Below are 57,671 nucleotides of genomic sequence, written 5' to 3'. Positions count from 1 at the left end.
CAGCCTGAATGACATTTTTCACCGGAATGTACTCATTTGGATGATGAGCAGTTTCCGTGATGCCGGGCCCAAACACAATCGAGGGTATGCTGCCTGCTGCTGAAATCATACCCGCATCAGTCCCCCATGGTGAAGCCTCCATAACCGGCTGCTCCCCTGTCACTTCCTTAAAGCTTTGAACGAGGCAGTCAATGAGCAGATGATCCGGTTCCAGCTCATTTGGAAGCCACCTGGCTCCATACCACTGCAGCTCTGCGGGATGATCAGCGAACCATGGATCAAACCCAGCCAGCCGCTCTAAATATTCCTGCATCTCTTGTTGGACCTCTTCCATTTGTTCATTAGGTGCAACACCGCATCTGCCTTCGAGAATGACACGGTCCGGGACGGAGGATGGCCAGTTGCCTCCGGTTATTTTTCCAATATTGATTGGTATGGGAATAGGTGTGGACGCATAAAGAGGATCTGTAATCCGGTCATTACGCACTTTTTCGAGCTCCCGAATGTGGTTCATGACCATCATCGCCTTCTCAATGGCTGAAACTCCTTCATACCTCGTACCGCCGTGAGCGGATTTACCGTGCACAATTACTTTGAACCACATCGAGCCCTGCTGCTTTGGGAAAATTTTCATATTGGTCGGCTCAGGGATAATGGCTGCATCCGCTTCCCAGCCCCTTAAAATGGCATCCAATGTACCTGCTCCGCCACTTTCCTCTTCAATCACACTTTGAAAAATAATGTCTCCTTTAATAGAAGTCTGACATCTGGAAATCGCTTCCAGCGCCATCAGCATCGAGACGTTTCCGCCTTTCATGTCTGAGGTTCCTCTTCCATAGACGTTGCCATTCTCAAGCTTTGGAAAGAAAGGCTCTCGATCCCATTGCTCCAAATCTCCTTCAGGCACAACATCGATGTGGCCGTTGAAGATCAGTGATTTTCCGCCTCCGCTGCCCTTTAGGACGGCGGCAATATTTGGACTTTCTTTAAAATTCGACCTAGTTGAATAAAAATGCCGGTGCGATTTGAGTTTCTTTCCTCCAGGCTCCCATATGTCAATTTCAAGCCCGATCTGTCTGCATTTTTCCAAAACAATCGCCTGGGCAGAGGCTTCGTTTCCCTGAGTGCTTGGCTGCTCCACTAACTTTTGCAGCAATTTAACCGCACGATGCTGATTGTTATCCAGCCACTGGCAAATCGCCAATTGCTCCTGATCCATGCAATCATCCTTCCTATGCTTGTAATTCAGGTGAAATAATTAACGAAGCCCCCGTTTTGCGGATGACTTCCTCAACGGAAAAAGATTCCATAACCTCGGTCAGCATAAGTCCTGAATCTGTTACATCCAGTACCGCCATTTCCGTAATGATCCGGCTGACACATTTTTGAGCTGTTATCGGCAAAGAGCATTGATCCACTATTTTAGGCCGGCCATGCTTGTCTGTATGGCTCATCACCACGAGAACCTTCCTCGCTTTTTGAGCAAGCTCCATCGCTCCTCCCATTCCGGGAATCGTTTTTCCGGGTACAATCCAATTGGAGAGGTCACCGCTCGAACTCACCTCAAGAGACCCCAGTATGGTCATATCAATGCAGCCGCTGCGAATCATCCCAAATGCCGCTGCAGAATCAAAGTAGGATATCCCTTTTCCTTCAGTAACCGGAAAACCCGCCGCATTGCAGAGCTCCCACTCTTCCTCGCCTGGAGGAGGCTCAGGGCCCATCCCCAAAATTCCGTTCTCTGCCTGGATCATGACCGGAAAGTCCATAGGCAAAAAATTCGGTACGAGTGAAGGAATTCCAATGCCTAAATTAAGCACCATTCCCTTCTCCACTTCCTGTGCAGCCCTTTTGGCAATGCTCAGCTTTGTTTCTCTTCCCATACCCATTTCCAATTCACTCCCTTGCTTTGCACAACCGTCTGGATAAACACACCAGGCGTGATAACCTCATCCCCATTCATGTCCCCGGCGTTTACCAGTTCCTCTGCCTCCGCGGCCGTGTAATCAGCAGCCATCGCCATAAGCGGATTCATATTACGTGCGCTTTTGCAGTAACTGAGGTTCCCCCAATTATCTGCTTTGCCGCAATGCAGGATAGCTGTATCGGCTCGGATGGCCGTTTCCAGGAGATACGATTTCCCTCCTGACTCAATCAGCTGCTTACCATTCCTCACGTATTCATTTTCCAAACCAATATCTGTTAAAATCCCTCCAAGGCCTGTACCTCCGGCGCGGATTCGTTCAGCAAGTGTCCCCTGCGGCGAAAATTCAACCTCAAGCTTCCCCTCGGTCATCAGTTTTCCGGCAATCGGATTTGATCCAATGTGGGAGGCCGTCAGCTTCCTTGCTCTCCCCGCCGTAATCAGCCTGCCCGCTCCGATATCAGGAAATCCTGCATCATTACAGATAATATGAAGATCCCGGATACCTTTTTCTAAAATGGCGTCAATAAGGAGAGGGGGCGAACCTACTCCGCCGAACCCGCCAATCATAAGCGATGTCCCGTCTTTGACTGTTTTTACCGCTTCCTCTGCCTGACGGATCTTACTGTATTCCTCCATCCCTTACCCCTCCTTTTGCCATTGACTAAATTGGATGCACGTTCTTTTAAATCGCTTAAGCAACTCCGCTGTTTCCTGAATGGTAATGGTGAGCGGCGGAGCAATTATCACCGCATCTCCGTCCCCGCCATCGACTCCCGCACTTGCAGGATACAGAATAAGGCCGTTTCTGAATGCAAGCTCCACCAATTTGGCCCCCGCCTTCAGGTGCTTTGGAAAAGGAGTCATGTCATTGGGATTGTTCACTAATTCGATCCCTATTAAAAGTCCTCTTCCTCTCACCTCTCCTATAAAAGGGAATGATGGCTGCATGTCTTTTAGCTGCTCCTGAAGATGCTGGCCCTGCCTTGCTGCCTGTTCAGCAAGGCTATGCTTATCCATATATTTCAGTACCGCTAAGGCGGCTGCCGCTGATTGGGGATTTCCGCTATGCGTATGGCCGCTCATGATCACACGGCTGCCTTCCTGAAATGGCTTCATCACTTTATCGGAGGCAACGGCGGCCGCGATTGGGCTGTAGCCCGCACCCAGCCCTTTGCCAAGCACCACTATATCAGGAAGACAATCCCAGTGTTCGATAGCCAGTACCTTTCCGGTTCTCCCCATCCCTGTCATCACCTCATCCGCAATAAACAGGACATCATACCGGTCGCAAATCGCCCGGATCCGTTCATAATATCCAGGCGGCGGAGTGAGACATGCTCCTGCCGCGCCAACAATTGGTTCTGCTATAAACGCAGCTATATTTTCGTCTCCCATTCTCCTAATTGAACGCTCCAGATCATCGGCACACATGAGATTGCAAGATGGATAGGCTTGCTGGTAGGGACACCGGTAACAATAGGGCGCTGAAACATCCGGATTTGAGGCAAGGTGGTCCGTAAATCTCACCCGGCGCTCAGGGTATCCGGAAAGTGACAGGGCCCCCATTGTAATTCCGTGATAGCTCCGCCAGCGTGATAGAATAGCCGTTTTAGACGGCCTCCCCTTTTCCTGCCAGTACTGAATCGCCATCTTCATTGCCGTTTCCGCGGCCTCAGACCCGCTGTTTACGAAAAAACTCCAATTTAAATCGCCCGGCAGCAGCTCTGCAAGCTTTTCCGCCAGCGCCTCGGCTGCCTTGCTTGTAAAATGGGAACGGTACACAAATGAAACTTTTTTCGCCTGTTCATTCATTGCTTCCGTAATTTCTCGTACCCCGTGCCCAATGCTGCACGTAATCGCACCTGACGATCCATCCAAATACTCCTTGCCATCCGCACCATATAAATAAACGCCCCTCCCAAAAGCAATTTCCGGAAGCTGCTCGTCTACAAGAGGCTTTATCAGATAACTCCTCTTCACCCTTCATCCCTCCCGATCGCCAAACCATCTATTTTTACATTGTATGTATGAATTCTGCTGTTTATTTCAGGAGGTTGGGCGGATTTTATGGGAGAGTACGAGCATGAAAGACTGAATATGGACCTGGTTCGGCCCATCAGTCTCTATTTCTATGCCCAGCTGCTTTTCTTTACATGGTGAAGACAAACAGAAAAACCCGCTGGCTGCATGCTCCGGCGGGGTAAATTCAAATCAATTGATTATATGGTATTTGCCGGCACTGCCGGCCATTCAATTTCAAAGCCTAGATCCGTTAGCATTTTATGATCACTGGAACTTTCCTGACCTGCCGTCGTTAAGTAATCTCCAACGAAAATGGAGTTCGCCGCATACAATCCAAGCGGCTGCAGTGAGCGCAAATTGACTTCTCTTCCTCCTGATATCCGAATCTCCTTTGAAGGATTTACGAAACGGAACAGGGCAAGCACTCTGAGACAGTAGCGCGGATTGAGTTCGTTTGTTCCTTCGAGCGGTGTGCCGTCAATGGCATGCAAAAAGTTCACAGGAATGCTGTCTGCATCAAGCTCTTTTAGCTGAAAAGCCATAGAAATCACATCTTCCAGACTTTCTTTCATGCCAATGATCACTCCTGAGCAAGGAGAGATGCCGGCTTCCTTAACCGATTGAACGGTTTGAATACGGTCGTCATATGTATGTGAGGTTGTGATTTGCTCATGGTGCTCTTTAGAAGTGTTGACATTATGATTGTACCTGTCAACTCCTGCTTCTTTAAGCCTTTCTGCCTGACCGGGTTTAAGGATTCCGAGGCAAGCGCAAATTTTGAGTCCGTACGTTTCTTTTATTTCTCTGACAGCTTCAGCGACATGACCCACTTCTTTTTCCGAAGGTCCTCTCCCGCTTGCGACGATGCAATAGGTTCCTATGTTTAGATCAAAGGCTCTCTTCGCCCCATCGATAATCGACTGCTTGTCCATCATTCTGTATTTTTCGATAGGCGCTGACGAAACAGATGACTGGGAGCAGTAGCCGCAGTTTTCCGGACACAGTCCGGATTTCGTATTAATGATCATGTTGAGCTTCACTTTTTTTCCGTAGAAGTGCTTTCGGATGTGAAAAGCTCCTTGCAGCAGTTCAAGCAGGTCATCGTCCTCCGACTGCAATATTAGCATAGCTTCCTCTGTTGTTAATGTATCATTCATTTCAATCAAACTCTTGGCTCTTTCAATCCAATTCATTTTCATTTCCATTCCCCCTCTGCTTCATAATCGTAAAAAAAGACTTTCCATATGTCAACTTATTTATAATATGCGTTAACATTAAAAAACTGCCTTTTTATCGGCAGCCTCCTTGTATTAATCCTTCCATTCGATTAAGTTAGGGTGCGGATCCAAAATGGACTCATATTGCTCCTTTACCCCATAGTGGAAATTAGAATCCAGTTCTAAATATCTTTTGAATTTTTCAAGACGGTCTTTCTCTCTGGACCATCCGAAATGCTTCACTCGGATAGGAGATATAGCGTTTGGAAGCTGAAAAACGTTTTCAGGCATTCGCCCGCAGTGCAGAGCAGTTTCCTTCCATTTGTATGAAAATCCAGGTCTGTATTTTAATAGGAACGGGCGGAACACATGATGCGCTCTCCACATATGATCCTCGCGATAATGGGTTTCGTTCCAAAAGTCATATAGCCTGAAGGAGTGCAAATCGAATTCCTTGTTATGCATCAGCTTATTGAGTTCCTCACAAAATCCGTCTTCAAAAAATTCATCTGCATCCAGGCTCAGAATCCAATCTGGATTTGTGGCAATGGTTTCTTCCCATTGCTGTTTACGTAATTCGATTTCATTATGAAACTTGGATGCTTCATTTGTGACGATGACATAGGGGACGCCGCTTAACCTCTCCTTGCATATCTCAAGGGTCCGATCCGTACTTCCATCGTTGATAATAACGGCATGATCAATACATGAAGCATGATGCTCCAATACTTCCTTTAAAAATCTATTTTCTTCATTCCGGACAATCATAGATAAAGTCAGTTTGGGCTTATACTCTGATTTAATCCTGATCCTGGTTTTCTTGTGAGCCTTTAAAAAGAAATCATCTGCTCCCTCTAAATCCGTGTCACGGTAAATATGATAAGGAGGATAATGCGTATCTGCATAAAGCTTAAAGCCAATTGCTGCAGCCCTGATACAAAAATGCCGATCTTCTCCCCAAAATGAAAGGTTATAAATTTGACCGAAGCCGACACCCTTTTGAAGAGCTTTTCTGGAAAGCAGGGTACAGGCACCAAGTCCTCCTACTTCATAAACACCCGGCACTTTCATTTGGCTGATAAATTCATGAAAACGGGTAGTAGCTTCCTCATCCGAAAGCTGATCCCCTCTTCCTTTCTGATATTGCGTATATTCATCAGATAGCCATACTTGCGGCTGCTCCATCGAATCCGGCTGCCATCTAGTCCAGAATACTTCAGAAAGGATGTCTTTCTCCTGTTTAACCAAATGGGATATGGTCTCTGGATATAGCAGCAGGTCAGAGTCTACTAAAAACAAATAATCAAATCCCTGCTGATCGGCATACTGGATCATGCTATCTTTAAAAGCGGCTACCTTCCAAACAAGATGTTCATTCCAATAATGAGTGGAGTGGTCCTTTACATAAACATCTGAATAGGATGAGCGCTCAATTTTCACTCGTTTAGCCTTTTGCTGAAACTCGTAAAGAAGGCGGGTGGATTCAGGATCCTTATTGTCATCAATAAAGTAAAAACTGAGTTCCGTATCATCCTGATTTAAATGATCTAATGAGTAAAGGAATTCACTCAGAATTTCCGGTTTCTGATGAATCGGACTGCCAATCAGCACTTTATTCTTGCTCATTATGACTCTCCTTTTTGTTCTGAAGAGCGAAAACCTGCTCAAGGTAACGTTTATTATGCAAATATTGCGGATTTTCCGGGCGGATAGACCCTGCTTGTTCATTATGGTATTGGGACAATTTATAATCACCAAGCCTGTCATAGCAAACACAGAGCTGAATATGCGGAATCCAGTCGGCGTAGGCTTGATTCTGCATCCCCCATGAAGAAGCTAATACTCCTATCGCTGCTGCTTGCTTATACCAATAAATCGCTGAGTGGTAATCCATCTTTTCAAAAAACGTATAGGCCAGCCTGCAGCAGAATTCCGGTCTGGGAGATTCATATTTAAAGGAGCGCAGCACACTGTATATCATTTTCTCCTGATTGGATAATTCATGGTAGCAATCAGCTAATTTGCCGCATGCTGCTAAATTGTCTTCAATCCATCCTTTACCGTCAGAAAGAAATTTCTCATAATACTCCACTGCTCTTTCATACTGCTGATGGTCTTTTAATTCATTAGCAAAATAATATAAATCTCTCGGAGAAAACTTTTCTCCTTGTTTTAATCGATTTTCATAGATTCTCAGGTTCCGGTCGGAATCATGATGAATGCTGGCATGAGTTACAGCCGCGTCACTCGTAATAATGTGCCCGCCCACCTCCAAATATTCATGCACAGGACCAATCCATTTGAACCCCTTGCTTCTTTTTACTAAACGATTTCTTCTCAGCCTCATGACAGGTTTCCCATTTTCATCCATGGTCAAATTATAAAACATGGAGACGGAATCAACAGACGGGTCAAGATTCTTTTTTAATTGGCCTAATTTCTTTCGATCTTCCTCTAAAAAAATATCATCAGCATCAAGCCAAAGGATGTATTCCTTTATTGCTTTTTTAAATGAAAAATTTCGGGCTTTAGCGAAGTCATCTATCCATTTAAAGTCATAGATCTTTTTTGTAAACGATGAAACGATTTTTTTCGTTTGATCTGTTGAACCTGTATCGACAATGATGATTTCATCAACCAGATCTTTAACTGATTCCAGGCATCTGCCTATAACATCTTCTTCATTTTTTACAATCATACATAAACTGATCGTTACCATTGAATTTTAGCGCCTCCGTTATAGTCCGCCCTGTGAACGGTATGCTTTTAAAAGAAAATCTTTAATTCTTTGGCTTGAAAATCCATCTCCATATGGATTGATTGCCTGTGCCATTTTTTGATAAGCCCCTTCGTCGTCCAGGACCAATCGGATTTCCTGTACAATCCGGGCTGAATTTAAGCCTGTAAGCTTAATAGTCCCCGCTCTTTCTCCTTCAAGTCGTTCTGTATTCTCCCGTGCAACAAATACGGGCTTGCCGAGAGCTGGAGCTTCTTCCTGTATACCGCCGGAATCCGTTAAAATAAGGTAAGAGGCTTTCATCAGATGGGCAAAGCTCAGGTAGTCAAGCGGTTCAGTAATATGGATCTGGTCATTGAAGTGGAGAGATTGTTCGACTGCTTTGCGGACGAGCGGGTTTTTATGAACGGGGAAAATCACATGAAGATCAGGGTACATTTGAACAATCTGATTAATGGCCTCATAGACCCCTTGGAGTTTTTGCAAATTTTCTCTCCGATGTGTCGTCATCAGCAAAATTCTGCCGCTCCGTTCTACAATATCTACAAGCGGAGGCGAAAATTGAAAAGGTTTATTCGTTGCTTCAAGCAATGCATCAATCACGGTGTTTCCTGTGACGAGTATATCTTTTTCGCAGATTCCCTCATTCATCAAATTCTGTTTATTGCTTTCTGTGACAGCAAAATGGTAAGTCGCTAACTGGTCAATTAGCTTTCGGTTCATTTCTTCCGGAAAAGGGGAATACCGGTTTCCTGTCCTGAGACCGGCTTCCACATGTCCTACCGGAATTTGCTTCATAAAAGCAGCATAGCTGCTGATGAACGCTGTTGTTGTATCGCCATGGACAAGTACGATTTCCGGCTTTTCAAGATCAAGAACCTTGGACAGCCTGGTAAGGATGGCTGTACTGATCATTTCCGGTGTTTGAATTTGTTTCATAATATTAAAATCATAATTCGGGCTTATTTGAAAAATAGCCATCACTTGATCCAGCATGTCACGGTGCTGAGCGGTATTTACACAAACATGGTTAACTTGGGGATCATTCTTCAGACAATTTACCAAAGGAGCCATCTTGATACCTTCGGGTCTTGTTCCAAAAACCGTCATTACCTTCATAAGCCGCTCCTTCTTCATTTAGTTGAAAGCAGGCCGTAACTCGCTAAAGACTCTAAATATCGTATGAAAAACGGCCTGAGTTCGACTCTTGTGAATGCCTATTGAACTCAAAATCAAGGGATGAAATACAAAAAATACACCCGCAGCTTTAAGTGCGTGTGCCCCATAAAATATAAAAAAGCTGCCGGATTAATACCGGCAGCCACTAAAGTTCAGGCGAATACTTCTTCTTTTCTTGGTGCTTCCTTTTTACTGGCAATATCCCTGGCAATCCATACGCCGCAAGCTCCTGCCTGTGCAAGTCCTCTTGTAATCCCTGCTCCGTCGCCGCCTACATAAAGACCGCTGATTTCGGTTTCAAAGCGGTCATTCAGCTTAGGCCGGGCAGAGTAGAATTTTGCTTCAATACCATAAAAGAGAGTATGTTCAGAAGCAAGACCAGGCGTCACTTTATCCAGAGCTTCAGTCATTTCAATCAGACTTTTCATCGTATTGTATGGAAGCGCGAGGCCAAGATCACCCGGTACTGCCTCTTTTAAAGTCGGTTCTATAAATCCTTCTTTAATCCGATTTGCCGTAGATCGGCGGCCTTTTAAGATATCTCCATATTTTTGTACAATCAACCCGCCGCTTGAAAGACTGTTCGCAAGCCTGGAAACCTCATGTGCATATTCATTCGGCTGATCAAACGGCTCTGAAAACTTATGGGATACAAGCAGGGCAAAGTTCGTGTTGCTGCTTCCAAGCTTTGGATCCTTGTATGCATGTCCGTTAGCAAGCATCGTTCCCGAATGATTTTCAACAACCACGTGTCCGGACGGATTGCTGCAAAAAGTCCGTACTCTCGTGCCAACCGAAGTATTGAAGATAAATTTCCCTTCATACAAATGCTCATTAATTTCCTGCATGACCACATTGGATGTTTCAACCCGTACACCAATGTCCACCTGATTGCTGATCATGGATAACCGGCGTTTTTTCAGCATGCCTCCAAGCCATGTTGATCCATCCCGGCCTGGAGTCACAATCACTTTGTCTGCCAAAATTTCTTCTCCGTTTTTCAGCAAAATCCCCTTCACATGATGGCCGCCATTGTTCTTGACTGTAATCAAATCCTCTACCTCTGTCTTGAACTGCATCTTAATTTTCACGGAAAGAAATTCATAAATGCTTTTCAATATTTCCAGGTTTTGTTCAGTTCCAAGATGACGGACCTGGGCTCTAAGAAGTTTCAATCCTGCTGCATACCCTCTTCGCTCGATATCTTTCACTTTATCTGTCAGCGGATCGGTTATCGTATCAGCCGCCCCGTGGTTTAAGTTAATTTGGTCTACGTATTTAATCAGGTCGATTACTGTACTTTCGGAAAGGTAATCCGTCATCCAGCCCCCGAATTCACTTGTAATGTTAAATTTTCCGTCAGAATAGGCTCCCGCTCCGCCAAAACCATTTGTTATTGAACAAGCAGGGAGGCATCCCGAGAAGTCCTTTTTCCCAGCAGGAGGCGGACATTTTTCGATTTTTTTTTGAAGAATCGGACAATTCCTCCGATAAATATCGTGTCCTTTATCAATCAGCAGGATCTTTGCGTCCGGCATTAAATTGGAAAGTTCATATGAAGCAAAGATACCCGCTGGTCCTGCTCCTACAATAATCACATCATATATACGGCTCAAGGAAAATCCCTCCGTTATCGTTTTTCAAACATCCTTGGTAAATATACCAAAGTAAACCGCTTCCGTCAACAGATAAAGCGAACTATTTTACTGTAATAAATATTTAATGTTCGTGTTTTAATATGTAGTGGAGCAAATCATTTAAAGAACAGTATTTACAGAATCCGATGAGTGTGATGGAAGCACAATACCTGGTGGCAGGCGGATTAAATAAATCGGACGGACAGATTATGCGGTTGTTCGGACAGAATCCGGCTGCGATCGGACAGATTATTCCGTGCGGACAGATTCTCAGGGACAACGGACAGTTTCGACGCGTCATTGGACAGATTATGACTTTCATCGGACAGAATCTGGCTGTGATTGGACAGATTATTCCGCACGGACAGATTCTCAGGGACAACGGACAGTTTCGACGCGTCATTGGACAGATTATGACTTTCATCGGACAGAATCTGGCTGTGATTGGACAGATTATTCCGCACGGACAAATTCGACAACGGACAGTTTCGACGCGTCATTGGACAGATTATGACTTTCATGGACAGAATCTGGCGGCGATCGGACAGATTATTCCGTGCGGACAAATTTTCAGAGACAACGGACAGTTTCGCATCGTCATTGGACAGATTATGCCGTTTTACAGACTAAAAACGGCAGCGATCGGGCAGATCGGGTGGATCATCGGACAGAAATACGTGAAAAATGGCAGGCAGACAAAAGCTGAAGGTAACCATTATGGTGAGCATCTGCATTCCTAAAACAGCCCATAAAAAAAGAGCCGTTAGGCCCTTCTAGCAAATTAATAGCCGATGTAGGCAGCTCCTACGATAATCAGCAAAATGAACAATACAACGATGAGAACGAAGCTGCTTCCATAACCGCCATGACCATATCCATATCCTGGGTAACCGTACATAAAGCAATCCCTCCAATTGTTTTAGTCAATGATAGCCTATGCAGGACCCAGGCTGTTTGGTTTAGGCATTTGCCTATTTTTTTTGTTTTGTTCCCGGATGCAGTATTTTATTCGGATTCTGTTTCCATGCCGGGATTGGATTCAAGGTCTGCACTGTTTTTGTCAGTAAGTGTTACTTCCTTCAATAATTCAGACCATAACTGGTCGTTTGCGTTCCATTTATCCGCCTCAGGAAGCTCAACGGCACAGATTTTCTCAAGTCCCCAGAAGCTGTCTGTCATCTCTTTTACATCCGTATGGTTGATCATCAAAACACGAAAGTCATTCGCTACAATCTCGGATAATATATTCTGAAGCTCCCATGCATCCTCATACGATCCTTCTGTTCTCACAAAAAGGATTCTGTCTGCCGAAGCAAATTTTTCAAGGGTCCGCTGAATTCTGCGGTCGTATTTGTCCATAACTTCTTTATAGGAACCTAGGTGGGTCAACGTATTCCCATCTTCGGTCATAAAGTCATGGTTGGAAACCAAATTATATCCGTCGTCTGCTACACAGATAATGTCATCCGCTGCATACCCGATAATTCTTAGATTGGCCTCATCAAAAAAACCGATAAACTTATTTTTCAGCAAACGGTTTACATCCCTTAAAAATGGGGATGCCATCCAATCCAATACACCTGAAAAATTTCTCAGACTGCTTTTTTTAAGCTGAATGGAACCCAGACACAGATCACCTAAACTGATGACTGCATCATAGGATCCTTTTATTTTACTTAAACTTTCTTCTAAGCTCATGTTACCTCTTTCCTCCTTTAGCCTTTGAGAATGTATAGTGTTTCATTGAGTATCTTATTCAGCTGGACTGTGATTAGAGAGGGTATTTGTCCTAAAGTGAGCTGTAGTATAAATAGGTTTCTTTCAGCCCATGTTCCAGCCCATATGCCGGGATCCATTTCAATAGGTTCCGGGCCTTTTCATTTGCTAGACAGCTGTGCTTGATATCTCCTTTGCGTACGGCTGAATATTGTGTCACAAATCCGTCACTTTGGCTCGCTTTTAAATATTGGATTAATTCATTAATGCTGTATGTTTCGCCTGTGCTGATCTGGATTGTTTCATTGTTTCCATATTTCATGGCTGCAATATTTGCCGCGGCCACATCTTTAACAAAAATAAAATCCCTGGTCTGCTCGCCATCTCCATGTACAGATATTGATCCCGAGGAGAGGATGTTCTTCATGAATACAGCGACTACCCCGCCGTCTCCTTTCGGTAGCTGTCTTGGTCCGTATACATTTGCGTATCGAAGTATGGTATAAGGGATGCCGTAAAGTTTTTGATAAAGCCGAATATAGGATTCTGCGGTAAGCTTTGAAAGTCCGTAATTCGATTCAGGATTCACGGGATCTTCTTCACAGATCTCTTTTTTATCGAGAAGTCCGTATACGGCCGCAGTAGAAGCAAAAATCATTTTGCATGAGCTGGTTTCTCTGCATGCATCCAGCATGTTGATGGTCCCGTTTACGTTAATCCAGGCATCATAGAGCGGAGTTTCAATTGAAATTCCGACATCTGCTTGAGCAGCCAAATGGAACAGGAAGGATGGATCAATGGAAACAACCATTTCCCTCGCCTCTCTGCTGCAAATATCAAGTGCATGATAGACGACATGATCTTTTTTTAAGGCTTCAGGTACTTCTGCTTCTGTCCAATCCAAAACATGGACTTCAAATCCCAGATCTGCTAATGCTTCTGTAAGATGGGAGCCAATAAAGCCGGCTCCCCCTGTAACAACAGCCTTCATGAGCGGTTCTCCTTTTTTTGAATTCTAATATACCTGGTTATTTAACGAGATTATCTGCAATGACGCTGTATGTTTTTGGATTAGGAATTTGGTATCCTTCAGGAAGCGAAGAAGCAATTTTGTTCCATATGCCCATATTAACAGGGAGCTCAGAAGGGAAAACCGCGTTTTCAAATACAGATTGTAAACTTTCTGCTATACCCATCGGCGATGATTCCATTGTTTCTGCAGCTACAGCCGGTCTTATATTTGCAGACCATTTGCTTCGGATTGATCTTAAAATTAATTCGCTGATATAGTCTTTTAAGGCTGCTGAAAATCCCCTTAATTCAGGATTTGCCTTCATGAGTCCCATATTTAATTTTGATGCTTCCTGAAGCTCGGCTGGTATCAATTTATCAGGATTTGCTTCAGAAACCGGATCTATGGTTCTCGATCTATTTCTTTCAAGCCTTGCTTTAAGCAAAGCCGATAAATTCTCTAGGTCACCGGAAACAACTTGCAGTTCACCAGATGTTTTAACAGCCGTCAATGAATTCATAAGCACTGTCATTCTTTGCTGTCTTTTCAATAAACCAATTCCTTCATTCCCCATGTTTACACCTCATTTATCCGTTTTTTGTCAGGCTTTCATAAATATCCGTCAATTTTCTGACCCCTGTACTGAGATCCCAGTGGATTCTTGCCCACTCTCTCGCAGCCGTCCCTAATCTTGTTCGGAGCTCATCATCCGTAACCATATCGAGTAAAACATCTGTCAGTTTATCTGAGTCACCTGCTGGAAACAGCAATCCTGTCACTCCATCCTCGACCATTTCAGGCAAGCCGCCAGCATTGCTTGCTGCAATTGCGTTCCCTGCCAGCTGTGCTTCAATCAGTGAGAGCGGCTGGTTTTCAATCAAGCTTGGCAGAACAAAGATATCTGTTTGTTTAAGCAGTGCAGGCAAATCATCCCGCACTCCAAGAAACTTTACATGGTCTCCAAGACTAAGCACCTTTGACTGAATGACCAATTCCCCTTTTTTATCCCCATCGCCTGCAATCCAGCAAATCCAGTCCTTATTTCTCTCCATGAGCTTTGCAAGAGCTTCCAGCAGGTAATGAACACCTTTTAATTCAACAAGCCTTCCTGAAAACATGATGACCTTTTTTCCTTCTGGTTTCGTTACATCGGTTTTCTGATTCAGCCCTGAATCAAATGCCGGAATATTAAAGCCATAGTGCATGACCTTCAGCTGCTCTTCGGGGATCGCAAACTCATTTTGCAGGATGTTTTTAAGCCAATTGTTCGCTACAATCGTCAAGTCGGCCGTATATCCGCCCAAGCTTTCCAATTCATCATAATAAGCTTTGGCCAAGTAAGAATTCGAGGATTTGTGAATGGTTTTCAGCTGATGGCGGATCTCGTGTGCAACGGATCCATGAAGTGTGGCTACAAGCGGGGTTGCTTGAGGTTTTACGCGGCTAATGCACGAGGTTGCGATGACATCCTGGGTATGAATGATGTCATATTCTTCAAGCCCTAAATAGACAGCTGCCAGTTCATAGCAGTACCTCTGGAATTCTGTGTATTCTACTAATTTATTCGCAAAAATTTCCGTATACTTTTCCGGAGTAACGTTTACATTTAGGACTGGCATCAAGTCGTTTTTCTCCACTCTTCGGTCTTTGTTCACGAGGTGAATGAACGTATTATCTGCACCGTAGCCCAGAATGTCTACTTCGTGTCCAAGTGCTTCCAAATAGCCTTTCGTTTGGACCATGTAATTCCAAACTCCGCCTAAATGGGGGATGGCCCAATAAGTGGCCAGTAATATTTTCATGAGGTTCAGCTCCTATACCAAATTTAATAACCGTCTAGTCCTGCTGCTTACATGATATGGAAGGCAATCTGCAAATGACACCATTTTTCAGCCCTTTGAATACAATATGGGTTGCTTGCTTATGGACACCTGCGGATAGTGATTGGAACGTTTAACCTTGGAAGAGATACTAAGAAATTTAATGAAAGAAAAAGACATCTGACCTTTAAGCCAAATGCCTGGACACTATGACTGGGAGTAGAATTGGAGAGTATCTGCAAGCGTATCCTCGAACATATATTGAGGACGCCAACCCAATTCCTTTAAACGAGACGGGCTGCCGAGTTCAGCAGGATCTGAGGGAACATCTTTTTTTGTTTTAATTTTGAATGGGAAGGAGGAAATTTTCCGATACGTTTCAGCTACTTCTTTAATCGTTCGGGTTCGGCCCGAACATACATCGTACGTTTCTCCTGACTCACCCTTTTCAAATAATACTTCATATCCTCCAATAGCATCTCTCACATCTAGAAAATCCCTTTCCGCAAGAGGGGTATCGATGTTAAGCACATGATCTGCTCCATTATGCTGCATGTGAACAATCTTTTGAGCAAAAGCCGAACAAACTCCTGATGAATTTCCAGGTCCAATTAAATTCGAAGGCTTCGCAATCACAACATCCATTTGGTATAACGTCCCCCATGCTATCGTGCAGAGGGTTTGGATGGTTTTACTGAAGCTGTAAGGATGGGGAACCGACTTTAAACTTCCGGGGTCTGTCTGCAGAGCAGACCCTGTAATGACACTTTTGCAGTCCACTTTTTCTTTATGAATGGCGTCGAGTAAATGAAGGGTGGAAAGGACGTTTGTTTTTAAAGTACCCACAGGATCTTCCCATGATTTCCCTACGTGGCTTACTCCCGCTAAATGCAAAAGATAATCAGGCTGGGTTTGTTTAATTAATAATTGAACAGATGCTTCTTCTACTAAATCGCAGAGAATCAAATTCACCTTTTTACCTATTTCAGCAGGCCTTCTCGCTGTTCCAATAACGTTGTAGCCTTTTTCAGAGAAATACTGACAGGCGTGCATCCCTGTAAATCCATTTGCACCTGTTATCAGGATGGTTTTACTCATGGCTCTCCATCCATTGCTTAAGTTCAATCAGCATGGTTTCATAGGAAGGGAGCGGATAAACAGCATCTGATCGTGTGCTCACGATGGTTCGATTTAGTATGATCTTGCTATCCGGAATAATTTTTACATCCGTTTTATTAAAAACTCTTTGGATTAGTAAAAGCAGCTCATTTTTAGATAGCAGCGTTTTTGAACCGAGATGATACAAACCGGCTGTCTTCTTTTCAACCAAATATTCGATGGCTTTCGCCAGTTCCAGAGTGGTAACCCCGTTCCAGATAACTTTTTCATACCCTTGGATTTCCCCTGTTTGCTTCATAAACCATGCAAAGAGACCGATTCCATTATCTTTCAATTCCGGACCGATTATCGAAGTCCGAATGGTAAGGTGCCGATCACTGTGGATCTCTCCTAATCTCTTAGACTGTGCATAAAATGATGTGCCGTCAGGAGTGTCCTTCTCTGAATATCGGCCTTTCTCTCCGGAGAATACACAATCGGTGCTAATATGAACCAGCTTTCCTCCTTGCCGGGAAAGCAATTTTTCGAGCTGATGCGGAAGAATACTGTTTGCCTGAAGAGCAGCAAGAGGGTTTTCGTCCGCGATATGGTTGAGTAATCCAATGCAGTTGATGATCAAATCCGGTTTGAGATAATCAATGATTTCTTCCACACTGTTAGCGTTATTAATATTTAAAAAGATCCCTTTAGTATCTGAAATGTTTCTTGTTGTATAGAACACCTGATAGGACGGTTTTTCGGAAAAATAATCTCTGATCATATGGCCAGCCATTCCCGCCCCGCCTAAAATCAGAACTCGCATTTATAGAAAACCGCCTCTCTGAAGCATGGCTCTTATTTCTTTTTTGGTCATTAATCCGTCACTTGAATCATAGTTTTCAAGTTTGACGGGTTCAAAGCCTTCATAGCGTTCTTTCATTCCGTTTATATGAATAGAGGGCAAGATCACATAGTATTCATCATCGTAAACGATGGAGTAGGAGCATTCATAATTGGACAGCAGGAGCTCATGAATTTTTTCCCCCGGCCTCACTCCTGTTGTTTCAATGCGGACATTTTTCACACCGGAGTCCTCAATTAATACCTCAGCGAGATCGAGTATTCGGCAAGTCGGCATTTTCATAACGAAGATTTCACCGCCAACGCTGTCTTTTACCGCTTTAAAGACAAGTGCAATGGCATCTTGAAGCGTAAGGAAGAATCTCGTCATTTTCAGATCCGTAATCCCTACCTTTTTGGACTCTGCAATTTGCTTTTTGAATACATGAATGACACTGCCATTTGTCCCAAGTACATTCCCACCCCGAATGCACACAAATTTTGTTCCGCTATTAAGCGTGTTTGCATTGATAATCAGACGCTCTCCCATAGCCTTTGAAAAACCGTAAAAATTGGATGGATCAGAGGCTTTATCAGTAGAGATATAGACAACCGACCGGACTTTATTTGCAATCGCCGCTTCAATGACATTTTGGGTTCCATGCACATTGGTTTTCAGCGATTCAAGAGGCTGTGCTTCACAAATCGGAACATGCTTCAAAGCCGCTAGATGAAATATATAATCCGTATTCTTTGCTGCCTCAGCAATGGCCTCTTTATCCCGAATGTCTCCTATCACAAAGGAAATATTGCTATGCCCTTTAAATTCCTGACCCATCGTAAATTGACTTGATTCGTTTCTGGAAAAAATCCGGATTTCCTTCGGACTGAACTCCAGCAGCTGCCTGACCAGTTCATGCCCCCACGATCCTGTACCGCCTGTGACTAAAATGGTTTGGTTATTAAACACAAGAATTTCCTCCCAATATAATTTTTAGAATGGTGTCTGATACATTTTCACGGAGATATTCTTCAGGAATCTTCCACTTATTTGGCAAGTTCATCATGGTTTCTGCAGAAGCGGTTATGCTTGCGGCATCGATTCCAGACAGCATGTTGCTTCCGCACGCTACAGTTTCCGGTCTTTCCGTTGTATCCCGAATAGTTACCGCAGGTACATGGAATAAACAACACTCCTCCTGAACGGTGCCGCTATCTGTTAGTACACATTTGGCATGCATTTCTAATTGAACAAAGTCAAAGAAGGAAAAGGGCTTGTAGAATTCAACGAGGGGGTTCATAACCAGGCTTGCTTGGTTCAAACGCGTCTCCGTTCGTGGATGAACACTGCATATAACTCTTACATTCAGTTTAGCTGCAGTCTCATTCACCCCTTTAAATATTTCAATTAACCGTTCCGGGTGATCAACATTCTCTGAGCGGTGAATGGTTACCAAAAGATAATTTTTTTTCTGCAAGTTTAATTGATTTAATATCGGACTTTTTATGATCTCTTCCTTATAATGATCCAGAACTTCTTTAATAGGGTTTCCCGTAACATGGATTTTCCGGGGGTGAAGCCCTTCCCGGAGCAGATTCTCCCTGCTTTGCTCTGTATAAGGGAGATTAATGCTAGATATGGAATCAATCACTTTCCTGTTCTTTTCCTCTGGTACCTTCAAATCAAAGCAGCGGTTGCCTGCTTCCATGTGGAACACCGGTATCCCCATCCTCTCTGCTAAAATAGCAGACAATCCGCTGTTCGTGTCACCCAGGATCAGAATTCGATCCGGTTTTTCTTTTAAAAAGATTGCCTCAAGACCTTTAAACATTTCAGATAATTGTTCCCCAACTGTAAGCTGCTGATTAAATAATTGATAATCCGGGGTACGCACCTGAAGCGTTTTAAAGAAAACCCCGCTTAATTCCTCTGTAAAATTCTGGCCGGTATGAACGACAATATGCTTTTTCGCTAGCCTATCCAATTTCGGAATGATCCGGCTTAGGCGGATGATTTCCGGTCTGGTGCCTAGAATCGTTACGACATTCACTTTCTATAGCCTCCTAATCCGCTGTAAATCCGCGCGTGTACTCTCCTCCTAGTGCATTCCTTCTAAGATATGCTCGATGAATCGGCCATGCATAGGCAAGTCTATTGGAAAGATCTCATTTTCTTGAAAACAGCCACTTGCCTAATATAATAGAGTTAAAAGAAGAACGTCATTCCGTTTGGGGATCCTTAATTTAATAGCTCTGTTAAACTTGGCTGTTGATTGCAGCTAGCATGCATTCGCTTTCCGCGGGACAGGCGGTGAGCCTCCTCTGCGCTTTGCGTCTCACCTGTCCTGCTGCTCCCGCTGAAGTCTCATGCTTTCCACTCCAATCAACAGGTGTTAATAAATCAACATAATGCTTTAACAAAGCCAATTTAATAAAAAAAAATTAGGTTCTTACTGATCATTAAAATGGAACACAAAAAAAGGATGCATCTAATTCATGCAGCCTTTATAAGTTTATTAAATAATACATGCTGCCTTTGTTCTTATTTCGGCACATGCATGGATTAAAGCTTAAAATGATCATGCTGTAATTGAATAATTAAAATTCAGAATTATCCTTGCTGAGAAGCAGTGTGTCTAACCGAAAAATCTCTTTCACTGCTGCAATTGTGTAACATCACTGATGAGGACCGCGGCATATCATAAATTCTCACATTTCAGTAAAAATAAAACCGTAATATTTTTTAATTTTGATTTAAAATCTCATCTGATACAAGTCTGTGGGCAGATACAAGGTTTTCGTCTGCATCTTTCCCCCATACTGATACCTGAGTAGATCTTTCAGCCATACCTCCAGTTGTGAAGACAAAAGCATAATCATCTATATTGGCAAAGTAACTTTTTGAGATCACTTGATTTGGCGCAACAGAAATCAGATCCAGAACATAAAGTGTTCTTGTCGAAGTTAATTTAAAGCCCTGAATTAATACCGTTGAAGAATTGACAGCATCACGATTGGCAATTTTCACCGTTACAAGCTGAGTAGGTCTTACTCCTGCCACCGCATTATTTTCAATTGGCCCAGTTGATAAAATAGCCATCCAACAACCTCCCTGCAAAATATAAAACCTGTCCAATAGGAGAAATCATTACTTTCGGCACGATAATGTAACTGGCTGCAGCAAAGGTTGGAACATTATGTTTCTCCCCATCCCCTCAACGATCCAACTCATCAGCACCTACACTTCTATGTTATTCAGCCGCTCAAATATGGCTTACGTATTTGTCCTATCAAACTAGTAGTCTCTTTCCTTATTTATTGATTTGACACTCCCATTTATATTTCTTAATAAACCAAGTATTGTTTTAATAATCTTTAAGGATACTCAATTGATCAGAACAGCCTTTTTGTTCCTGGTTGTCTTAAAGGGGGTTAAATATGTATGACTTGTCAGCAAAGGATTCGCATTAATGGGATATACCAAGAAAAGTTCTATGTATTAATTTTAAATATCACTAGACCTTCAGCAATTGTGTAAACTTGAAAAAGCGTTCACGAAATAAGTCAATGAACGCTGATTATTTCATTTATTCCATTAAAGCGTTCAAATGCTGCACAGCATCTCCAAAAAGCTCTGACTGTACTTTTGATTGCTGAAATGCTCTTTAATATGCGCTAATGCAGATGCCTGTATACGTGCCCTTGTCTCTTTATTTTGAATCAATTCCAGCCCTTCTAAACAAGCCTCATGGATGTTCCCGAGTGTATAAAATTTCCCAGTCACGTTATGAATAATGGAGCTTTGTACCCCATCCGAATTAGTAGATAAAACCGGACAGCCGCAGCTCATCGCCTCTACAATCGCGTATCCGAATCCTTCAACCTTGGAGGTCGAACAGAGAAAACCTCCTGAATCCGCCATTCTGGAAAAGTATTCCGTCATTTCCTGGTTCGGTATATTTGAAAGAACGGTAAGTTTGCTTTCAAGACCCAACATGTTCCTCAAAGCATCGAATTGCGCTCTTTCTTCAGGTGCGGAAAGTGTATGATCCTCGAACATATAAAAGTCTGCATCCAGAAAAAAAGCGTTGGAAAAGAGATGGGCGATTAATAGAAATTCTCTCCAATTTTTATTATCTTCCAATCGTCCAATCCATCCTATAATCGGCTTAACGGATGCTGCAGAGGTCCGGTGGGTAAATCGCTCTGCATCAAAGCAATTGTCCATAAAATAAGCAGGAAATCCAGGATAGAGTTCACCAAGCATTTGCATGATATGAGGGGTTTTGGAGCTTAGAATGCAGTTTGCAGACGGGGTAATGTACGAAATGGCATAAGTGAGTACAGTCCTTGCCGTTTCCTGTGATCCTAAACCCTGAATTTCGAAAATCAGCTTTCCCGTGTATCCCCAGCTGCGGATCTTTGGAAGAAGGAGATAATCTGACGTCACGACAATTGCATCAAAACGGGTTGATTCAATTAAACTCCTTATTTCATTTTCGTCACTTTTAATATGCAAGGGGGCTTCATGATCATTTACAAGCGTTCTTTCCATCCTATAGTACAAAAAATGACTCTGGATCCCTGCCGCTTTTAATGCTGCCGATCTTTGCCTGTTCAGCGTTTCTACACCGCCGCTCGGCACGTAATAAATGAAAAGTATATCCATTTTAAAATTCCTTTCTCTTCAATATTTCCAGGCTTCGGACCACTTATCTATTCCTTTTCATTTCTATGTTCAAATGCTGAGATTGGAATGAGCTATTTTATCAGTTTTTTATGAAACTGGATGGATGTCCTGACCGATTTGATGAATTTTCATATCATGTGGATTGAAGCACAGCAAAATGATGTAAGGGAGATTATATAATGACTCCAAAAGTGTCGATCATCATCCCGTTTTTCAATTGTTCTTATGTAGAACAGGCTATTCAGAGTTCTCTGAACCAAACGTATCCGAACATAGAAGTCATCGTTGTGGACGATGGATCAACTGCCCATATGGAAAAATTAGCACCCTTTCTTGACAGGATTGTTTATCTAAGAAAAGAAAATGGAGGAACCGCTACTGCGCTGAATAAGGGGATTGAAACAGCTTCTGGAGAATACATTGCCTGGCTGTCATCGGATGACTATTTCCTGCCAGAAAAAATTCAAAAGCAAATGACTTATATGCTAACGCATGGGGCAGACTTCAGCTTTACCAACTATGACTACATCGATGAAAATAATACGGTATTGATTCCCTGGTGCGGAAAGCGGTTTACTGCCGATTTAAAAGAGGTGCCCCAATTTTTTCTCCAGGGAAATCCAGTTAACGGCTGTACCATCCTTATGAAAAAAGAATGCTTCGAAAAGGTCGGTTATTTTGACCCCCAATGGAAGTACACCCATGATTATGATATGTGGTTTAGGATGATTCTTGCCGGCTACGATCTGCATTATATCGATGAAATCCTCATCCAATTCCGCACGCATATTGAAGCGGGTACAAGAAAATATCAGCCCCAGATCCTTTCGGAAGTATTTCAACTTGAAAGCAAGTACCGTCCACTCCTTTGGATGCATTTATATCATCCATTTTGAGAAAAGAATCGCAGTTTTTATATTTCACCTTTTTTAATATCCTTGACACTGAACTCTGTGTTTTTTCATCATTAGACCAAACAGTAATTATAAATCTGTATCCCTTGTCAAGGACACTTATATAAAAGGTAGATATTTAAAGAAGATGATTTCTGCTTTATACAGGGGTCATCATTTTTTTGATCGTCATATATCTCTATATTTCTGGTTTCTTCAAGGATTTTCAGGTTTTATTAACCATGTCTTTTCAATGGCTTTCCGAATCAGACGAAATATTTAGAGGAGTGTTTTCTCTTTTTGGTCAGATTCCTTTCAGATAGTCGCATCTTTTTAGCAGTTCGTATTCCGCTGGTAGTAAATAATGATTCGCTTCCAGCCGATTATACTTCTCCACTAAGGGGAATTCCGTCTTTGTTGTCTGCATCTAAAATTCCTTAATCAGCGCTCACCGTTTTCTTCCAGATGAGTTTCAATGCATTAGAATCATACTCACTTCTCAAAACTAGCTTCTTAGTCGAACTGTCCTGTCTTCTTAACGTTATCCTATATAGGGACCAGTATTACTTATGTGGTTAGATTTGAGATATGAGTTTATCGCTATTTTTTTATTTCCATCTCTTTAGACCCATTGGTTTCTCCACAAAAAGACCCTATAAGATGACCCTTATTCTAAGGGTCAATCCTACAGGGGAAAGATTTAAAAGGCATCTTAATTCTTTAATTAGAATTTAATCAAGTTTAAATTTCGGTTAACTGCTGCTCCAGTCGTCACATTCGTTGCTTGAGTCTGAATGACTCGAACCTGGTAAACGGAAGCAGGATTTGCAGCTGGAGCGGTATCTACATAAGTGTTAGCAATATCAAATCTTTGAGCACCTGCTGAAGTAATCGCTCGATTCAAAATTCTTGTACTAATAAAGGTTGCATCCCGATATATTCTAAATTCAGCAGTAAACGTACTATTGGCGGTCGTAACCAACTCATACGCTAAAGCAAAATCAATTTTAATATTCTGGCCAGCTAATACTGAAGTTGTTACGCTCGCAACAACGGTTTCAGTATTCAATGGCGGAAATACGGTAATTGTTCCTGTATTATTACTAAAGCCGAGCGTTGGTGCTCCTGTAGCTCCCGCTGCTCCCGTTGCTCCCGCTGGACCTGTTGCTCCCGTTGCTCCCGCTGGACCTGTTGCTCCCGTTGCTCCCGCTGGACCTGTTGCTCCGGTCGCTCCGGCTGTGCCTGTTGCTCCGGTCGCTCCGGCTGTGCCTGTGGCTCCGGTTGCTCCCGCTGGACCTGTTGCTCCGGTCGCTCCCGCTGTGCCTGTGGCTCCTGTTGCTCCGGCTGTGCCTGTTGCTCCGGTTGCTCCGGCTGTACCTGTTGCTCCGGCTGTGCCTGTTGCTCCGGTTGCTCCCGCTGGACCTGTTGCTCCGGCTGTGCCTGTTGCTCCGGTCGCTCCCGCTGGACCTGTTGCTCCCACTGGACCAGCTGGACCTGTCGCTCCCGTTGCACCCGTCACTCCACTTACATTTTGCTGTGTGCCTATTAGCTCGTCCGAGACTAGTCTGTGAGCAGCTACAAGCTGGCCTGAAGAATTTTTCCCCCACACAGAGACTTCCGTTTGTCCTTCTCCAAGTCCTGAAATATTAAAGATAAATTCAAAACCTTCAACATCAGCAAAATAGGTTTTTGTCACAACCTGATTCGGATTTACACTAAATAATTCGCTTACATATAATATTCTCGTCCCGTTTAATGTATATCCTTGAATGAGTATTGTAGAGTTGTTCACAGAGTCACGGTTGTCAATTTTTACTGTAACCTGTTGGCTAGGTCTAATCCCTCCCACCGAATTGTTTTCTATTGGGCCTGTTGATAAGGTGGCCATAAATGCAAATACCCCCTAAAATTAGTTTTTCCTTTAGTCCTGGATTCCAGTTTAAAGGTGCAGCAACTTATTTTGATACTAGTAATTCAAGCATACTGATCTATGCATTATATTTATTTATAGAAATTTAGTTTCTAGTAAATGACCTAGTAAATTTGCGGATTTTTCACTCAATTACTTAATTGAACATTCTTCAAAGATGAGTGGATAGCATCTCCATAATTAACCTCACGAGTCCTTAAAGGCTTAACTATATTCGTGTTTTAATCTCAATTATTTTCAATCTGAACATCAAATATATTGCATTTTGAACAGATTAGAACGTAACTTTCGCCAACTCCATTTTAAATAATCTCATTATTAACATCCGAATCGAGTTTTTAACTCTGGTATCGTCAAACAATAAAACGCAGTAATCGTAAGCAGATGATGGAATGATGGGAAAAATAACTGAGAAAGAAGCTAAAACTGCCTGAAGAGGTGTTTTCAAAGAAAATTAGAGCATATACAATTTATTCATTGGAACTAAACTAATGGAAGCGATCTTTCCTTACTTGCGATATATACTAATCTAATCTATTAATCAGTGACGGAATATGTATGTGCAAATGAAAGATGGGTTTAAAAAACCTGGTTAAAACTGTATTTTCAGGGAACTGGCTAGAAGGAAGAAAAAGAAAGATTTTTTTTCTGAAAAAGCAAAGGCTGCCGGGTTAACCGGCAGCCTTCTTTCATCAATCAAATAAAACACTGTATCGTTCGTATCCTTTTTCAGCTAGCTCACTTTTTGGTATGAACTTCAATGCTGCGGAATTAATGCAATACCTTAGTCCATTCGGTCCTGGTCCGTCGTTAAACACATGGCCCAGATGGGAATCAGCCGTTTTGCTTCGCACCTCGGTTCGAACCATACCGTGGGTGAAATCCATTTTTTCATCAACTTCCTCTTCATCAATCGGCTTTGTAAAGCTTGGCCAGCCGCACCCTGCATCGTACTGTTCTGTTGAACTGAAAAGAGGTTTTCCGGAAACGATATCTACATAAATGCCCTCTTCTTTGTTATCCCAGTATTCATTTCGGAATGGAGGCTCTGTTCCATTATTTTGTGTGACTTCATATTGCATAGGAGTCAGCGATTGAATAATGTCTTTTTTTCCATCGTTGTTTTTCCAATGGTCTTCTATGAATTTTGCTCTGCCTGAACCTGTTTTGTAACGGTTATAGTGAGCTGAATTTTTTTTATAGTAATCCTGATGATACTCCTCAGCCGGGTAAAAAACCGATGCCGGTATAATCTCTGTTACAATCGGCTTGCTGAATTTCCCGCTCTCCTGAAGCTTTACCTTCGATTGTTCAGCAAGGCGCTCCTGCTCTGCGCTGTGATAAAAAATAGCGGTTTTATAGGATTCACCGCGGTCAAAGAACTGGCCGCCCGCGTCAGTCGGATCGATTTGCTGCCAGAAAAGTTCAAGAAGCTTTTCATATGGAAAAACGTCGGGCTGAAAAGTTATTTGAACCGCCTCATAATGACCTGTCTGATTGGAGCATACTTGTTCATAGGTGGGATTTTCAACAGTGCCTCCTGTGTAGCCTGAGACAACCCGCTCGATTCCCGGCATCTCATCAAAAGGCTGGACCATGCACCAGAAGCACCCTCCGGCAAAAGTCGCCAATTCTGTTTGTTTCATCATTAGACACCTCGCTTTATATTCATATTATTATTATACCACCTGCCATCGCCAGGAAAAGAAACTTGCTTAACATATGGACGGGCATGTAAAGATTACCGGTTTATTATTCTTGACAGGAAGAGAAAAAATACTTAATCTAATTAATAGTTCAGTTACTTAAGTATTTTTTCAAGAAGGCAGGGAGAGCGTTTGAATGATAAGGAAGAGCTTCTTTATGAAATGGAAGGCCTGCTGAGGAGGGTATTCCGCCAGCTTCGCCAAGGCGTTAACAGCATATTGGAAAAAGAAATCTCAAGAAATGAATTCTTCATATTAAAATCACTTCACTGTGACGGAACATTAAAATCATCTGATCTTTCCAAAAAGCTTGATGTTTCAGCTAGCCATATTACGTCTATGGCGGATTCACTCGTCGGCAAAGGGCTAATAGAACGCTCCAGAGCCGAATCTGACCGGAGAATTATTCATATCGGCATTACGGATGCAGGGACAAAAAAATTAATGGAGCTTGAAAAAAAGAAAACCGACTATTTATTTGAACGGTTCGGAAGCCTGAATCAGGAAGAACTTCAAACATTTGTGCACTTATTTAAAAAAATTGATAAAGACTTTGAATAACAATCCAACGCAAAGCGCTCATAGGAGGAACAAAACAGAATGGAACATTTAGATCACCGCAAAAAAGTGACGATTATGATCGCAATAATGGCTGCTATGCTATTTGCCGCATTAAACCAGACCATTGTCGGTACAGCACTGCCGAAAATTGTGGCAGAACTTGGCGGCTTTGAATATTACAGCTGGGTCTTCACGATTTTCATGCTGACTTCCAGCATAACGTCCGTTCTGGTTGGAAAGCTGTCTGATATTTATGGACGGAAGCCATTTATTCTGATCGGAATTGCAGTTTTTATGGCAGGGTCGCTTATGGCTGGATTTTCTCAAACCATGGTTCAGCTTATCATCTTCAGGGGAATACAGGGCTTTGGTGGAGGTATGATTATGTCCACTTCCTTTACAGCCGTCGGTGACCTTTTCTCCCCAAGAGAACGTGGACGCTGGCAGGGAATCCTGAGCTCTGTCTTTGGATTGGCAAGTGTTTTCGGACCAACCTTCGGGGGCTGGATCGTTGATAATGCCAATTGGCAGTGGGTGTTCTGGGTATTCCTTCCTTTTGGCATCCTAGCTTTTATTTGCATTATGGCACTATTCCCAAGCACACCGAGAAAGCAGGCAGAATCCGTTGATTACATCGGTTCCATTTTGCTGACATCGGTTATCGTCCCGCTACTCCTTGCCTTCACATGGGCTGGAACGACTTATGATTGGTCCTCCGTGCAGATTATCGGACTATTTGCACTAACCTTTGTCTCTCTCATACTTTTCGTCTTTGCAGAAAAGCGTGCAAAAAGCCCCGTTCTGCCATTGGAACTGTTTAGAAACAGAATTTTCACATTGTCTAACTTAGCAGGATTTATTTTAGGCGCCGGAATGTTTGGAGCTGTTATGTATGTTCCGTTCTTCATTCAGGGAGTAATGGGTGTATCGGCCGCTGTATCAGGCTTGATCATGATGCCGATGACGCTATCCATGGTGGCTGCGAGCAGCATCACTGGATCTCTCATCACAAAAACAGGAAAATACAAAATTTATGCTCTAGTCGGCTTGGCGGTTATGTCAGCAGGAATGTTCTCATTGTCCTTAATGGATGAAAATACATGGATTGCCACTGCTGTTATCAATAACATCATTGTTGGGGCAGGTCTTGGGATGAGCTTCCCGATCTTTACCTTGACCGTTCAAAACGCTGTTGGTCACCAGTATCTTGGAGTGGCTACCGCTTCCTCCCAGCTGTTCAGACAAACGGGAGGAACTGTAGGGGTTGCGATTATGGGACTTGTATTAAATAACAGTATGTACCATGCAGAGAAGCCTGAATTACCAGCAGGCCTCCCTTCAGAAAAACTTGAGGGGCTGATGAATCCGCAGGTACTGATGGATCATGCTAAACTCGAGAAAATTCAATCGTCCATTCCTCCACAGTATCAGGATGCCATCACCCAGTTGATTAATGGTGTCCGGCACACATTGGAAACAGGCCTTACGAATGTATTTCTCATCTGTTCAGCGGTCATCGCCATTGGTTTTGCTTTAACCTTGTTCCTTAAGCAAATTCCGCTGAGAACGAGCAACAAGGATGAAACAGCAGAAAAAGAAAAAGAAGAACAAAAATTTGCGGCTAATGAATCGTAAAATATAGAAAACCCCCTGCGCATTTGCTGCAGGGGATTTTTTATGGATCGTAAGTATTTCTAAGGATTGAACATTTACTTTTCGAATAATATTTTCCTTTTGAGAAAAGATAAAGATATTCAAGCATGGAGGTGCTCTCATGACTTCGCCGTATCTTTGTCCGAACTGTAAAACCAACCGCTCAAGGTATCACATTTTAGAGCAGAACCCGCAAGCTGTTAAATTGAATCCCCAATCTGGAGAAATTATGGAGCAATATGATTCGTCCTCACTGGATCCTTTCCATCTTCCTTACAAAGGGACATCAAAGCGTGTTCAATGCGGGTCGTGCGGCCTGATAGAAGATGAACAATCCTTTATTAAATTTGCCGAAAGCCACCCTTCAAATCACAAATAAGAAGACTGCCGCCCAGGCAGTCTTCTTATTTGGCTGATATCGCAAACCTTTCAGTTGTTACTCTCGCTCACTTCAAATAGTAAGTATCAATCATTCCTTCGGTTTTGGATGGACAAAGTTTTCCAGAAAATCCTTTAGCACCTTCACAAACGTTTCAGGTTCCTCAAGCATTCCCATGTGGCCTGCTCCATTCAGTACGGACTGGTAAATATGAGGGCCATTTGCTGTAAAGGTTTTTTCCGGAGCTATTACTTCATCCTTTTCTCCAGCCAGCAAAAGTACAGGTACATCTGAGATTTCAATAATCCTTCTTCTGTCCTGTCTGTTCTTCATGGCTTCAAGAGAAGCAATTGCACCTGTAGTCGGCGTATGATACCCGATTTGCTTAGCGAAATCAGCTTCCTCTCCCGTCCTGTTATGTTCAGCAAATAGTTTAGGAACCAAACCATCAACAAAAGGTTTTATTCCCTCTTTCTCGATTTTTTCCATTCCCGCTTCCCTGCCCCGCCTTGCATCTTCACTGTCAGGGTATGCTGTGGAATGGACAAGACCAAACGAAGTGACCCGGTCTGGATACTTCTCAGCGAAAGCCAAAGCAACATATCCTCCAAGCGAATGTCCGAAAATAGAAGCACTCTGAATCTCCAAATCATCCAGAACAAGTCTAATATCATCCGCCATTTCTTCGACTCCATAGCTTTCTTTCTCTGTACTCGATCCGCCGTGCCCTCTTAAATTGACCGCAAGCACCCTGTGCTTTTCAGCCATTTCAGGTATGACATATTTCCAATAATCCGCACTCCCGCAAAATCCGTGCAGGAAAATAACAGGATCTCCTACTCCTTCATCAACATATGTAATCGTCCGCTCATTTTTTGTTAATTCATACCGGTTCATCATCATCCTCCCCTTCTTACGTATTTTTTTCCTTAATACTATCTGTTCAAACGTCATATAGGTGAATAGAGCACAAATAAAACCTTCAGTTAACATAATAATATTACGCATGAGATCATATATCTTATATTTCAAGACTGACTGGAGATAATTTACAGAATGGGAGTGTTTCAGATGGCAAATGATCAAAACAGCTTGTGGCAGGCAATGGTGTATGATTTGTATGCTTGCTATTATAAATACCGGAATCCCCAAGCTCATATTATGTATTATCAAAAGCATATCCAGGCTCTGCAGTCTGCCATGCAAACCCGGACCGCAGCAGGCCAGCCTCAGGGTCCGGCTGCGATCGCCCCCGGCATGACCATGATCAGAGTACTTCACGCCTCGCCTGATGCTCCGGCTGTTGATGTTTATGTGAACAGGAGATTAGTGCTCTCAAATGTGTCATTTAAACAGATTAGCGACTATTTGCAAGTTCCTGGAGGGCAGTACCGAATTGATCTATTTCCCGCAGGCAATCAAACCGCCCCAGTGCTATATGAAAATCTTCTCTTGATGCCGGGAATTACGTATACACTTGCAGCCAGCGGAATGCTTTCAAAATTAAAGCTGATTCCTATTGTAGACCGCCCATTTGTTTCAGCAGGGGAAACAAAGGTAAAATTCGTTCACTTATCCCCTGATGCCCCGGCGGTGGATGTGGCAGTTAAAAACGGTGACGTGCTTTTTTCAAATGTCTCCTTTACTAAAGCTACTCCATACAAATCAGTGCCTGCGGGTAAGATTGACCTTGAAGTAAGAATAGCGGGAACGGATACTGTAGCCTTAAATGTTCCTAAAGTCCAATTTAAATCCGATACCGCCTACACAATTTTTGCTCTTGGGCTCGCGAACGGAACTCCTCCGCTTGAGGCAATGATGGTAATCGGGTAATAGGATATGATTGTAAACAGATTATGAATTTTGTAAAGTTTATTTTATAAAACGGTTAAAGCATCCAATTCCTCTCTGAATTTTACTATTATGATTGTAGGAGCAATCATTTAACTTTTACCGCTAAAGGGGGAGCTGACATGCGTTTTACAAAGAAATTGAGCATATCTCTAATTATCCTTTTCTTGCTTGCCGCATAATGCTTCTTATCTGAATATAAAAAATGAGAAGGCGATCCGCCTTCTCATTTTTCGTCTGTTCGTTTTGTTTTTTCGTCTTTTAGGTGAAGCATATAAACGGTAATGCAGAAAAACAACGCACTGTATGCAATATTCGTAAACACAATGTCCATGTTCTCTTCTACTTTTTCATCCATAAATTGAATTCCCGCAATTCCTGCAAAGTATAGGCCGACCAATAGGAAAATAACGCTGCCTAATATGTATTTTCTCTGATCCATGCTTATCCTCCATCCTTTTATGACTGCAAAGGGAGCCGGTTCCTGCTCTTATTCTATCTATTGTTAAATTATCGTAAATGCTGTCATAAAAAATTTACATTCTTAGCTTAATATTATCAGGCAAATGTCCTATTTCGTCAACCCATTACTCGTTAATTTAGCGGGACAAACAAGTCAAACCGGATTTCATCATTTTTTAAATCAAACTTTACCGCTTTAGCACGGTAATTGTTTTTTAGTTGAATTTCCGAAAGGTCTACGTCGATAGAATGATTTCTTTCATCAATATGAACAAATTCCGGAAGGGTGTAGGATGTACTAATATAATTCAATACAAATGATACAGGAACATCCAGCTGTCCAATTGAAAGATCCTCAACAATTAATCTCAAATTTCCATCCTTTTTCACGACGGGAGAAAACGTAATCTTCGCATTAATGTCCTTCCCGAATGCCCTGATCGCGCCTGTAAAATAGACCTTATCATCTAAATAGACTTTGTAATTGTACTGATCGGCATTCGCTTCTTCCTTCAAATAATGATCAATGAGCTGATTTAGCGCTTCTTTTTTGGCACCAACATTGAGGGCCACAGCTTTGCCTTCTTTAATATCCTTTTGGGTTGGAGCATTTGAATCTGCCGGCGCAAAAAGCAAGATAGCGGCAATTGCAATTGCCGCTGCATTAATCGCAAGCAAAATAATAAACGCCCATTTCCACTTCTTCTTCATCTGCGGCCTCCTATCTAGATCCATCGTTTCTCATAATCGCTTCAAAAACTCTTTCTCCGATTAATGAATACCCTTGAGTGTTTGGATGAAACGCATCTTTATAAAGAAGTCCATCATCTTTGCTTTCATAAAGGTCTGCCACTGGGACGAATTCAGCATTTCCGTCGGCTTCAATCAATTTTTTTGCTGCTTCGTTCCATCTGTTTACTACAAGGTCAATTTCAGATAGCTGCGGCAGCACAAACTTAAAAGGATTATAGAGCCCTGAGTATACGATCTTCGCATCAGGATTATATTGTCTAATCGTTTGAAAAATAAGAGCTAACCGCTGTTCATAGCCGGACTCCTCTTTTTCAAAGGGCTGCAGGGTCAAATTAAATATATTCTCCTTCACAACCTTCATGATGTCATTCCCGCCAATGGTCAATAATATAATATCCGACTGTTCCAGCGCATTTTGTACTTCTTTTTTATTTAATTTCTTTATTAAGTCCGTAGTCTGGTTTCCGTGCACCGCATAGTTGTTAACTGCAATGGAATTTGTTGTTTTCAATCCGGATAACTTTGTTTTAACAATCCCCACATACCCGCCATTTTTTGTGTCATCTCCGACTCCTGCCGTCAGTGAATCACCAATTCCTGTTATGGTTAAATCCGCTTTTTTCACTTCCTCCAGAGGCTTTTCTTTTTTCTTAACCTCTGCTTTTTCAGGAGCGGGTTTTTGTGATTTTGAAGTGAACTGATCGCATCCAGCCAGAAGGACCAGAGCTGACATCAGTAAGAGTATGATTCTTTTCATCTTTTTTCGGTCCCTCCTCGAGTTAATTTAGTCATTTCCATCAACTCTATGTTATAAGCATACCGATTTTTACACTTCCTGTTCAATGGTTTTGCCTATATAAAAGGATGTTTCTGCAAACTCTCAATCAGCCTCATCATGTTCAGCTAAAAAACCTTAAACATCCCGATACTAAAAAAAGAGACATGCAGGGTTAAAGCTGCTGCAGTCTCTTCATATCTTGAATGATGTCTTCGTATGGAGGATTTTCCACCCCGCTGTAAGATTTAACGACCTGTCCCTCTTTATTTATTAAATAAAAGGAGGTGCCGTGAATAACCTGATCCTCATTTTCCGGCTTTTTTACTAAAGTCTTAAAGCTTTTAAGGGAAAATTCTTCAATTTGCTTTTGTGAATATCCCGTTAGAAAATGCCAATTTTCAAATGAGGTGCCAAACTGGCTGCCGAACGTTTTTAACTTTTCAGGTGTATCAATCTGCGGATCTACACTGAATGAAACGATCTCAAACGGGATGTTCTCTTCGGCCCCCAAACTTTGAATTTTCTTCATATGGGCCGTCATTGGCGGACAAACCGTCGTACAGCTCGTAAAAATAAAGTTCGCTATCCAGATTTTTCCTTTAAGCTCAGGAAGACCGAAAGACTCCCCCTCCTGGTCCTTATAATGAAAATTTTCTACAGATGAAATGGGTTTAAAACCGGAAACAGCAGTGCTGCAGCCCGATAGCAAAATAAAAGCCGCAGCGAGCCATATTAATCGTATTATTTTCAAATAAACCACTTCCTGTATTTTCAATATGGAATCAGGCCAGCCTCTACTCCGTATAATACATAAATCCGATAGCACCCGGTCCGGTATGGGTAGAAACGACAGGAGTCGTAAACGAAATATCAATTGGCAGATCCGGACGGATTTGAAGGAGTGCTTCCTTTAGGTTATGCGCAAGATCAGAGGCATCTGCGTGCGCGATTCCGATTGCCTTTGCCGTTTTCCCCTTTAAATCTTCCCCAAATTGCTTAGCAAGGTATTTGACGATTTGAGAATGACTTCTCACCTTTGCAACTGGTGTATACACTCCATCCTGCAGACTTGCAATCGGCTTTATATTCAGCAGGGAACCAATCATAGCCTTTCCCCTTCCGATTCTGCCGCCCTTTACAAGATTATCAAGAGTATCAACCGTGACAAAAAGTCTCGTCGCCTCCTTAATCGAGGAAATCCGTTCTAATATCTCTTCTTTAGACGACCCGCTTTCAGCCATTTTCGCCGCTTCTATTACCTGAAACCCAAGAGCTTTTGAGATAAACTGAGAATCGATCACTGTAATATCCCCGCCTGCCATTGCAGCTGCGCTTTCTGCAGTCTGAAACGTTCCGCTCATCCCTGAGGTTAAATGAATCGATATGATTTGATCTGCCGTTTTAAGAAGCTCCGTATAAGTTTCGACAAACTTTCCGATCGCAGGCTGTGAGCTTTTCGGCAATTCATTTGCAGCCGCCATTTTTATCATAAATTCTTCAGGTGTAATATCCACCCGATCCGTGTACGTCTCTCCATCTATATGTATGGTTAACGGAATTACTTCAATTTTGTATTTTTCAATCATGCTTTGATCAAGATCTGTTGTTGAATCGGTTACAATCACAATTTTTTTCATCTTGTCACTTCCCTATCTCTCTCATTAACAAGTATTATACAGATTGTGCAAATGGTTTCAATAAAAAACACTAAAAATTAAGGGTTTATTGATTATAATCGTCATAAAAAATCCTTAACTAAAAGATTTACCTTTTTTAGAAAACTTTTTTGGCAATTTACGCTTCCATATTAGAGGATCTCCTGGATGCTGTCCGCGTTTCCGGTGGGCACAGAATTCCCCGGTGCACAGTTGCCTGCAGATGTTGTGCAGTTCCCGGTCCAGCCAGTCTGCATCGGTTTTGGTCAATAAGTATTCATAAAGAAAAGAGAGATCTGTTAAGATCTCCCTAGGCATTATTCTGTAATACTTCAGATTGAAAGATTGCTTCATAATCCGGCCATTTTAAAATCTTTTTGAGATAGTCGCGGAAAGAATAGACGCTTTTCGGTTCTGGCTCTGCATTAATCCTTGTCAGATATGCCTGCAGTCTTGCCTGAATGAGGAAAGCATAACTGTGGTCTTTTCCCATTACCGGTATCTCAATAACCTTTACCTTCTGTCCATCCAACCGTTTGAACTCTAGGCTTTTGAATAGCAAAAATATCAATCCTCTTTTTCACCCGTTTGCTTTATTATACTCCATTATCCTATCGAAGTCTGTCAAATTATGCTCACAGCTTTAAAAATTTTCAAGCAGGAAACGTACAGGACGGTTCGTTTATTGCTGGCGAGTTAACCATTGATGAAACCTGATAGGCTTTCATTTGTTCTTCAGAAATGGGAAGAAGGTTTTCAAGCGCCTCCTCTTTGCTTAAATCAAGCCAGGTTAAAGCGGTGCGGTGCTGAAAAATAACCGGCATTCGATCATGCACCTCATGAACAAGTTCATTGGCCTTCGTTGTAAGAATCGTGCATGTAACGAGGTCCTTCCCGTCCTTCCGCCACCTGTCCCATAAGCCTGCAAAAGCAAACGGCTCCTCTGAACGGAGCAGAAAACGGTATGGATTTTTTCCAGTATCGGTCTTTTTCCATTCGTAAAAACTGTCTGCCAGAATCAAACATCTTTTTCTCTCGATGAGGTGCTTAAAACTGGGCTTTTCAGCAACGGTTTCCGCTCTCGCATTTATAATTCCTGACCCTTTAAGCGCTGACGTCCAGGAGGGCACAAGCCCCCACTTCAAATAACCGGCCTTATAGCTCCCATCTGAGCCGGCAATGGCTAAAAGCTTTTGAGAGGGGGCCGCATTAAATGTTCTTTCAACGGTTATATCTGAATGATTAAGAACAGGGAAATATTTAAAAACATCCTCATCGAACGTTTGTGTAAATCTTCCGCACATATTTGCTGCCTCCGGCTAAATTAGTAAGTTAAACAGCTGTTCATCCTTAATGACTTCTGTGTAATGGAATCCCTTGGAATCCAATCTGGCAATCAGGGTTGAGTAGTCCTTTTTGTCCTTTAATTCGATCCCCACTAGCGCTGGACCGTTCTCTTTATTGTTTTTCTTTGTGTATTCAAAACGGTTTATGTCATCAGCAGGACCGAGTACGTCATGCAAAAACTCTCGTAAAGCCCCTGCCCGCTGCGGAAAATCAACGATGAAATAATGCTGCAGTCCTTCGTAAATCATTGACTTCTCTTTGATCTCCTGCAGCCTTCCAATATCATTGTTCCCGCCGCTGACAATACATACAACATTTTTCCCTTTAATTTCATCGCGGCAAAAATCCAATGCGGCGATCGGCAATGCACCGGCAGGTTCGGCCACAATGGCATTATCATTATACAATTCCAAAATGGACGTGCACACCTTCCCATCAGGCACGAGCACGGTTTCATGACAAAAGCCATTGGCGATGGCAAATGTCTTCTCTCCCATCCGCTGAACGGCAGCTCCATCTACAAATTTGCTGATTTTCGGCAGGGTGACCACCTCTCCGGATGACTTCGCTGAAGTAAACGATGCAGCGCCTTCCGGTTCGACCGCCATAATTTTCGTATTCGGTGAAACCGCCTGAAAATATGTACCTAAACCGGAAATCAGCCCCCCTCCGCCGACACTTGCAAAAACAAAGTCAATAGGCACATCCGTATCATTCAAAATTTCAACAGCGACTGTACCTTGACCTGCGATGACCTCTTCATCATCAAACGGATGTATGAACGCCCGCCCCTCTTCCTCACAGCATTTAACAGCTTCATGATAGGAATCATCAAACGTGTCTCCGCACAAAATAATCTCAGCACAGCCATTTGCGAATTTTTCCACCTGATTCACTTTTTGCCTCGGGGTGGTGCTTGGCATAAAAATTTTCCCTTGAACCCCAAGCGTCTTGCAGGAATAAGCGACTCCCTGTGCATGATTTCCGGCACTGGCACATACAACCCCATTTTCAAGTTCTTTGCTGCTCAAGCATTTCATCTTATGGAAGGCCCCTCTAATTTTGAAGGACCGGACAAGCTGGAGATCTTCCCTCTTAAGATAGACATTGCATTGATATTTCTCAGAAAGAGGACGATTCAGCTGAAGCGGGGTATGGATCACCACTTCCTTTAGTAGATGATGGGCTTTTAGAATCGATTCCACATGGACAATGGACGATTTTTTTTGGAGAGCTAACGGGTTCATGGCAAAATTCCTTTCTAAACCTCTATTTAATTTGCCATTATATCACGAATATTCAAAATTTAAAGTCATTTCCAGTAATTCAAGATTGATTAATTTAAAAAATGGGAAAAACCCAAATATAGAGGAGGAATTAATATGGAGTATTTGCTAAAAAGCAAATCAAGCGCCATCCCTTGTCTCATTGAAGCAGATCCTGGCAGCAATCTGTATATGATTCGGAGCGCTGACACGAGCGGTCAAGGATTCAACACGAAAGAAGAGCTGATCCAGTGGGTAGAAGAAAACTGGAATCCGGAAGATTTTGAAGATCCTGAGGAGCTGAAACAGGCGATCAGACGTATATCAGCAGACTGAATGAATTCAGTCCCCCTAATCCAGTATAGGGGGACTTTTGTTATGGGCTGTCAGCTGGACCGAATAAAACCCCAGTCTCCCCCAACAGTCCCATAATATGAATCATTATTGCTTTTCACATAAGCAGCAGCGGGAATACTTATTCAAATGTTCCCTTTACTAAGACTTTCCCCTCCTTCATCATTACCTGGCCTCTCGCTAGGACCGTTTTGATATGAAGACTCTCTTTGTCAGCTAGTACGAGGTCGGCATCCATGCCTTCAGCTATCCTGCCCTTATGGGTTAGCTTGAGGATGGAGGCTGGATTGGAGGTAATTACTTGAATTGCTTTTTCCGCCGGGACGTTCTCTATTAGGATTGCGTCTCTTACTTCATTATAAAGAGAGGTAATATTTCCAATTTGCATACCCGTCAGCTCCCCGTCTGTGTTAAACTCCGGAAGACTTGCCTGGGCGTCAGATGTGAAGGTGATGTTCTCCAAAGGCACCCCTTCATCAAGCATCCTTTTTAAACCCCTGCTGCATTTCACTTCTCCCTGGTCCAGAAATCGCTGAATGGTGCTTGTAGTAAAGTCAACAAGCCCTCCATTTTTGGCAAACTCAATGCCCGCCTCAAACAAATGAGGATTACGGTTGATATGGGTAGGGTGAAACGTTTTGATTGGAATGTCCGTCTCTTCGCAAACCTTGTAGAGTAAATCCAGCTTGCCCTTGCCATCGCCTATATGAACATTGACGATTCCTGCTTTTCCTGAAAGCATACCGCCGATTCTGGCAGCAGAAGCAATCTTTGCCATCTCTTGCCATTCAGGCTGGGATGAGCGGTGATCACTGATCGCAATTTCGCCGCAGCCGATGACTTTATCAATGAGAATTAAATCATCTTCAATTTTGCCTGTAAGCGTCCTGACTGGGATCTGGTAGCTGCCGGTGTGAACATAACAGGAGATGCCTTCCTCCTCCAATGCCCTTGCTTTCGCAAGCAGGGCGGACATGGTTCTAGTGGTTCCATCCGTACCGATCACCCCGACTATTGCAGTCACGCCTCCCTTGATAGCGGAGCTTAATTGCAGTTCCGGTGTCCTTGTTTTATAGCCACCTTCTCCGCCGCCGCCCATAATATGTACATGTGAATCAATAAACCCGGGAAATACCGCCTGACCATCTGCATCAATGGTTTCTGACAGGTATTCACTTGGAAAAGAAAATCCAGGTTCCTTTATAAAAGCTATTTTACCGCCGGCAGTGATCACATCTTTTTTTCCTAAATATTCAGGAGCATATAGCTCTCCATTTTTGATTAATTTAAGCAAATCTTTTCCTCCTTCATATCGTTTCAATTTATCCTTAAGCAAGAATCATGCCATGAAGTAATCCTCTCGGGAAATCATTTCATTCTGCTCATTTTATTTTTATTGGGTTCAATTAGTTCCAATTGGGTGTTATAATGCTATTATAGTTACGCGACAGGAGCGAATGCCATTGAATCCAGACAAATTATTTTTAATAACCGGAACTGAACAAACGAGAAAAGCTCTTCACGGGCAGCTCCTTGAACTTTTTAATGAATTGATTTCGATTGAATCCTTTTCTATAGATGAAGGATTGCCTGACACTTTCGCTGAAGGTCCGATTTTAATTTCATCTCCAGATTTAAAAAAGGAACTTGAACCATTCGTTACATGTGACTCCGAAATCCTAGAGGCGATTCGAACGATCAATGTTGAAAAACTGGAGACGCTGCTCCTGCTGCCCGAAGGCTCCAAAGTTCTTGTCGTCAGCGACACACTTGAATCAGCAGCTGAGCTGATTCATCAGCTTATAGAACTTGGCATACAGCACGTCGAATTTGTTCCTTTTAAAAAAGGAGAAACCACTTTTGATGCAGACCTGATTCTTTCTCCAGGCGAAATGATTCATGCACCCATTCATTCAGCACCTAAATTGGATATAGGAGTACGTCTAATCGGATCCCCTACTATTCAGGAGCTGGCGAATCGTTTTGAACTTTCTTATTTGAACTCTATATTAACAGAACGCCAGATGAAACATGCCGTCAGTCAGCAGCGGCTTTTGACCGAAGCGAAAACTTCAGCTTTGGCAGCGGAAAAAAATCTGCGGCTTGTCGTTGATCATGTAAGTGAAGGTGTGATTGGTGTCAGTGCCTCCGGCGTGATTACGGCATTTAACTCCGTGTGCGAGTCCATTTTCCAGCTTGACCGGGCAGATGTCGCCGGTAAAGCCATTCAGCTCTCAGGACTTGATCAAGACGTGATTTCTTATATAGTAACAGGGATTGAACCCTTTCAGCTTTTCAGCATTAATGGAATGGAAGCGGCCATTTACCGGAATGAAACGAATGGGATCATTACTGCTACCATCAGCAGGGTCAGCAAAGCCTCAGAAATCAACTCTGCGGCAGCAGAATGGGCGAAAAAGGGGTTTACGGCCAAGTATACCTTTGATCAAATAATCGGCAGCCATTTAAGCATGCTGGATACAATCGGCACAGCTAAGAAACTGGCGCTTTCTGAATTGCCGGTTTTGATTGAAGGAGAAACCGGGACGGGTAAAGAACTGTTTGCACAAGCGATACATAACGGCTCCGGCAGACGTTCCGGCCCCTTTGTAGCCGTTAACTGCAGTGCCCTCTCAGCTTCCCTTTTTGAAAGCGAGCTATTCGGCTACGAGGCAGGAGCTTTTACAGGGGCACAAAAAGGCGGAAAAAAAGGACTGTTTGAACAAGCAAACGGAGGCACCCTCTTTCTGGATGAAATCGGAGATATTTCAGGTGACCTCCAGGCGAGCCTGCTTCGTGTTCTTCAGGAAAAAGAAATCCGCCGAGTAAGCGGAACCCAGAATATTGCGGTCGACGTAAGGATTGTTGCAGCCACCAATATGAATTTAAGAGAAAAAATGGCGGATGGGGATTTCCGGGCTGATCTTTTCTACAGGTTAAATGTTTTTTCCATTCAAATTCCGCCTCTTAGAGAACGAAAATCGGACATTCCAATTCTTGCAGAAGAATTTTTGAAAAGAAACGGAGCCGTCACACGGATGGACTCAAAGGTAATGGATATGTTAATGAAGGAAGAATGGGAAGGAAATGTAAGGGAATTAAAGAATTCGATAGATTACATGCTTGCCGTCTCGGACGGAAAAACCATTCAGCTTCACGATCTTCCTGGGAAAACGGTCAAAAAACAAAAGAAAAAAGAAAAAGAAGCAGCCCCGCTTCAGCTTACCCTTATGGATAAACAGGAATTTGTGTTTATCCTCGAAACGATCCGTATTTCAAACGAAAACGGAGAACCGGCTAGCAGGAGAATCATTTCAGAAATCAGCAAAGCAGGTTCTCACCCCCTTACTGCACAGCAGGTCCGCCATAGGCTTGACTTTCTTGAAAAGCACAGCTATGTAACGAAAGGGCGCGGAAGGGCAGGCACGAAAATTACTCTCGAGGGAATGGATTTCCTCCATTCACTGAAATCTCATCTCGGAAACCATTAAAAGGAGCTGGAACGAATGGAATTCACAATAAAGGAAGAGATTGCCAACGCGATTACCCACGGCATCGGTGTGCTGCTCAGCATTCCCGCTTTGGTGTACTTGATTTTGTTTGCTGTATGGTACGGGGATACAATCAGTGTGGTCAGCTTTTCAATCTTCGGAGCATCGATGATTCTGCTTTATTTATTCTCGACACTGCTTCATGCCATCCAGCATAAAAAAGCGAAGCACATTTTCGCCATATTAGATCACTCCGCCATCTATATTCTGATTGCCGGAACTTACACCCCGCTCCTTCTTGGCCCTCTCAGGGGAACCTTTGGTTGGTCCCTGCTTATCATCATCTGGAGCCTTGCGATTGCCGGCGTAGTGTTTAAAATCTTTTTTGTAGACCGGTTTGTTGTGTTGTCCACACTATTTTACATTCTTATGGGCTGGCTCGTGATTATTGCAGCAAAACCGCTCTATGAGTACCTGTCGGTGGAAGGATTCATGCTTCTTCTACTTGGAGGAATTCTCTATACTGTCGGCTCCATTTTTTATGTATGGAGGAAAATACCCTATCACCACGCCATCTGGCATCTTTTTGTACTCGGCGGCAGTGCTTCGATGTTTTTCTGTGTTTTGTATTATGTTGTGGATGTGCCGTTTATTTAATGGCTAAAAACAAGTAACAGGAATGATTTCGCACCTTCCTTACTTGTCATACCCCGCACACAAAAATCCCGCATCCAAGTCATCGATGCGGGATTTTCTTAGTTTTTCTCCAAGGTTAAAAATTCGTAATTATACGGATTTTTTTCATCCTTAATTCCCTGTTCTTTTGAAGTCGTGCGCCATTCACTCTCGTCAAATTCGGGAAAGAATGTATCTCCATCAAACGTATGATGAATAATGGTCACATACATCTTCGTACAGTGCGGAAGCATTTCTTCAAATATTCTGGCTCCTCCAATGACAAACAGCTCTTCCCCCTCTTCTTCAAGAAGAGGGATTTCTTTTACAGATTGAAGAATTTCGCATCCATCGGCAAAGAATTCAGGATTTGAAGAAACGACAATATTTCTTCTGCCGGGAAGAGGCTTGCTTCCCATCGATTCAAACGTCTTTCTGCCCATAACAACAGCAGATCCGAATGTTATTTTCTTGAAATGAGCCAGATCAGCCGGCAGTTTCCATGGAAGATCATTATCCTTGCCGATTGCACGCTGTTCATCCATAGCAAAAACAAATGAAATCAAACGCTGACAGCTCCTTTAATATGAGGATGGGCTTCATAATTTTCCAGTGTGAAGTCCTCGTATGTAAAATCAAAAATGGATGTCACGTCAGGATTTAGCTTCATATGCGGAAGAGGTTTAGGATCTCGTCCAAGCTGAAGATTTACCTGGTCCAGGTGATTTTGATAAATATGAACATCTCCAAAGCTATGGATGAATTCTCCGTACTCGAGACCCGATGTATGGGCCATCATCATTGTGAGAAGTGCGTAGGAAGCGATATTAAAAGGAACACCGAGGAAAACATCTGCCGAACGCTGATAAAGCTGGCATGAAAGCTTCCCCTCCGCAACGTAAAATTGAAACAGGCAATGGCATGGCGGCAATGCCATATTCGGGATATCAGACGGATTCCAGGCGCTGACGATTAACCGTCTTGAATCGGGATTATGCTTCAAATCATGAACGACGTTCGCAATCTGATCAATCGTTTCGCCGCCAGCACCTGCCCATGAACGCCACTGCGCTCCATACACAGGACCCAGTTCCCCATTTTCATCTGCCCACTCATTCCATATCCTCACACCATTTTCCTGAAGGTAGGCAACATTTGTGTCGCCTTTTAAGAACCACAGCAGTTCGTGAATGATTGATTTCAAATGCAGCTTTTTCGTTGTAACCATTGGGAAGCCTTCGCTAAGATCGAACCTCATCTGATAGCCGAACGTACTGATCGTTCCCGTCCCCGTCCTGTCGCCTTTTGCTTTTCCGTTTTCCAGCACATGCCGGCAAAGATCTAAATACTGTTTCATTGTGTCACTTCCTTTTTCTTAACATTCGATTCTTCATTTTAACATATTATGAAGTATGGAAGGGGTCAAATTCGTGCAGGATGAATAGTATTCATCAAACGGCTAAGGATGTGACATCATGCGAAAAAGACCTGCAAAGGAAGAAGTCGATAAAGTCATTGAGTACATGGGAAGCTCTCGTTTTCTGGTAGCCGATGGGCTGGTCAGTGGTGGTTTGATTATTCTCTTTCTATATTTTTTCCATTAGGTCTGTTAAACTTGGCTGCTGATTTCCACTGCAGGCGCTCGCTTTAATCCAGTGGTGTTAAAACTCACCATATTTATCCCATTAAAAAAGCGCCGGAATGATCACTTCCGGCGCTTTTCTTTAATTTGTTTTTTCCTGACGGTTGTGTTTCAATTTATGAATAATGAACGTTCCAATGAACATTACGATGATTAAGACAAAAAATACCCAGTGCGGCATGTGTACTCCGGCTTCACTTATAGCCATTTTCACTGCTATAAGCAAAATTAGCACATATGCTGTTGTTTCAAGTTCAGGAATTCTCTCAATCAGTTTAACAAATACTCCTGCGATACCACGCATCATGAGTACTCCAAGCATACCTCCGAGAAGAAGAACCCATACTTGATCACTTACACCAAATGCTGCAAGAACACTGTCCACGGAGAAAGCGATATCCATAAGTTCAACTGCTGCGACCGTTCCCCAGAACTGTCCAAAAAGACGGGTAAAAATGCTGCCTTTTGTAAGCTTCGCTGCATCCTCGGCATCATCACCTTCAGACCCATTGCGTTTATCAATGAAATATTTAATAGCAAGCCAAGCGAGATACGCTGCACCAAGCAGCTTGACCCATGTTATCTGGATTAAGAATACTCCGACTCCGATCGCTATGAAACGGAAAATGTAAGCTCCGATCAAACCGTAAAAAAGTGCTTTCTTTCTTTGCTCCTCAGGAAGCGGGCGGACCATAACTGCAAGAACAAGCGCATTGTCAGCAGATAACAGCCCTTCTAAAATGACCAGGGTAAGAATTAATCCCCAGCTTGTAGGGCTTGTCAGTACTTCGCCCCACATCTGCCAGTTAAAAAACTGGGCATACGTGTCTACAAAAGCATTCAATATCTCATTCATTGTGACGACAAAACCTCCTAGGATTCGAGCAATACTTTAACTAGTATACAAGATTTATAATCTCTTGTTAAGTAAAAACCAGTTTAGCTTCCAATCATTTGCTCTGACTGGTCTTCCTCTTCTTTATCACGGCTTCGATGGGCCATTCTGCTCGCGGCCGCTGCAGCCAATGCGGCCACAATATCATCGAGGAATGTATTAACCCGGTCTTCTTTATGCTCATCTAGCTCTTTAATAATCCCGAACTTCTCTTTATCAAGAAATCCAAAGTTGGTCAGTCCGATGGAACCATATACATTTACAATTGAAAGGGGGATGATTTCGTCAATTCCATATAATGGCTCGTCCGTTTCTACGAGATGCTGCAATGGCTGCGGCAGTAATTTCTTTTCGGCCAGTTCATCCAAAGCAAGTCCGGTTAAAACGGCGTGCACGATTTCCCTTTTGCTAAGCACCCGCTCTACATTATATACGCAGTCTTCATGGGTAAGAGCCGGGATATAGCGCTGCTGAAGACGGAAAACGATATCAGCTATATCAGCTATCGTTACTCCCCTGTCTTTCAGCATATCGATTGTAATTGCGGTCATTTCTTTCATCGTGTATTTTGCCATTAGACTGATCGCCCCTTTTTAATGAGTCATCCAAGCGGGTGGTGTATTCCGATCCCAATAAATGCTGCCCAGTTCATGATGCTGTTCAAATGAATCTCTGCTTAAATGGTAATGAAAATTGAACCAGTAGCCATCCCCTGGAGGATGATCTACCCGGACGTGGAAACGAATTACATCCTTACCGGAATTCCGGTCGTAAATATGAAAGATTTTTTCGCTTCTCCCTGAACCGGGTTTCTCACTGATTACAAGATTTGAGGATTCTTTTAATGTCAGCTCTCTTACCATTACTTCTTCGATTTTCGGCAGGATCATCGTGTCAAATTCCGATTCAATTACCGGGCCAATTCTGTCCCCGAATTTTTGATACGTTTGTTCTTTGGCCATTTGTTTAAAATATTGGATATCCGGTTCAATAATTTGCGATTTGTGGGAATCTGATTGCTCGGGAATGATGGTTTTAGAAAAGTCTTGAGAATTCTCTTCTGCGAGCAGCACAGCGGGAGGCGAAACCATTCCCAGTGTGACAATTGAGAACAAGGCTACGAGCGATTTTTTAAGCCATTTATTCATGGTTTTCCTCTCCTAAATGTATTCTCTATTATTCTATCATAGCCCTAGACAATTCTCCTTATTAAGTTAAAGAAAACGCTTTTATTACCAGCGCAATTCCTTTACAATAAATGTATTAAGATACGGGAGGCTTGTTATGTACGAAGCTCTGCTGATCGCTGCAAGTTTCATTACCCTCATTTACATGATTTTTATGGAAATAACAGATTAAAAGCCCGGAGTTGATCCGGGCTTTCTCTGTGCATAAGCTGTTTACATTTTCTTTGCTTTTGATGCTGCGGAGCTTTTTTGTTTTCCTGTTTCCTGATTGGTCGTGCCCTGGCCTTCCGTCTCGGGTGAACCAAGCTGTGATTTAGACGGATTCGCTTTTTTGCGTGACATTCCCTTCACCTCCGAGTCTTAGTTTCGCCTAATCCTCTCTTTCTAAAACTCCGAAGTGAAAGGAAGCTGAACGGCGTTTAATCTGGCTGAAGCCCCATTTTTCAAACCTGGTGCTCGTCCAGTGATCTTTTAAAACGACCCGTTCCTTCGCTACCCGTTTTGCTTCAGCGATTACGTCTTCGCTTAAATCATCATGGATGGCAATTTGCTTTAAAGGCACCATTCCTTCGGAGGATAGCGCCTCTTCGAACATGGGATCAAAATAAACAATGTCAAAGGAGCGGTCTGCGCACGTTCGAAGGAATTCGAGGTGATCGGCGTGAACCACCTCCACTCTTTTCATCGCTTTTGAGATGTCCTCATTGCCGGCTTCCCACTTCTTCAGCCCCTCGCCTACAATCAGCGCCATCTCTTTATTCCCCTCTATCCCGCATACCTTTCCTTTTTCTCCGGCAGCATAGGCGGCAACGATGCTGTCAGATGCCAATCCCAGCGTGCAATCAAGTATGGTATTTCCTTCCCGGATCCCGGCTGCCTCAACAAATGGATCACACTCTCCGCCAAGCAGTCTTTTAACCCGGAACATAGCGGAATTCGGATGGAAAAAGAACGGCTTTTCGCCTGGTGTACTGTAAAGCTCCATTCTCTCCGTGCCTACCACCAGTACCGCTTTCTCTTTTTCCAGAAGGGAGGAGATTGACTTCTTGTTTCTTGGGACATATTGACTGTTCAATGAAATGGCCAGTTCTCTTGCCATGATTTCTGCTTCTTTAAAATTTTTCATAACTGTCGTAATAATCACGTTTTCAACCTCTTTTAATATAAAAATCGGGATGGCTGCATCCATCAGCCATCCCATTCAACCTTATTCAGCAGTGTTTTTCAAAAGACTGCTCTAAATTGGCCATGATTTCTTCGATTGCAGCACCTTCAATTTCATGTCTCGGGATAAAATGAACCACTTCTTTCCCTTTTAAAAGAGCCATAGAAGGAGAAGAAGGCTCAATTCCTTCAAAGTACTCTCTCATTTTAGCCGTTGCATCCTTATCCTGTCCTGCAAAAACCGTAACAAGATGATCCGGTTTTTTGTCAGCATTTAATGCTGACTGAGTTGCGGCCGGTCTTGCCAGTCCAGCCGCACATCCGCAGACGGAGTTCACAACAACAAGCGTTGTTCCCTCAGCCGATTCCATGTATTTTTCAACCTCTTCTTCAGTAAGAAGCTCTTGAAATCCGGCTCTTGTTAATTCAGCTCTCATCGGTTTAACCATTTGACGCATGTATTCTTCATATGCCATAGACATGTTTTATACCCTCCTGAACTGTCGCTTAGGGAGGCCGGTAAAAATGGCCTTCATTCCCTGTCTGAGTTCAAGAATACTATAGAAAAATGACGGTGGCAAACGTTTAGAGCTTGACATGTTCCTTTAATGGTTCGAACAGATCGGTTACAGCTCCTTTAGAGGAACAGGAAACCGTTCTTGCGTATTTCCCAAGGACTCCTCTTAACGTTTGAACAGGTGCGGACCAGCTTGATTTCCTTTCTTGAAGCTCTTCCTCCGAAACATGCATGGTCAGCTCTCTTTTCCCGCTGTCAACCGTTACAAGATCTCCTGTTTTCAAGAGAGCAATCGGGCCTCCAGTCTGGGCTTCCGGGGCAATGTGGCCCACGACAAGACCATGAGTTCCACCGGAGAATCGTCCGTCTGTAAGCAGGGCCACCGATTCTCCCAGCCCTTTTCCTACTAGAATCGCCGATAAAGAAAGCATTTCCGGCATACCAGGTCCTCCTTTTGGACCTTCATAGCGAATGACAATGACATCTCCGGGAACCACCCTGCCTTCAAGTACAGCGTCTGTTGCCTCTTGCTCACTGTCAAATACTTTTGCAGGTCCAGTAAGGCTTGTAACTTTAAGGCCGGAAACCTTCGCTACCGCTCCATCCGGAGCCAGGTTCCCTTTCATAACGACAAGTGGGCCGTCTGCGCGCAGCGGCTTTTCAAGAGGAACAATAACCTTTTGATTTTCATAAAGATCATCCATCTCTTTCAGGTTTTCGGCAATGGTCTTCCCTGTTACGGTCAAACAGTCACCGTGCAGGTATCCATTTTCAAGAAGCAGCTTCATGACTCCAGGTACGCCTCCCGCTTCATGAAGATCCTGCATGACATATTTGCCGCTTGGCTTCAAATCTGCAATATGAGGAACTTTTTTCTGAATACGTTCAAAATCGTCCAAACTCAAATCCACATCAGCGGCGTTGGCAATCGCTAATAAATGAAGGACGGCATTAGTGGATCCGCCTAGAGCCATTACGAGGGTGATCGCATTTTCAAAGGCTTCCTTCGTCATGATGTCTTTCGGATAAATGTCCGCTTCCAGCAAACGGAGGACAGCTTCTCCCGCTTCATAGCAGTCGCTAAGCTTCAAATCAGACACCGCCGGGTTTGAAGAGCTTCCAGGAAGGCTCATTCCAAGCGCTTCGATTGCGGAAGCCATTGTATTCGCGGTATACATTCCGCCGCAGGATCCAGCACCCGGACATGCGCTGCACTCAATTTTATGAAGCTCTTCCCTGTCAATATCGCCTTTGTTGTACTGGCCGACTCCTTCAAACGCAGATACGATGTCGATATCTTTCCCGTCAAGCTTACCTGGTTTAATTGTGCCTCCGTATACAAATACAGATGGAACTTCAGATCTTGCCATCGCAATGAGGCAGCCCGGCATGTTTTTATCACACCCGCCAATTGCAACATAGGCATCGAGGTTTTCTGCGCCCACTACCGTTTCAATCGAATCAGCGATGACATCCCTGCTAGGAAGGGAGTAGCGCATTCCGCCGGTACCCATAGAAATTCCATCAGATACAGTGATGGTGTTAAAGATGAGACCTGCTCCGCCTGCCTCTTTAATTCCTTCTTTTGCCCGGATCGCGAGTTTATCAATATGTATATTGCAAGGTGTCACTTCACTCCACGTACTTGCTACACCGACCATCGGTTTTTTAAAATCTTCATCCTGGAAACCGACTGCACGAAGCATGGCGCGGTTTGGTGCTCTTTTTGGGTCCTCACTCAGCTGTCTGCTTTTAATTCTTAGATCTTTGCTAACTTTGCTCATTTCAGCTTCCCTCCTGCAATAATTGATTGTGTATTACTATAGAACTTTGCAAGTCATATTGCAATAATATTCTTAAAATTTTAAATTAATTGTTATTTTACTGAGATGAAAAAAAGCACACCCTTTGTATAAAGGTGCGCCTTGTCAATATTTGAATTATTCACTTGCTTTCCTGCTCTCAGTCATCTGTTTCCAGACGGAACCCATCGCTTCTTCTCCGCCTTCAATTCTTCCGATTGCAAGCTTGATTTGCATACTGACCTCGAACTCAGGATCATCCTGTGCCTCTTTTAAAGCTTGGAGAGCCTGCTCGTCACCGACTTCATATAAAAACATAGCTGCACGCCAGCGGACTAGCTTATTTTTATCTCCAAGTGAAATTACCATTGCCGGAATGGCTTTCGGGTCTCCAATATCCGATAAACAGTCCCCCGCCGTCCTTCTGACCGTAACAGATTTATCCTCAAGCGCTTTACAGAGAAGCGGCAGAACAGCAGGATCTTCAATCATTCCAAGATACACGACAGCAAGCCTTCTGATTGATGCCTTTTCATCATGTAGTGCTTTTTCCAGCACTTCCAAATCTTCTGATGAAGGATTCATTTGTTCCAGGTGGGCATACCTGTCTGTCCATTCCGGCTCATCCATCATTTCAGCTGTCACTTTATAGGAAGATCGGCTGACTTGCTGAACCCCTTCCTCTTTATTGATCAGCTGCTGAGCCATTCTTTTCAGTCGATCATCGTGATAGGAGGCAGACAGTTCATCAACGATATCCTTTCCGATGTCATCCATATCTCCATACCGGACACCGTGATCCTTCCACTCACGGTCGAGCACGACGTTCGATGCATGCTGCTGGACATTAAAAATGACATCCTGAAACCTTTGAGGCAGCGCAAACCGCTTCTCTTCCAAACCATCTGTCAGCTTTACCTGCATCGGGATTCCATTAAACATTTGCACAGATGCTTTGATTTCTCCGAAAGCTTCTTCCATGAGCCCGCGGCCGGCACCATCTGATGGAGTTTCTCCGAAGCACTCCCGGACGCTTGATAAAATGTCTTTCCAATCATATTTGGAGTTGCGTTCAACCGCCAAAAAGTCGGCTACATGATAGACTCCTTTAACCCCATCTACTTTCAGAATATCCTGGATAACTTGTGGAGCATGTTCAGCTTGATCCTTTTTATAATTATTGCTTGTCCCTTTCGGAAGCTCCTCCGTTAAGATAATCTTCATTGTGTTGGGACTCGGTGTTGGTTCAATAGTTTTAATATTCAGCACAGCTAACCCTCCTGCATCGCACATTTTTCTTTATTCTAACATAGCGGAACAGGTGTGTTCACGATCAAAGCCTACCTCTCGCATTCCTTATAAAAAGTGTCGAGATATAACTCCATAAATCTGTGTCTCTCTTCCGCCTTCATTTTGCCTGCTTCTGTATTCATCAGCCCTTTTAGCTTCAGAAGTTTATCATAGAAGTGCTGAATGGCAGAATCTCCTTTAGTCTGTTCCCCCGGGTCGTAAATCGGTGTGCCCCTGCTTCCTGCATAAACAAAAGTCCTCGCTATACCAATCGCTCCCATCGCGTCCAGCCGATCGGCATCCTGGACAATTTTCCCCTCAATCGTTTCAGGGACGGTCCTGCCTGTTCCTTTAAATGAAATGGTATCTATGATATGCATGATTTGAGACCGATCATTTTCTGAAACCGATAATGCAATGAGCATATCTTCGACTTCCAGTCTGCTCATTCTTTTGTCATCAGCTAATTTGCGGTCCGAAAGATCATGAAACAAGGCTGCGAGTTCCACAATGAATGCATCTGCTTCTGTTTCTTCCGCAAGCTTTAATGCAAGCTTCCTTACCCTTTCAATGTGCAGCCAGTCGTGACCGGATCCTTCCTTATCAAGATGTTTCTTCACAAATCGCTCAGCATCCATTACAATCGCTCGTTTATCCAACCCTTCACATCCTTAATAGAAGCGGCTGATCTGGAGGGATCAGCCGCTTTATCCTTATATGGAAGCCGGCTGCTCAGAAAGCAGCTGCTTAATCGGCTCTTCTATATCCTGAGGGTTCGTGTTCGGAGAAAATCTCTTTACCGGCATGCCGTTCCGGTCAACCAAGAACTTCGTAAAGTTCCATTTCACTCCCTCAGAACCGAGCATGCCCGGCAGCTCATTTGTTAAATAGCTGAATAGGGGGTGAGCATCCTTCCCGTTGACATTGATTTTTGCAAACATCGGGAAATTCACCCCATAGTTTCGTTCACAAAACGCTTCAATCTCCTCTTCATTTCCCGGCTCCTGGTTCATGAATTGATTGCAGGGAAACCCGAGAATCTCAAGTCCGTCAGTGGAATATTTTTCATACAGTTCCTGAAGACCTTTTAATTGCGGAGTAAATCCGCACTTACTTGCAGTGTTCACAATCAAAAGCACCTTGCCTTCATAGTCGGAAAGTGATTGCTCATTCCCTTTAATCGTTTCAGCCTTAAATTCATAAATGCTCATATCCCGGCTCCTTTTTCATCATTTATTCTTTTCAGAGTCTGAAATACAGATTCTGCAAGTCTCTCAAGATCTCCTGCATGCTCTTCTGTAATCATCGTGCTGAAGGAGAGCGTAAACGTTTGTCTGTGCATTTTTTGACTGGCAAACGGATCAAAAGATACTTCTGATTCAACAATAGCATCTGCACCCCATATTTCCCTGATTGCCGTAAGCACTGCCATGCCGTTCTCATCGGCAGCCGCCGGAAGCGTATAATGAATTCGAAGCCGGCACCCCGCATAAGAAGTTGTTTTTTTCCATTCTGCCTGAAGCTGATCGGCCACTATCGACAGTTCTATTTCTGCAGCAGCTCCCTCCTGCAGTCCGGTTTCCTGAAACCCAATATTCCAGCATCTTGACATATCAGCCAGGTTGACTAGATCATTTCTCGAATTGACTTCAATATAACCCTCAAGATCAAGGTCATAAACAGCTCCCTCAAGCACAACCTTTAAATTATCAAAAACAGTTGGATCAAACATTAAAATAATCCCTTCGCGCAGCCATTTTCATCTACGTCCATGTGTAAAGCAGCCGGTTTTTTCGGCAAGCCCGGCATCGTCATGATGTCTCCCGTGAGCGCGACAAGAAAGCCAGCACCTGCTGATGGTTTTATTTCCCTTATCGTAATCGAAAAACCGTCTGGCCGGCCCAGCTTTTTTGGATCATCTGACAGAGAATACTGTGTTTTCGCCATACAAACTGGCAAATCCCCCCAGCCGTTTGCTTCGATATCTGCCAGCTGTTTCTCTGCTTTGGAAGTGAGCAGGACATCGTCTGCGCCATACACCTTCTCCGCAATCGCTTTTGCCTTTGCTTTAAATGGAGCATCAGATGAATAAAGCGGGGAGAAAGCGGAGGTGCTTTGAGCAAGACGAGTGACGATTTCCGCGAGCTCCACTCCTCCTTCTCCTCCTTTTTCCCATACCTCGGTTAACGCACATGGATGGCCAAGATCCTCGCACCATTTTTTCAAGGCCTGGATTTCCTCATCTGAATCCGCTGTGAATCGGTTAACGGCTACCGCATATGGCAAACCGAATGCCTGAATGGTTTCAATATGCTTTTGCAGATTTTCACAGCCCTTTATCATAGCCTCCGGATTGGAATCACGCAGGTCATTTTTCGCAATTCCCCCGTGCATTTTCAGTGCCCGGATGGTTGCAACGATTACAACAGCAGCCGGTTTCAGTCCTCCGGCACGCGCTTTAATATTCAGGAATTTTTCTGCACCTAAATCTGCACCGAATCCCGCTTCTGTTACTGTATATTCTCCCAATTTAAGCGCTGCTTTTGTGGCAATCAGGCTGTTGCAGCCGTGGGCTATATTAGCAAATGGCCCTCCGTGTATTAAAGCCGGGGTATGTTCCATTGTTTGAACTAAGTTTGGTTTGACCGCATCCTTCAGTAAAAGCGTTAGCGCTCCTTCAACACCAAGATCTCCAACCGTAACCGGATGTTTATCTTTTGTGTATCCAGCCACAATGCTGGAAAGCCGCTGTTTCAAATCCTGAATATTTTCTGCCATACACAAAACAGCCATGATTTCAGAAGCAGCTGTAATATCGAACTGATCTTCCCTTGCCAAACCGTTCGATGCTCCGCCAAGTCCTGTGACAACATTGCGAAGAGCCCGGTCATTGATATCCAGTGCTCTTTTCCAGACAATCTTGCCAGGATCAAGCTCCAGCTCATTTCCCTGATGGATATGATTGTCGATAAGAGCAGAAAGAGCATTATTTGCAGCTGTAATGGCATGCAGATCGCCAGTAAAATGAAGGTTTATATCATCCATAGGTAGCACCTGGGAGTAACCGCCTCCCGCTGCTCCTCCTTTTAGTCCCATGACAGGTCCAAGTGACGGCTCCCTCATAGCGATCACGGTCTTTTTGCCGATCCTGTTCAGCGCCTGACCTAAGCCTACTGTCACTGTTGACTTGCCTTCTCCGGCAGGTGTAGGATTAATGGATGTAACAAGGATCAATTTTCCATCCTGTGCTGTACTGAGTCTTTTTAAAAGGGCATCGGACAGCTTTGCTTTATATGTACCGTATAATTCAATCTCATTTTCTAGTATGCCGATCGATGACGCTACATCAGCAATCGGTTTCATGCTGGATTTCGAAGCGATCTCAATATCAGATTTACCATTCGTTTCAGCAGCCAAAAAACCATCTCCATTCCAAAATTCTCGAATCATCAACTATTTCATACTCTATAAGCTAAACATCTGACATTGTACCATAAACCATAAGCCCAAAATGGCTGAAGTGTTTTATAATGAGAGAAAAATGCCGGATCGTTTGCCCGGCCACCATCCTTTTAGATTGGAGTGTTTTCCTTGCCCATTAATATCCCCTCAAATCTTCCGGCTAAAGCGATACTTGAGGAAGAAAATATTTTCGTAATGGATGAAATGCGGGCTGCAGCTCAGGATATCCGTCCGCTTGATATTTTGATTTTGAATCTCATGCCGCAGAAGGAAAAGACTGAAACGCAGCTTCTAAGATTGCTCGGAAACACTCCGCTGCAAGTGAACATCACGTTTTTGCATATGAAAACTCATAAATCCAAAAATGTTCAGCCTCAGCACCTGGAAGAATTTTATACAACGTTTGAACATATTAAGCACCGGAGCTTTGACGGACTGATTGTGACTGGGGCTCCTGTAGAACAGCTTCCATTTGAGGACGTATCCTACTGGGATGAATTGCGGCAGATTTTCAAATGGAGCTCAGAGCATGTAACCTCAACTCTTCATATATGCTGGGGAGCCCAAGCGGGACTTTACTATCATTATGGTGTAGAAAAAATTCAATTAGAGAATAAATGCTTCGGAATTTTCCCCCATACAGTTAGTGCTCCATCAGAAAAACTCGTACGCGGGTTTGATGAGGAATTCTATGTTCCCCATTCCAGGCATACAGATATATCAAAAGACCAGGCTGTCTCCCATAAAGACCTTCTCATTCTTTCTGAATCCGAAGAAGCCGGCGTATGCCTGCTGATGTCCAAAGACGGTAAGCGGGTGTTTTTAACCGGACATCCGGAGTATGATGCTCATACGCTTGATGAAGAATATAAAAGAGACCTTGAACGCGGAATACCGATTAGCCAGCCGCTCCATTACTATAAAGGCGGCAAGCCTGAGAATGGCCCATTATTCAGATGGAAATCGCATGCAAGTCTTCTTTTCTCCAACTGGCTGAACTATTATGTCTACCAGGAAACCCCGTATATCTGGAAAGATAGAGATGGGAATTAAAGGGAAATATTAAAAAGATGTTCCACGAAATTCCTGTATTTGTTAAAATGAATACTAGAATAGCTGAAAATAACAAAGATTTAACATTAATTTTATAAAAGCAAGATAGGATTATGTTACTCTATATAGTAAATTGAATAGGAATAAAGCTAAAAATAGAATGAGAGTTTTTTTATTTTGATTGAGGTGAATACGTTGAGATCCAAACAAAAGGTTTTGATTCTGACGGCCAAGTATGGGAATGGGCATGTTCAGGTGGCAAACACATTGGTGAATCATTGCAGAAATTTGGGGATTGAAGATGTGATTGTTTGTGATCTTTATAATGAATCACATCCTGTTTTTTCGGAAATAACCCAGTATCTGTATTTAAAAAGCTTCTCAATCGGAAAGCAGTTTTATCGTTTGTTCTACTATGGCGTAGATAAAATGTATAATAAACGAATGATGAATCTGTATTACAAAATGGGCCATAAAAGACTTCATGAAATTATTTTGAAGGAAGACCCTGATATCATTATCAATACCTTTCCGATGATTGTCGTACCTGAGTACCGGAGGAGAACCGGCACCGTCATTCCGACATTTAACGTCATAACCGATTTCTGCCTCCACAAAATCTGGGTGCACGAAAATATTGATAAATATTACGTAGCTAACCACCATGTAAAGGAAAAAATTGTCCGCTTGGGGATTCAGCCTTCTGCTGTTAAAGTTACAGGCATCCCAATCCGCTCTCAGTTTGAAGAAGAACTGAATCATGATCAGCTGATTGCGAAATACGGACTTGATCCTAATAAAAAGACCTTGCTTATTATGGCAGGAGCCCATGGCGTTCTGAAAAACGTCAGGGAACTGTGCCAGTCCTTTCTCCAGCATGATCAGCTGCAAACCATCGTTGTTTGCGGGAAAAACCAGGTGCTGAAAGACAGCCTCACACCTCTAGCCAACGCCTACCCGAATCAGATTAAGGCCCTTGGCTATGTTGAGAGGGTGGATGAGCTGTTCCGCATCTCTTCCTGTATGATCACGAAACCCGGGGGTATCACTCTAAGCGAGGCAGCTGCTATAGGTCTTCCTGTCATTCTTTATAAGCCAGTGCCGGGACAGGAGAAAGAGAATTCAATTTTCTTTGAAAACAGCGGTGCTGCCGTCGTGGTGAACAAGTATGAAGAAATACAGGACAGCGTCGATTATCTTATGAATAACGAGCACCTTCTCTCCAGTATGCGCAGGAACATGAAGAAACTTCATCATGCAAGTTCTGCTGATACAATCCTGCATGACATCATGGAAGAAGCCGTCGTGATTACGAAAGAGAATGAGAAAAAGATGAAGGGTTCAGTAAATTATTAACTTCGCCCTTCTTCATTGGCTTCTGGATGCGGGGGAAAATACTTGCATCACGGAGGGAAACCATGGATACGAGCACACATATTGCAATGGGATTCGGACTTGCCGGCCTCGCATCACTTGATCCGGCAGTGGCTGGCGATCCCGCCCTTGCACAAGCCGTCTTAGCAGGAACATTGCTGGGTTCGAATGCCCCTGATTTTGATTACGCAGTTAAGCTTGCCAAAGGACAAGGCATGTATCTGCGGCATCATCGCGGAGCTTCCCATTCTGTACCTGCCTTATTTTTATGGGGAATCCTTCTTACTGCCTGCATATGGCCTTTTTTCCCTGAAATCTCAGCATTCCGCCTTTTTGGCTGGACACTTGCTGCCGTCGTCATTCATGTTTTTGTGGATTTATTTAATTCTTATGGAACACAGGCTGGCAGGCCGTTCTTGAAAAAGTGGATTACCTTTGATGCCATTTACATTTTTGATCCATTTATTATGCTTCTTCATGTAATCGGCTTTGGATTATGGGGTGCAGGCTTTCATCCCGGAACCGTTTTTGCCATCATTTATTTACTAATGATTGGATATATGGTGCAGCGCGCCTTTGCTTCAAAGTCGGTAAAGAGAAAAGCTGCCACCGATCTTGCTCCTGAATATACAAAGGTAAAAGCCATTCCGACCATCAGATGGGGAATTTGGAATGTATGTGCTGAATCACCAGCCGCTTTTATAACAGGAGAATATCGAAACGGAAAAATTGAGTGGATCCATCGATTTGAAAAAGATGACCTCACTTCCCCTGCTATACAAGAATCTTTAAAGGATCGGAATGTACAGCACTTTCTAGTGAACGCAGAAATGGCTCATCCGTTGTTCTGGAGAAGATCGGACGGATATGAAGTCAGATGGTTTGACGTACGATATAGAACAAAAAATCATTATCCGTACATGGCTATCGTTAAATTGGACCGTGAAGGAAACATCTCAGAATCTGCAACCGGCTGGCTGCATCATGTCCAAACCCTTGATAAGCGGGGGTCCTTAAATGAATCTGTTTCACATTAAAAGGGGCTGGGACAAAACTAACCAGAAATAATAAGTAAAGGGTTCCGATCAGATGGTTTTTTTGATCGGGACCCTATTTTATGTTGAAATCTGCTTTTCTTTGGACTTTTATGTGTTCATGGCGGTGTACTTTTTCAAGTTCACCGCCATGAAGGCAAAGCCTAGTTCGTTTTCAACCCTGTCTTTGCCCCTGACGGACATTCGGTTGAAACGCAAATTAGCCTTCAGATATCCAAAAACTGGTTCTACGTCGATTTTTCGTTGAGCGTAGATGGAACCCGTTTTTTCTTCCGAAAGCTGCTGCTTGATCTGATTTTTCTGTTGCTCCCACTTCTCATTATAATAAACCTTGCGGTTATTCCCATCCTTCGCTTTTGTACATTGAGCTCGTAGAGGGCAATCGGAACAGTCTTCGCATTCATATACTTTGATCTCTCGCTTAAAACCGGTGCGATCGGTGCGGTGGGATACAAATTTGAAGGATAAGCGTTTCCCATTTGGACAGGTGTATGTGTCATCTTCTTCTGAGTAAGCCCAGTTTGCTGCGTGGAACTTGTTTTTCTTGAAGCTCTTTTTGTTCTCTTTACGATAAGAGTTATA

Annotated in this window: 59 protein-coding genes and 1 pseudogene (1 of these 60 running past the window's edge); 12 read left to right on the top strand and 48 right to left on the bottom strand. The window is 43.2% G+C overall.

Features of this window, described 5'->3' with window-relative positions; translation table 11 throughout:
• The 9 genes from AS29_RS11965 to AS29_RS11925 all read right to left on the bottom strand — a co-directional run.
• Nucleotides 1-1,219, bottom strand: the 5' portion of a protein-coding gene (locus tag AS29_RS11965) for a peptidase (protein ID WP_035406290.1). It extends 62 nt beyond the left edge of the window; 1,219 of the gene's 1,281 nt are visible here — the first part of the coding sequence; the start codon lies at nucleotides 1,217-1,219; its stop codon lies off the left edge, out of view.
• Between the two features lie 13 nt (nucleotides 1,220-1,232).
• Entirely contained in the window at nucleotides 1,233-1,889 is a 657-nt protein-coding gene (locus AS29_RS11960) for a 3-oxoacid CoA-transferase subunit B (protein ID WP_035406287.1), read from the bottom strand.
• Nucleotides 1,862-2,563, bottom strand: a complete 702-nt coding sequence (locus AS29_RS11955) for a CoA transferase subunit A (RefSeq protein ID WP_035406284.1) — start codon at nucleotides 2,561-2,563, stop codon at nucleotides 1,862-1,864. The genes AS29_RS11960 and AS29_RS11955 overlap by 28 nt, the downstream gene beginning before the upstream one ends.
• 3 nt (nucleotides 2,564-2,566) lie before the next feature.
• The gene (locus AS29_RS11950; RefSeq protein ID WP_035406281.1) at nucleotides 2,567-3,907 is read right to left on the bottom strand and encodes an aspartate aminotransferase family protein; all 1,341 of its coding nucleotides are present in this window, start codon (nucleotides 3,905-3,907) and stop codon (nucleotides 2,567-2,569) included.
• A gap of 239 nt (nucleotides 3,908-4,146) precedes the next feature.
• Nucleotides 4,147-5,142, bottom strand: coding sequence for a biotin synthase BioB (bioB, locus tag AS29_RS11945; RefSeq protein WP_035406410.1), 996 nt, complete (start codon nucleotides 5,140-5,142; stop codon nucleotides 4,147-4,149).
• Nucleotides 5,143-5,259: 117 nt separating this feature from the next.
• Nucleotides 5,260-6,792 carry a glycosyltransferase gene (locus tag AS29_RS11940; protein WP_035406278.1) on the bottom strand — a complete coding sequence of 511 codons (1,533 nt, stop codon included), beginning with the start codon at nucleotides 6,790-6,792 and terminating at the stop codon, nucleotides 5,260-5,262.
• On the bottom strand, nucleotides 6,779-7,885 hold the full coding sequence (locus tag AS29_RS11935; RefSeq protein WP_035406277.1) for a tetratricopeptide repeat-containing glycosyltransferase family 2 protein: 1,107 nt from the start codon (nucleotides 7,883-7,885) through the stop codon (nucleotides 6,779-6,781). Before AS29_RS11935 ends, AS29_RS11940 begins: the two co-directional genes overlap by 14 nt.
• A gap of 18 nt (nucleotides 7,886-7,903) precedes the next feature.
• A complete protein-coding gene (gene wecB, locus AS29_RS11930; protein WP_269449394.1) occupies nucleotides 7,904-9,022 on the bottom strand; it encodes a non-hydrolyzing UDP-N-acetylglucosamine 2-epimerase in 1,119 nt (372 codons plus the stop codon).
• 212 nt (nucleotides 9,023-9,234) lie between these two features.
• Nucleotides 9,235-10,698 carry an NAD(P)/FAD-dependent oxidoreductase gene (locus AS29_RS11925; protein WP_035406272.1) on the bottom strand — a complete coding sequence of 488 codons (1,464 nt, stop codon included), beginning with the start codon at nucleotides 10,696-10,698 and terminating at the stop codon, nucleotides 9,235-9,237.
• A gap of 173 nt (nucleotides 10,699-10,871) precedes the next feature.
• On the opposite strand from AS29_RS11925, the gene AS29_RS11920 reads away from it, so the two are divergent.
• A complete protein-coding gene (locus AS29_RS11920) occupies nucleotides 10,872-11,459 on the top strand; it encodes a hypothetical protein (RefSeq protein ID WP_156505942.1) in 588 nt (195 codons plus the stop codon).
• A 41-nt stretch (nucleotides 11,460-11,500) separates the two neighbouring features.
• Here the strand turns inward: AS29_RS11920 and AS29_RS21070 are convergent, their stop codons facing one another.
• The 11 genes from AS29_RS21070 to AS29_RS11870 form a co-directional block, all read right to left on the bottom strand.
• A complete protein-coding gene (locus AS29_RS21070) occupies nucleotides 11,501-11,617 on the bottom strand; it encodes a YjcZ family sporulation protein (RefSeq protein ID WP_082883834.1) in 117 nt (38 codons plus the stop codon).
• A gap of 107 nt (nucleotides 11,618-11,724) precedes the next feature.
• Nucleotides 11,725-12,417: a DUF1796 family putative cysteine peptidase gene (locus AS29_RS11915; RefSeq protein ID WP_051860621.1), complete on the bottom strand. Its 693-nt coding sequence runs from the start codon at nucleotides 12,415-12,417 to the stop codon at nucleotides 11,725-11,727.
• Nucleotides 12,418-12,508: 91 nt separating this feature from the next.
• A complete protein-coding gene (locus AS29_RS11910; protein WP_035406266.1) occupies nucleotides 12,509-13,426 on the bottom strand; it encodes an NAD-dependent epimerase/dehydratase family protein in 918 nt (305 codons plus the stop codon).
• Nucleotides 13,427-13,463: 37 nt separating this feature from the next.
• The gene (locus AS29_RS11905; RefSeq protein WP_035406264.1) at nucleotides 13,464-14,021 is read right to left on the bottom strand and encodes a hypothetical protein; all 558 of its coding nucleotides are present in this window, start codon (nucleotides 14,019-14,021) and stop codon (nucleotides 13,464-13,466) included.
• Between the two features lie 13 nt (nucleotides 14,022-14,034).
• Nucleotides 14,035-15,249 carry a glycosyltransferase family 4 protein gene (locus tag AS29_RS11900; RefSeq protein ID WP_035406261.1) on the bottom strand — a complete coding sequence of 405 codons (1,215 nt, stop codon included), beginning with the start codon at nucleotides 15,247-15,249 and terminating at the stop codon, nucleotides 14,035-14,037.
• Nucleotides 15,250-15,474: 225 nt separating this feature from the next.
• Entirely contained in the window at nucleotides 15,475-16,365 is an 891-nt protein-coding gene (locus tag AS29_RS11895; RefSeq protein ID WP_035406257.1) for an NAD-dependent epimerase/dehydratase family protein, read from the bottom strand.
• A complete protein-coding gene (locus tag AS29_RS11890; RefSeq protein ID WP_035406253.1) occupies nucleotides 16,358-17,188 on the bottom strand; it encodes a dTDP-4-dehydrorhamnose reductase family protein in 831 nt (276 codons plus the stop codon). Before AS29_RS11890 ends, AS29_RS11895 begins: the two co-directional genes overlap by 8 nt.
• On the bottom strand, nucleotides 17,189-18,175 hold the full coding sequence (locus tag AS29_RS11885; protein ID WP_035406250.1) for a polysaccharide biosynthesis protein: 987 nt from the start codon (nucleotides 18,173-18,175) through the stop codon (nucleotides 17,189-17,191).
• Nucleotides 18,168-19,256, bottom strand: a complete 1,089-nt coding sequence (wecB, locus tag AS29_RS11880) for a non-hydrolyzing UDP-N-acetylglucosamine 2-epimerase (protein WP_035406249.1) — start codon at nucleotides 19,254-19,256, stop codon at nucleotides 18,168-18,170. The genes AS29_RS11885 and wecB (AS29_RS11880) overlap by 8 nt, the downstream gene beginning before the upstream one ends.
• Before the next feature lie 692 nt (nucleotides 19,257-19,948).
• Nucleotides 19,949-20,305, bottom strand: coding sequence for a hypothetical protein (locus tag AS29_RS11875; protein WP_035406246.1), 357 nt, complete (start codon nucleotides 20,303-20,305; stop codon nucleotides 19,949-19,951).
• A gap of 504 nt (nucleotides 20,306-20,809) precedes the next feature.
• Nucleotides 20,810-21,874: a glycosyltransferase family 4 protein gene (locus AS29_RS11870; protein ID WP_035406243.1), complete on the bottom strand. Its 1,065-nt coding sequence runs from the start codon at nucleotides 21,872-21,874 to the stop codon at nucleotides 20,810-20,812.
• Nucleotides 21,875-22,074: 200 nt separating this feature from the next.
• On the opposite strand from AS29_RS11870, the gene AS29_RS11865 reads away from it, so the two are divergent.
• Nucleotides 22,075-22,791 carry a glycosyltransferase gene (locus tag AS29_RS11865; protein WP_035406239.1) on the top strand — a complete coding sequence of 239 codons (717 nt, stop codon included), beginning with the start codon at nucleotides 22,075-22,077 and terminating at the stop codon, nucleotides 22,789-22,791.
• Between the two features lie 721 nt (nucleotides 22,792-23,512).
• Here AS29_RS11865 and AS29_RS11860 read toward each other — a convergent pair.
• The 3 genes and pseudogenes from AS29_RS11860 to msrA all read right to left on the bottom strand — a co-directional run.
• Nucleotides 23,513-24,676 carry a hypothetical protein gene (locus AS29_RS11860; protein WP_051860620.1) on the bottom strand — a complete coding sequence of 388 codons (1,164 nt, stop codon included), beginning with the start codon at nucleotides 24,674-24,676 and terminating at the stop codon, nucleotides 23,513-23,515.
• A gap of 734 nt (nucleotides 24,677-25,410) precedes the next feature.
• Nucleotides 25,411-25,860 (bottom strand): peptide-methionine (R)-S-oxide reductase MsrB, encoded by a 450-nt coding sequence (gene msrB / locus AS29_RS21785; protein ID WP_269449395.1) that lies wholly within the window; start codon nucleotides 25,858-25,860, stop codon nucleotides 25,411-25,413.
• Nucleotides 25,846-26,367, bottom strand: a pseudogene (msrA, locus tag AS29_RS21780) (peptide-methionine (S)-S-oxide reductase MsrA); the annotation flags it as partial. The pseudogene msrA and the gene msrB, both read right to left, overlap by 15 nt.
• 189 nt (nucleotides 26,368-26,556) lie before the next feature.
• Between msrA and AS29_RS11850 the strand changes: the two are divergent.
• The 3 genes from AS29_RS11850 (at nucleotide 26,557) to AS29_RS11840 (ending at nucleotide 29,017) form a co-directional block, all read left to right on the top strand.
• Nucleotides 26,557-26,985: a MarR family winged helix-turn-helix transcriptional regulator gene (locus AS29_RS11850; RefSeq protein WP_156505941.1), complete on the top strand. Its 429-nt coding sequence runs from the start codon at nucleotides 26,557-26,559 to the stop codon at nucleotides 26,983-26,985.
• A 39-nt stretch (nucleotides 26,986-27,024) separates the two neighbouring features.
• Entirely contained in the window at nucleotides 27,025-28,620 is a 1,596-nt protein-coding gene (locus AS29_RS11845; protein ID WP_035406233.1) for an MDR family MFS transporter, read from the top strand.
• 139 nt (nucleotides 28,621-28,759) lie between these two features.
• Nucleotides 28,760-29,017, top strand: coding sequence for a hypothetical protein (locus AS29_RS11840; RefSeq protein ID WP_035406230.1), 258 nt, complete (start codon nucleotides 28,760-28,762; stop codon nucleotides 29,015-29,017).
• Between the two features lie 90 nt (nucleotides 29,018-29,107).
• Here AS29_RS11840 and AS29_RS11835 read toward each other — a convergent pair whose 3' ends face one another.
• Nucleotides 29,108-29,914, bottom strand: coding sequence for an alpha/beta fold hydrolase (locus AS29_RS11835; RefSeq protein WP_035406227.1), 807 nt, complete (start codon nucleotides 29,912-29,914; stop codon nucleotides 29,108-29,110).
• Between the two features lie 174 nt (nucleotides 29,915-30,088).
• Between AS29_RS11835 and AS29_RS11830 the strand changes: the two genes are divergently transcribed.
• Entirely contained in the window at nucleotides 30,089-30,850 is a 762-nt protein-coding gene (locus tag AS29_RS11830; protein ID WP_035406225.1) for a DUF4397 domain-containing protein, read from the top strand.
• Between the two features lie 244 nt (nucleotides 30,851-31,094).
• Here AS29_RS11830 and ypmT read toward each other — a convergent pair whose 3' ends face one another.
• The 8 genes from ypmT to ilvA form a co-directional block, all read right to left on the bottom strand.
• On the bottom strand, nucleotides 31,095-31,310 hold the full coding sequence (gene ypmT, locus AS29_RS11825) for a protein YpmT (protein WP_035406223.1): 216 nt from the start codon (nucleotides 31,308-31,310) through the stop codon (nucleotides 31,095-31,097).
• A 152-nt stretch (nucleotides 31,311-31,462) separates the two neighbouring features.
• Entirely contained in the window at nucleotides 31,463-32,041 is a 579-nt protein-coding gene (locus AS29_RS11820) for a YpmS family protein (RefSeq protein ID WP_035406220.1), read from the bottom strand.
• Between the two features lie 10 nt (nucleotides 32,042-32,051).
• Nucleotides 32,052-32,840 (bottom strand): SGNH/GDSL hydrolase family protein, encoded by a 789-nt coding sequence (locus AS29_RS11815; protein WP_035406217.1) that lies wholly within the window; start codon nucleotides 32,838-32,840, stop codon nucleotides 32,052-32,054.
• A 193-nt stretch (nucleotides 32,841-33,033) separates the two neighbouring features.
• Nucleotides 33,034-33,612 (bottom strand): SCO family protein, encoded by a 579-nt coding sequence (locus AS29_RS11810; protein ID WP_442854531.1) that lies wholly within the window; start codon nucleotides 33,610-33,612, stop codon nucleotides 33,034-33,036.
• 43 nt (nucleotides 33,613-33,655) lie between these two features.
• On the bottom strand, nucleotides 33,656-34,498 hold the full coding sequence (locus AS29_RS11805) for a DegV family protein (protein ID WP_035406214.1): 843 nt from the start codon (nucleotides 34,496-34,498) through the stop codon (nucleotides 33,656-33,658).
• Nucleotides 34,499-34,826: 328 nt separating this feature from the next.
• Nucleotides 34,827-35,078 (bottom strand): DUF2535 family protein, encoded by a 252-nt coding sequence (locus AS29_RS11800; RefSeq protein WP_035406211.1) that lies wholly within the window; start codon nucleotides 35,076-35,078, stop codon nucleotides 34,827-34,829.
• A gap of 91 nt (nucleotides 35,079-35,169) precedes the next feature.
• On the bottom strand, nucleotides 35,170-35,820 hold the full coding sequence (locus AS29_RS11795) for an SOS response-associated peptidase (RefSeq protein ID WP_035406208.1): 651 nt from the start codon (nucleotides 35,818-35,820) through the stop codon (nucleotides 35,170-35,172).
• A gap of 15 nt (nucleotides 35,821-35,835) precedes the next feature.
• The gene (gene ilvA, locus AS29_RS11790; protein ID WP_035406206.1) at nucleotides 35,836-37,110 is read right to left on the bottom strand and encodes a threonine ammonia-lyase IlvA; all 1,275 of its coding nucleotides are present in this window, start codon (nucleotides 37,108-37,110) and stop codon (nucleotides 35,836-35,838) included.
• A gap of 135 nt (nucleotides 37,111-37,245) precedes the next feature.
• Between ilvA and AS29_RS11785 the strand changes: the two genes are divergently transcribed.
• On the top strand, nucleotides 37,246-37,464 hold the full coding sequence (locus tag AS29_RS11785) for a hypothetical protein (RefSeq protein WP_035406203.1): 219 nt from the start codon (nucleotides 37,246-37,248) through the stop codon (nucleotides 37,462-37,464).
• 139 nt (nucleotides 37,465-37,603) lie between these two features.
• Here AS29_RS11785 and iadA read toward each other — a convergent pair whose 3' ends face one another.
• Nucleotides 37,604-38,776 carry a beta-aspartyl-peptidase gene (gene iadA / locus AS29_RS11780; protein WP_035406200.1) on the bottom strand — a complete coding sequence of 391 codons (1,173 nt, stop codon included), beginning with the start codon at nucleotides 38,774-38,776 and terminating at the stop codon, nucleotides 37,604-37,606.
• 169 nt (nucleotides 38,777-38,945) lie between these two features.
• Here iadA and AS29_RS11775 point away from each other — a divergent pair, with 169 nt between their 5' ends.
• Together AS29_RS11775 and trhA are read left to right on the top strand one after the other, a co-directional pair.
• Nucleotides 38,946-40,973 carry a sigma-54 interaction domain-containing protein gene (locus AS29_RS11775; RefSeq protein ID WP_051860619.1) on the top strand — a complete coding sequence of 676 codons (2,028 nt, stop codon included), beginning with the start codon at nucleotides 38,946-38,948 and terminating at the stop codon, nucleotides 40,971-40,973.
• A gap of 15 nt (nucleotides 40,974-40,988) precedes the next feature.
• Nucleotides 40,989-41,630, top strand: a complete 642-nt coding sequence (gene trhA / locus AS29_RS11770; protein WP_035406194.1) for a PAQR family membrane homeostasis protein TrhA — start codon at nucleotides 40,989-40,991, stop codon at nucleotides 41,628-41,630.
• Between the two features lie 98 nt (nucleotides 41,631-41,728).
• On the opposite strand, the gene AS29_RS11765 is transcribed toward trhA, so the two are convergent.
• The 14 genes from AS29_RS11765 to AS29_RS11705 all read right to left on the bottom strand — a co-directional run bounded on the left by AS29_RS11765 (nucleotide 41,729) and on the right by AS29_RS11705 (nucleotide 53,562).
• Entirely contained in the window at nucleotides 41,729-42,214 is a 486-nt protein-coding gene (locus AS29_RS11765; protein WP_035406191.1) for a dihydrofolate reductase, read from the bottom strand.
• Nucleotides 42,211-43,005 (bottom strand): thymidylate synthase, encoded by a 795-nt coding sequence (locus AS29_RS11760; RefSeq protein WP_035406188.1) that lies wholly within the window; start codon nucleotides 43,003-43,005, stop codon nucleotides 42,211-42,213. Before AS29_RS11760 ends, AS29_RS11765 begins: the two co-directional genes overlap by 4 nt.
• Before the next feature lie 367 nt (nucleotides 43,006-43,372).
• Nucleotides 43,373-44,146 carry a TerC family protein gene (locus AS29_RS11755; RefSeq protein WP_035406185.1) on the bottom strand — a complete coding sequence of 258 codons (774 nt, stop codon included), beginning with the start codon at nucleotides 44,144-44,146 and terminating at the stop codon, nucleotides 43,373-43,375.
• Nucleotides 44,147-44,229: 83 nt separating this feature from the next.
• Entirely contained in the window at nucleotides 44,230-44,760 is a 531-nt protein-coding gene (locus AS29_RS11750) for a phosphatidylglycerophosphatase A family protein (RefSeq protein WP_035406182.1), read from the bottom strand.
• Nucleotides 44,761-44,778: 18 nt separating this feature from the next.
• Nucleotides 44,779-45,333: a YpjP family protein gene (locus tag AS29_RS11745; protein WP_035406179.1), complete on the bottom strand. Its 555-nt coding sequence runs from the start codon at nucleotides 45,331-45,333 to the stop codon at nucleotides 44,779-44,781.
• A 252-nt stretch (nucleotides 45,334-45,585) separates the two neighbouring features.
• Nucleotides 45,586-45,714 (bottom strand): YuzL family protein, encoded by a 129-nt coding sequence (locus AS29_RS21400; RefSeq protein WP_156505940.1) that lies wholly within the window; start codon nucleotides 45,712-45,714, stop codon nucleotides 45,586-45,588.
• A 28-nt stretch (nucleotides 45,715-45,742) separates the two neighbouring features.
• Nucleotides 45,743-46,516, bottom strand: a complete 774-nt coding sequence (locus tag AS29_RS11740; RefSeq protein WP_035406395.1) for a class I SAM-dependent methyltransferase — start codon at nucleotides 46,514-46,516, stop codon at nucleotides 45,743-45,745.
• A gap of 67 nt (nucleotides 46,517-46,583) precedes the next feature.
• Nucleotides 46,584-47,018 carry a BrxA/BrxB family bacilliredoxin gene (locus AS29_RS11735; RefSeq protein ID WP_035406176.1) on the bottom strand — a complete coding sequence of 145 codons (435 nt, stop codon included), beginning with the start codon at nucleotides 47,016-47,018 and terminating at the stop codon, nucleotides 46,584-46,586.
• Between the two features lie 103 nt (nucleotides 47,019-47,121).
• Nucleotides 47,122-48,837 carry a dihydroxy-acid dehydratase gene (gene ilvD / locus AS29_RS11730; protein ID WP_035406174.1) on the bottom strand — a complete coding sequence of 572 codons (1,716 nt, stop codon included), beginning with the start codon at nucleotides 48,835-48,837 and terminating at the stop codon, nucleotides 47,122-47,124.
• Between the two features lie 156 nt (nucleotides 48,838-48,993).
• Nucleotides 48,994-50,121, bottom strand: coding sequence for a conserved virulence factor C family protein (locus tag AS29_RS11725; RefSeq protein WP_035406393.1), 1,128 nt, complete (start codon nucleotides 50,119-50,121; stop codon nucleotides 48,994-48,996).
• A 74-nt stretch (nucleotides 50,122-50,195) separates the two neighbouring features.
• Entirely contained in the window at nucleotides 50,196-50,804 is a 609-nt protein-coding gene (locus tag AS29_RS11720; RefSeq protein ID WP_442854530.1) for an HD domain-containing protein, read from the bottom strand.
• Between the two features lie 54 nt (nucleotides 50,805-50,858).
• Nucleotides 50,859-51,356, bottom strand: coding sequence for a glutathione peroxidase (locus AS29_RS11715; RefSeq protein WP_035406171.1), 498 nt, complete (start codon nucleotides 51,354-51,356; stop codon nucleotides 50,859-50,861).
• Complete coding sequence (locus tag AS29_RS11710) at nucleotides 51,353-51,877, bottom strand: hypothetical protein (protein ID WP_051860618.1); 525 nt, start codon at nucleotides 51,875-51,877, stop codon at nucleotides 51,353-51,355. The genes AS29_RS11715 and AS29_RS11710 overlap by 4 nt, the downstream gene beginning before the upstream one ends.
• A complete protein-coding gene (locus AS29_RS11705; RefSeq protein WP_035406168.1) occupies nucleotides 51,877-53,562 on the bottom strand; it encodes a formate--tetrahydrofolate ligase in 1,686 nt (561 codons plus the stop codon). Before AS29_RS11705 ends, AS29_RS11710 begins: the two co-directional genes overlap by 1 nt.
• 174 nt (nucleotides 53,563-53,736) lie before the next feature.
• On the opposite strand from AS29_RS11705, the gene metA reads away from it, so the two are divergent.
• The 3 genes from metA to AS29_RS11690 all read left to right on the top strand — a co-directional run bounded on the left by metA (nucleotide 53,737) and on the right by AS29_RS11690 (nucleotide 57,071).
• The gene (gene metA, locus AS29_RS11700) at nucleotides 53,737-54,660 is read left to right on the top strand and encodes a homoserine O-acetyltransferase MetA (RefSeq protein WP_035406165.1); all 924 of its coding nucleotides are present in this window, start codon (nucleotides 53,737-53,739) and stop codon (nucleotides 54,658-54,660) included.
• A gap of 195 nt (nucleotides 54,661-54,855) precedes the next feature.
• A complete protein-coding gene (locus tag AS29_RS11695; protein WP_035406384.1) occupies nucleotides 54,856-56,016 on the top strand; it encodes a diglucosyl diacylglycerol synthase in 1,161 nt (386 codons plus the stop codon).
• Nucleotides 56,017-56,078: 62 nt separating this feature from the next.
• The gene (locus AS29_RS11690) at nucleotides 56,079-57,071 is read left to right on the top strand and encodes a metal-dependent hydrolase (RefSeq protein WP_035406162.1); all 993 of its coding nucleotides are present in this window, start codon (nucleotides 56,079-56,081) and stop codon (nucleotides 57,069-57,071) included.
• 108 nt (nucleotides 57,072-57,179) lie between these two features.
• On the opposite strand, the gene AS29_RS11685 is transcribed toward AS29_RS11690, so the two are convergent.
• Nucleotides 57,180-57,671, bottom strand: a 492-nt coding sequence (locus tag AS29_RS11685; protein WP_231889932.1) for a transposase, incomplete at its 5' end; no start/stop codon positions are given.

It is taken from the genome of Bacillus sp. SJS, assembly GCF_000732485.2.
In the GTDB taxonomy this organism is placed as follows: Bacteria; Bacillota; Bacilli; order Bacillales; family Bacillaceae; genus Metabacillus_B; species Metabacillus_B sediminis.
Note: the sequence above shows the minus strand (reverse complement) of the source record. Positions and strands in the feature narration are given on the sequence as shown.

Bases quoted from the DNA above. Each gene is read 5' to 3' on its own strand.
- AS29_RS11960 (WP_035406287.1), bottom strand. From the start codon at position 1,889: ATGGGTATGGGAAGAGAAACAAAGCTGAGCATTGCCAAAAGGGCTGCA.
- AS29_RS11955 (WP_035406284.1), bottom strand. From the start codon at position 2,563: ATGGAGGAATACAGTAAGATCCGTCAGGCAGAGGAAGCGGTAAAAACA.
- bioB (WP_035406410.1), bottom strand. From the start codon at position 5,142: ATGAATTGGATTGAAAGAGCCAAGAGTTTGATTGAAATGAATGATACA.
- AS29_RS11940 (WP_035406278.1), bottom strand. From the start codon at position 6,792: ATGAGCAAGAATAAAGTGCTGATTGGCAGTCCGATTCATCAGAAACCG.
- AS29_RS11935 (WP_035406277.1), bottom strand. From the start codon at position 7,885: ATGGTAACGATCAGTTTATGTATGATTGTAAAAAATGAAGAAGATGTT.
- wecB (WP_269449394.1), bottom strand. From the start codon at position 9,022: ATGAAGGTAATGACGGTTTTTGGAACAAGACCCGAAGGTATCAAGATG.
- AS29_RS21070 (WP_082883834.1), bottom strand. From the start codon at position 11,617: ATGTACGGTTACCCAGGATATGGATATGGTCATGGCGGTTATGGAAGC.
- AS29_RS11915 (WP_051860621.1), bottom strand. From the start codon at position 12,417: ATGAGCTTAGAAGAAAGTTTAAGTAAAATAAAAGGATCCTATGATGCA.
- AS29_RS11910 (WP_035406266.1), bottom strand. From the start codon at position 13,426: ATGAAGGCTGTTGTTACAGGGGGAGCCGGCTTTATTGGCTCCCATCTT.
- AS29_RS11905 (WP_035406264.1), bottom strand. From the start codon at position 14,021: ATGGGGAATGAAGGAATTGGTTTATTGAAAAGACAGCAAAGAATGACA.
- AS29_RS11900 (WP_035406261.1), bottom strand. From the start codon at position 15,249: ATGAAAATATTACTGGCCACTTATTGGGCCATCCCCCATTTAGGCGGA.
- AS29_RS11895 (WP_035406257.1), bottom strand. From the start codon at position 16,365: ATGAGTAAAACCATCCTGATAACAGGTGCAAATGGATTTACAGGGATG.
- AS29_RS11890 (WP_035406253.1), bottom strand. From the start codon at position 17,188: ATGCGAGTTCTGATTTTAGGCGGGGCGGGAATGGCTGGCCATATGATC.
- AS29_RS11875 (WP_035406246.1), bottom strand. From the start codon at position 20,305: ATGGCTATTTTATCAACTGGGCCAATTGAAAATAATGCGGTGGCAGGA.
- AS29_RS11870 (WP_035406243.1), bottom strand. From the start codon at position 21,874: ATGGATATACTTTTCATTTATTACGTGCCGAGCGGCGGTGTAGAAACG.
- AS29_RS11865 (WP_035406239.1), top strand. From the start codon at position 22,075: ATGACTCCAAAAGTGTCGATCATCATCCCGTTTTTCAATTGTTCTTAT.
- AS29_RS11860 (WP_051860620.1), bottom strand. From the start codon at position 24,676: ATGGCCACCTTATCAACAGGCCCAATAGAAAACAATTCGGTGGGAGGG.
- AS29_RS11845 (WP_035406233.1), top strand. From the start codon at position 27,025: ATGGAACATTTAGATCACCGCAAAAAAGTGACGATTATGATCGCAATA.
- AS29_RS11840 (WP_035406230.1), top strand. From the start codon at position 28,760: ATGACTTCGCCGTATCTTTGTCCGAACTGTAAAACCAACCGCTCAAGG.
- AS29_RS11835 (WP_035406227.1), bottom strand. From the start codon at position 29,914: ATGAACCGGTATGAATTAACAAAAAATGAGCGGACGATTACATATGTT.
- AS29_RS11830 (WP_035406225.1), top strand. From the start codon at position 30,089: ATGGCAAATGATCAAAACAGCTTGTGGCAGGCAATGGTGTATGATTTG.
- ypmT (WP_035406223.1), bottom strand. From the start codon at position 31,310: ATGGATCAGAGAAAATACATATTAGGCAGCGTTATTTTCCTATTGGTC.
- AS29_RS11820 (WP_035406220.1), bottom strand. From the start codon at position 32,041: ATGAAGAAGAAGTGGAAATGGGCGTTTATTATTTTGCTTGCGATTAAT.
- AS29_RS11815 (WP_035406217.1), bottom strand. From the start codon at position 32,840: ATGAAAAGAATCATACTCTTACTGATGTCAGCTCTGGTCCTTCTGGCT.
- AS29_RS11805 (WP_035406214.1), bottom strand. From the start codon at position 34,498: ATGAAAAAAATTGTGATTGTAACCGATTCAACAACAGATCTTGATCAA.
- AS29_RS11795 (WP_035406208.1), bottom strand. From the start codon at position 35,820: ATGTGCGGAAGATTTACACAAACGTTCGATGAGGATGTTTTTAAATAT.
- ilvA (WP_035406206.1), bottom strand. From the start codon at position 37,110: ATGAACCCGTTAGCTCTCCAAAAAAAATCGTCCATTGTCCATGTGGAA.
- AS29_RS11785 (WP_035406203.1), top strand. From the start codon at position 37,246: ATGGAGTATTTGCTAAAAAGCAAATCAAGCGCCATCCCTTGTCTCATT.
- trhA (WP_035406194.1), top strand. From the start codon at position 40,989: ATGGAATTCACAATAAAGGAAGAGATTGCCAACGCGATTACCCACGGC.
- AS29_RS11760 (WP_035406188.1), bottom strand. From the start codon at position 43,005: ATGAAACAGTATTTAGATCTTTGCCGGCATGTGCTGGAAAACGGAAAA.
- AS29_RS11755 (WP_035406185.1), bottom strand. From the start codon at position 44,146: ATGAATGAGATATTGAATGCTTTTGTAGACACGTATGCCCAGTTTTTT.
- AS29_RS11750 (WP_035406182.1), bottom strand. From the start codon at position 44,760: ATGGCAAAATACACGATGAAAGAAATGACCGCAATTACAATCGATATG.
- AS29_RS11745 (WP_035406179.1), bottom strand. From the start codon at position 45,333: ATGAATAAATGGCTTAAAAAATCGCTCGTAGCCTTGTTCTCAATTGTC.
- AS29_RS21400 (WP_156505940.1), bottom strand. From the start codon at position 45,714: ATGTCACGCAAAAAAGCGAATCCGTCTAAATCACAGCTTGGTTCACCC.
- AS29_RS11735 (WP_035406176.1), bottom strand. From the start codon at position 47,018: ATGTCTATGGCATATGAAGAATACATGCGTCAAATGGTTAAACCGATG.
- ilvD (WP_035406174.1), bottom strand. From the start codon at position 48,837: ATGAGCAAAGTTAGCAAAGATCTAAGAATTAAAAGCAGACAGCTGAGT.
- AS29_RS11715 (WP_035406171.1), bottom strand. From the start codon at position 51,356: ATGAGCATTTATGAATTTAAGGCTGAAACGATTAAAGGGAATGAGCAA.
- AS29_RS11710 (WP_051860618.1), bottom strand. From the start codon at position 51,877: ATGTTTGATCCAACTGTTTTTGATAATTTAAAGGTTGTGCTTGAGGGA.
- AS29_RS11690 (WP_035406162.1), top strand. From the start codon at position 56,079: ATGGATACGAGCACACATATTGCAATGGGATTCGGACTTGCCGGCCTC.